43 protein-coding genes and 2 pseudogenes (1 of these 45 cut by a window edge) are annotated in these 57,671 nt (G+C 72.1%); 28 read left to right on the plus strand and 17 right to left on the minus strand.

The features are described 5' to 3' along the window. Positions 1–306: 306 nt before the first annotated feature. Entirely contained in the window at positions 307–3,426 is a 3,120-nt protein-coding gene (locus IE260_RS03020) for an FAD-binding and (Fe-S)-binding domain-containing protein (RefSeq protein ID WP_189868865.1), read from the minus strand. A 208-nt stretch (positions 3,427–3,634) separates the two neighbouring features. Between IE260_RS03020 and IE260_RS03025 the strand changes: the two genes are divergently transcribed. The 4 genes from IE260_RS03025 to IE260_RS03040 all read left to right on the plus strand — a co-directional run bounded on the left by IE260_RS03025 (position 3,635) and on the right by IE260_RS03040 (position 6,457). Continuing rightward, entirely contained in the window at positions 3,635–4,027 is a 393-nt protein-coding gene (locus IE260_RS03025; protein WP_189868866.1) for a cell division protein SepF, read from the plus strand. A 197-nt stretch (positions 4,028–4,224) separates the two neighbouring features. Then, positions 4,225–5,427: an AAA family ATPase gene (locus IE260_RS03030; protein ID WP_189868867.1), complete on the plus strand. Its 1,203-nt coding sequence runs from the start codon at positions 4,225–4,227 to the stop codon at positions 5,425–5,427. Beyond that, complete coding sequence (locus IE260_RS03035; protein ID WP_189868868.1) at positions 5,424–5,768, plus strand: nucleotide pyrophosphohydrolase; 345 nt, start codon at positions 5,424–5,426, stop codon at positions 5,766–5,768. Before IE260_RS03030 ends, IE260_RS03035 begins: the two co-directional genes overlap by 4 nt. Before the next feature lie 218 nt (positions 5,769–5,986). Continuing rightward, positions 5,987–6,457 (plus strand): DUF6099 family protein, encoded by a 471-nt coding sequence (locus IE260_RS03040; RefSeq protein WP_189869051.1) that lies wholly within the window; start codon positions 5,987–5,989, stop codon positions 6,455–6,457. A 197-nt stretch (positions 6,458–6,654) separates the two neighbouring features. On the opposite strand, the gene IE260_RS03045 is transcribed toward IE260_RS03040, so the two are convergent. Continuing rightward, the gene (locus IE260_RS03045) at positions 6,655–7,179 is read right to left on the minus strand and encodes a hypothetical protein (RefSeq protein WP_189868869.1); all 525 of its coding nucleotides are present in this window, start codon (positions 7,177–7,179) and stop codon (positions 6,655–6,657) included. Between the two features lie 174 nt (positions 7,180–7,353). Continuing rightward, positions 7,354–7,539, minus strand: coding sequence for a hypothetical protein (locus IE260_RS03050; protein ID WP_189868870.1), 186 nt, complete (start codon positions 7,537–7,539; stop codon positions 7,354–7,356). Positions 7,540–7,782: 243 nt separating this feature from the next. On the opposite strand from IE260_RS03050, the gene IE260_RS03055 reads away from it, so the two are divergent. From IE260_RS03055 to fxsT, 6 genes are all read left to right on the plus strand, one after another. Further along, the gene (locus IE260_RS03055) at positions 7,783–8,706 is read left to right on the plus strand and encodes an LLM class F420-dependent oxidoreductase (protein WP_189868871.1); all 924 of its coding nucleotides are present in this window, start codon (positions 7,783–7,785) and stop codon (positions 8,704–8,706) included. 204 nt (positions 8,707–8,910) lie between these two features. Next, complete coding sequence (locus IE260_RS03060; protein ID WP_189868872.1) at positions 8,911–10,386, plus strand: 3' terminal RNA ribose 2'-O-methyltransferase Hen1; 1,476 nt, start codon at positions 8,911–8,913, stop codon at positions 10,384–10,386. After that, a complete protein-coding gene (locus IE260_RS03065; RefSeq protein ID WP_189868873.1) occupies positions 10,383–12,932 on the plus strand; it encodes a polynucleotide kinase-phosphatase in 2,550 nt (849 codons plus the stop codon). The genes IE260_RS03060 and IE260_RS03065 overlap by 4 nt, the downstream gene beginning before the upstream one ends. A 161-nt stretch (positions 12,933–13,093) precedes the next feature. Then, positions 13,094–14,677, plus strand: a complete 1,584-nt coding sequence (locus tag IE260_RS03070) for a VMAP-C domain-containing protein (protein WP_229880379.1) — start codon at positions 13,094–13,096, stop codon at positions 14,675–14,677. Beyond that, positions 14,674–15,735 carry an AAA family ATPase gene (locus IE260_RS03075; RefSeq protein WP_189868874.1) on the plus strand — a complete coding sequence of 354 codons (1,062 nt, stop codon included), beginning with the start codon at positions 14,674–14,676 and terminating at the stop codon, positions 15,733–15,735. The genes IE260_RS03070 and IE260_RS03075 overlap by 4 nt, the downstream gene beginning before the upstream one ends. Continuing rightward, positions 15,736–20,022 carry an FxSxx-COOH system tetratricopeptide repeat protein gene (gene fxsT / locus IE260_RS03080; RefSeq protein ID WP_189868875.1) on the plus strand — a complete coding sequence of 1,429 codons (4,287 nt, stop codon included), beginning with the start codon at positions 15,736–15,738 and terminating at the stop codon, positions 20,020–20,022. A 31-nt stretch (positions 20,023–20,053) separates the two neighbouring features. On the opposite strand, the gene IE260_RS03085 is transcribed toward fxsT, so the two are convergent. Next, positions 20,054–21,376, minus strand: coding sequence for a cation:proton antiporter (locus IE260_RS03085; protein ID WP_189868876.1), 1,323 nt, complete (start codon positions 21,374–21,376; stop codon positions 20,054–20,056). Positions 21,377–21,499: 123 nt separating this feature from the next. Here IE260_RS03085 and IE260_RS03090 point away from each other — a divergent pair, with 123 nt between their 5' ends. From IE260_RS03090 to IE260_RS03120, 7 genes are all read left to right on the plus strand, one after another. Then, positions 21,500–22,651, plus strand: coding sequence for a hypothetical protein (locus IE260_RS03090; RefSeq protein WP_189868877.1), 1,152 nt, complete (start codon positions 21,500–21,502; stop codon positions 22,649–22,651). Then, positions 22,648–23,784 carry an effector-associated domain 2-containing protein gene (locus tag IE260_RS03095; RefSeq protein ID WP_189868878.1) on the plus strand — a complete coding sequence of 379 codons (1,137 nt, stop codon included), beginning with the start codon at positions 22,648–22,650 and terminating at the stop codon, positions 23,782–23,784. The genes IE260_RS03090 and IE260_RS03095 overlap by 4 nt, the downstream gene beginning before the upstream one ends. A gap of 103 nt (positions 23,785–23,887) precedes the next feature. Continuing rightward, entirely contained in the window at positions 23,888–24,094 is a 207-nt protein-coding gene (locus tag IE260_RS03100; RefSeq protein WP_189869073.1) for a hypothetical protein, read from the plus strand. Positions 24,095–24,187: 93 nt separating this feature from the next. Continuing rightward, complete coding sequence (locus tag IE260_RS03105; protein ID WP_189868879.1) at positions 24,188–25,912, plus strand: HEXXH motif domain-containing protein; 1,725 nt, start codon at positions 24,188–24,190, stop codon at positions 25,910–25,912. An 81-nt stretch (positions 25,913–25,993) separates the two neighbouring features. Further along, positions 25,994–27,217 carry an arginine deiminase gene (locus tag IE260_RS03110; RefSeq protein WP_189868880.1) on the plus strand — a complete coding sequence of 408 codons (1,224 nt, stop codon included), beginning with the start codon at positions 25,994–25,996 and terminating at the stop codon, positions 27,215–27,217. 77 nt (positions 27,218–27,294) lie between these two features. Continuing rightward, a complete protein-coding gene (argF, locus tag IE260_RS03115; RefSeq protein WP_189868881.1) occupies positions 27,295–28,302 on the plus strand; it encodes an ornithine carbamoyltransferase in 1,008 nt (335 codons plus the stop codon). 106 nt (positions 28,303–28,408) lie between these two features. Next, complete coding sequence (locus IE260_RS03120) at positions 28,409–29,848, plus strand: amino acid permease (protein WP_189868882.1); 1,440 nt, start codon at positions 28,409–28,411, stop codon at positions 29,846–29,848. Here IE260_RS03120 and IE260_RS03125 read toward each other — a convergent pair. Continuing rightward, a complete protein-coding gene (locus tag IE260_RS03125) occupies positions 29,808–30,245 on the minus strand; it encodes an ATP-binding protein (RefSeq protein WP_189868883.1) in 438 nt (145 codons plus the stop codon). The two genes, IE260_RS03120 and IE260_RS03125, sit on opposite strands and share 41 nt — an antisense overlap. A 332-nt stretch (positions 30,246–30,577) precedes the next feature. Between IE260_RS03125 and IE260_RS03130 the strand changes: the two genes are divergently transcribed. Both IE260_RS03130 and IE260_RS03135 read left to right on the plus strand, forming a co-directional pair. Beyond that, complete coding sequence (locus tag IE260_RS03130) at positions 30,578–31,405, plus strand: enoyl-CoA hydratase family protein (RefSeq protein WP_189868884.1); 828 nt, start codon at positions 30,578–30,580, stop codon at positions 31,403–31,405. Further along, positions 31,390–33,753, plus strand: a complete 2,364-nt coding sequence (locus tag IE260_RS03135) for a bifunctional salicylyl-CoA 5-hydroxylase/oxidoreductase (protein ID WP_189868885.1) — start codon at positions 31,390–31,392, stop codon at positions 33,751–33,753. The genes IE260_RS03130 and IE260_RS03135 overlap by 16 nt, the downstream gene beginning before the upstream one ends. Before the next feature lie 7 nt (positions 33,754–33,760). Here the strand turns inward: IE260_RS03135 and IE260_RS03140 are convergent, their stop codons facing one another. The 3 genes from IE260_RS03140 to IE260_RS03150 all read right to left on the minus strand — a co-directional run bounded on the left by IE260_RS03140 (position 33,761) and on the right by IE260_RS03150 (position 37,273). Further along, on the minus strand, positions 33,761–34,657 hold the full coding sequence (locus tag IE260_RS03140; RefSeq protein ID WP_189868886.1) for a sulfotransferase family protein: 897 nt from the start codon (positions 34,655–34,657) through the stop codon (positions 33,761–33,763). Positions 34,658–34,750: 93 nt separating this feature from the next. Further along, positions 34,751–35,581 (minus strand): PaaX family transcriptional regulator, encoded by an 831-nt coding sequence (locus IE260_RS03145; protein WP_189868887.1) that lies wholly within the window; start codon positions 35,579–35,581, stop codon positions 34,751–34,753. Positions 35,582–35,596: 15 nt separating this feature from the next. Continuing rightward, on the minus strand, positions 35,597–37,273 hold the full coding sequence (locus tag IE260_RS03150) for an AMP-binding protein (RefSeq protein WP_189869052.1): 1,677 nt from the start codon (positions 37,271–37,273) through the stop codon (positions 35,597–35,599). Between the two features lie 55 nt (positions 37,274–37,328). Here IE260_RS03150 and IE260_RS03155 point away from each other — a divergent pair. The 4 genes and pseudogenes from IE260_RS03155 to IE260_RS03170 form a co-directional block, all read left to right on the plus strand. Beyond that, positions 37,329–37,736 (plus strand): annotated as a pseudogene (locus IE260_RS03155) (acyl-CoA dehydrogenase family protein); the annotation flags it as partial. Between the two features lie 87 nt (positions 37,737–37,823). Next, positions 37,824–38,948: an acyl-CoA dehydrogenase family protein gene (locus tag IE260_RS03160; RefSeq protein WP_373303308.1), complete on the plus strand. Its 1,125-nt coding sequence runs from the start codon at positions 37,824–37,826 to the stop codon at positions 38,946–38,948. Further along, positions 38,945–39,343 (plus strand): RidA family protein, encoded by a 399-nt coding sequence (locus tag IE260_RS03165; protein WP_189868888.1) that lies wholly within the window; start codon positions 38,945–38,947, stop codon positions 39,341–39,343. The genes IE260_RS03160 and IE260_RS03165 overlap by 4 nt, the downstream gene beginning before the upstream one ends. A 27-nt stretch (positions 39,344–39,370) precedes the next feature. Then, positions 39,371–40,195: an alpha/beta fold hydrolase gene (locus tag IE260_RS03170; RefSeq protein ID WP_189868889.1), complete on the plus strand. Its 825-nt coding sequence runs from the start codon at positions 39,371–39,373 to the stop codon at positions 40,193–40,195. Here the strand turns inward: IE260_RS03170 and IE260_RS03175 are convergent, their stop codons facing one another. Then, a complete protein-coding gene (locus IE260_RS03175) occupies positions 40,196–40,393 on the minus strand; it encodes a DUF5999 family protein (protein ID WP_189868890.1) in 198 nt (65 codons plus the stop codon). It lies immediately after the preceding gene. A 241-nt stretch (positions 40,394–40,634) separates the two neighbouring features. Between IE260_RS03175 and IE260_RS03180 the strand changes: the two genes are divergently transcribed. Further along, on the plus strand, positions 40,635–41,069 hold the full coding sequence (locus tag IE260_RS03180; RefSeq protein ID WP_189868891.1) for a DUF6299 family protein: 435 nt from the start codon (positions 40,635–40,637) through the stop codon (positions 41,067–41,069). A gap of 194 nt (positions 41,070–41,263) precedes the next feature. Here the strand turns inward: IE260_RS03180 and IE260_RS03185 are convergent, their stop codons facing one another. Further along, positions 41,264–42,172, minus strand: a complete 909-nt coding sequence (locus tag IE260_RS03185) for a DUF2637 domain-containing protein (RefSeq protein ID WP_229880381.1) — start codon at positions 42,170–42,172, stop codon at positions 41,264–41,266. 12 nt (positions 42,173–42,184) lie between these two features. Further along, positions 42,185–42,310 carry a hypothetical protein gene (locus IE260_RS42525; RefSeq protein WP_268254914.1) on the minus strand — a complete coding sequence of 42 codons (126 nt, stop codon included), beginning with the start codon at positions 42,308–42,310 and terminating at the stop codon, positions 42,185–42,187. 429 nt (positions 42,311–42,739) lie between these two features. Between IE260_RS42525 and IE260_RS03195 the strand changes: the two genes are divergently transcribed. Beyond that, complete coding sequence (locus tag IE260_RS03195) at positions 42,740–43,537, plus strand: VOC family protein (RefSeq protein WP_189868892.1); 798 nt, start codon at positions 42,740–42,742, stop codon at positions 43,535–43,537. A gap of 56 nt (positions 43,538–43,593) precedes the next feature. On the opposite strand, the gene IE260_RS03200 is transcribed toward IE260_RS03195, so the two are convergent. The 5 genes and pseudogenes from IE260_RS03200 to IE260_RS03220 form a co-directional block, all read right to left on the minus strand. Beyond that, positions 43,594–44,673, minus strand: a complete 1,080-nt coding sequence (locus IE260_RS03200; protein ID WP_189868893.1) for a sensor histidine kinase — start codon at positions 44,671–44,673, stop codon at positions 43,594–43,596. Continuing rightward, positions 44,666–45,361 carry a response regulator transcription factor gene (locus tag IE260_RS03205; protein ID WP_189868894.1) on the minus strand — a complete coding sequence of 232 codons (696 nt, stop codon included), beginning with the start codon at positions 45,359–45,361 and terminating at the stop codon, positions 44,666–44,668. Before IE260_RS03205 ends, IE260_RS03200 begins: the two co-directional genes overlap by 8 nt. A gap of 68 nt (positions 45,362–45,429) precedes the next feature. Further along, positions 45,430–46,134: a VanZ family protein gene (locus IE260_RS03210; RefSeq protein ID WP_189868895.1), complete on the minus strand. Its 705-nt coding sequence runs from the start codon at positions 46,132–46,134 to the stop codon at positions 45,430–45,432. Between the two features lie 95 nt (positions 46,135–46,229). Beyond that, positions 46,230–47,759, minus strand: a complete 1,530-nt coding sequence (locus IE260_RS03215; RefSeq protein ID WP_189868896.1) for a helix-turn-helix domain-containing protein — start codon at positions 47,757–47,759, stop codon at positions 46,230–46,232. A gap of 64 nt (positions 47,760–47,823) precedes the next feature. Then, a pseudogene (locus IE260_RS03220) lies at positions 47,824–48,018 on the minus strand (DUF4236 domain-containing protein); the annotation flags it as partial. 317 nt (positions 48,019–48,335) lie between these two features. On the opposite strand from IE260_RS03220, the gene acnA reads away from it, so the two are divergent. Then, positions 48,336–51,053 carry an aconitate hydratase AcnA gene (acnA, locus tag IE260_RS03225; protein ID WP_189868897.1) on the plus strand — a complete coding sequence of 906 codons (2,718 nt, stop codon included), beginning with the start codon at positions 48,336–48,338 and terminating at the stop codon, positions 51,051–51,053. 121 nt (positions 51,054–51,174) lie between these two features. On the opposite strand, the gene IE260_RS03230 is transcribed toward acnA, so the two are convergent. After that, positions 51,175–54,975: a GH92 family glycosyl hydrolase gene (locus IE260_RS03230; protein WP_189868898.1), complete on the minus strand. Its 3,801-nt coding sequence runs from the start codon at positions 54,973–54,975 to the stop codon at positions 51,175–51,177. Positions 54,976–55,370: 395 nt separating this feature from the next. On the opposite strand from IE260_RS03230, the gene ngcE reads away from it, so the two are divergent. Beyond that, the gene (gene ngcE, locus IE260_RS03235) at positions 55,371–56,831 is read left to right on the plus strand and encodes an N-acetylglucosamine/diacetylchitobiose ABC transporter substrate-binding protein (protein WP_189868899.1); all 1,461 of its coding nucleotides are present in this window, start codon (positions 55,371–55,373) and stop codon (positions 56,829–56,831) included. 85 nt (positions 56,832–56,916) lie between these two features. Further along, on the plus strand, positions 56,917–57,671 hold the 5' portion of the coding sequence (locus tag IE260_RS03240) for a carbohydrate ABC transporter permease (protein WP_189868900.1). It continues 172 nt past the right edge of the window; 755 of the gene's 927 nt are visible here — the first part of the coding sequence; it begins with the start codon at positions 56,917–56,919; its stop codon lies off the right edge, out of view.

Raw genomic sequence — 57,671 nt, forward strand, 5'->3', positions numbered from 1 at the left:
GCCGTCCGAGGGGCGGTACGTCCCGTGCCCGCCCGCAGCGCGCCGATCGCCTGAACCGTGCGTCGGCCGTGCCGGATCCGGGCTGTCGTGCCCAAGGCGTGCCGACGTCTGCGCGGTGCGCACGCCGTCCCCGGAAGCGGGCTGCCGCGACCGTGGTGCGCCGTTCATCTGCCCAGTGTGTCGGCCGTCCCTGAAGCGGGCTGCCGTCCCCGCAGCGTGTAGGCCGTCTGCGCAGCGTGTGGCCCTGGCGGCAGCGAGCCCCGTCACCGGAACGCGCCCCCCACCCCCGCGGCACCTCCCGTCCCCTCAGCGGCGGCGCCGGCGCAGTGTCAGGGCCGTCGCCGTGCCGGCTGCGGCCAGGGCGGCGCCCACCAGGCCCGCGGCCAGAGCCTGCACCGGGCGCCCCGGGGCCGCGGGCCGGGCGCCGGGCGCGGTGCCGTACGCACTGCCCCGGCCGCCGGGCAGCGCCGAGGCTAGCAGCTCCGCCAGGTGCACGGCCTCGTGCCCGCCGCTGTCGAACTCGTGGATCTGCGTACGGCAGCTGAAGCCGTCGGCGAGCACGACGGTCCCTTCGTCCGCCTCCCGCAGCCGCGGCAGCAGCACCCGCTCCGCGCACGCCTCGCTGACGTCCAGGTGGCCGCGCTCGAAGCCGAAGTTGCCGGCCAGCCCGCAGCAACCGGAGTCCAGCCGCTCGGCGTCCACCCCGGCGCGGCGCAGCAGTTCCCGGTCGGCGTCCCAGCCCATGACCGCGTGCTGGTGGCAGTGCACCTGGGCCAGCGCCCGCGCGGACCGGTCGGGCACCCGTGGCGGTTCGTAACCGGGGGAGTGCTCGGTGAGCAGCTCCGACAGCGTGACCGTCCGCTCGCGCAGCCGGCGCACGTCACGGTCGCCGGGGAACAGCTCCGCCGCGTCCGAGCGGAACACGGCCGCGCAGCTCGGTTCCAGGACCACCACGTGGCCGCCGTCGCGCACATGGCCCGCGAGGGCGCGCACGGTCCGGGCCAGCACCCGCTCGGCCGTGCCGAGCTGCCCCGTGGAGATCCAGGTCAGCCCGCAGCACAGCGGCTCGGCCGGCAGCTCCACCCGCCATCCCGCGTGTTCCAGCACCCGGACGGCCGACTGCCCGACGTGCGGGTGGAAGTGGTCCGTGAAGGTGTCCGGCCACAGCAGCACGGTCCCGCGCTCTCCGTCGCCGTACGGCTGGTGACGGGCGAACCACTGCCGGAACGTCTGCCCGGCGAACAGCGGCACCTCCCGGTCCGCCACCCCCGCGACGGCGACCGCGGCCCGGGACAGGGGAGGGGTGTGGGTGAGGGCGTTGACGACCGGGCCGAGCCGGGCGCGGCCCACGGCCCGGGCGAGCGCGGGCAGCCAGCCCATCGACCAGTCGGAGCGCGGCCTGCGCCACGGCCGGCCCGCGTAGTGGTGGGACAGGAACTCCGCCTTGTACGTGGCCATGTCCACGTCCGCGGGACAGTCCTTCTTGCAGCCCTTGCAGGCCAGACACAGATCGAGGGCGTCCCGCACCGCCTGAGAGCGCCAGCCGTCCCGGATCGCGCCGTCGCCGTGTCCGTCGAGCATCTCGAACAGCAGCCTCGCCCGGCCCCGGGTGGAGTGCTCCTCCTCCCTGGTCACCTGGTACGACGGGCACATCACGGTGCCCTCGCTGGTGTGCTGCCGGCACTTGCCGACCCCGACGCAGCGATTGGCCGCCTCGGCGAAGGACCCCCCGTCGTGCGGAAAACGGAAGTGCAGGTCACGCGGCTCGTGCGGGGCCCAGTCACCGCCGAGGCGCAGGTGCTCGTCCAGCCGGTACGGCGCCACGACCTTCCCGGGGTTCATCCGGTCCAGCGGATCGAAGACCGCCTTCAGCCGCCCGAACGCCTCCACCAGCTCCTGCCCGAACATCCGGGGCAGCAGCTCGCCCCGGCTCTGTCCGTCGCCGTGCTCACCGGACAGGGACCCGCCGAACTCCACGACCAGATCGGCCGCCCGCTCCATGAACCGCCGGTACGCCGCCACGCCGTCCGCGGTGTACAGGTCGAAGGGGATCCGGGTGTGCACACAGCCCTGGCCGAAGTGGCCGTACAGGCTGGGGCCGGTGTCGCTCTCGTAGCCGAACTCCTCGAACAGCGACCGCAGACGCCGCAGGTAGTCGCCCAGCCGCTCCGGCGCGACCGCCGAGTCCTCCCAGCCCTCGAAGGTGTCGGGCCGGCCGGGGATGTGCGCGGTGGCACCGAGCCCGGCCTCCCGGACCTGCCACAGCTCCTCCTCCCGGGCGGGTTCGTCCAGGAACTCCACGTCCGGGTCGTGTTCGCTCTCGTGCAGGGCCCGGAGCATCCGGTGCGCCCGCGCGTCCGCGTCCTCGGCGGTGTCCGCCCCGAACTGCACCATCAGGAAGGCGTTTCCTTCCGGCAGTTCGCCGAGAGCCTTCGGGTTGAGGTGCTTGATCCGCTCGTCGCGGACCAGCCGGGCGTCGACGCCCTCGAGCGCGATCGGCTCGTGCGGCAGCACGTCCGGCACCGCGTCGGCGGCCCGGTCGATGCTGTCGAACCCCAGCACCACCAGGGTGCGTTCCCTCACCACCGGCACCAGTTCCAGTTCCGCCCGCAACACGGTGACGAGCGTCGACTCACTGCCGACCAGCAGTCCGGCGACGTCGAAGCCGTACTCCGGCAGCAGCGAGTCCAGGTTGTAGCCGGAGACCCGGCGCGGGATGCGGGGGAAACGGCGGCGGACGTCCTCGGCGTAGCGGTCGCGCAGCGCGCGCAGTTGCCGGTAGACGGCCGCCCGCAGGTCGCCCTGCCGCTCGATCTCGGCGTACTCCTCGTCGCCGGTCTCCCCGCACCAGAAGCGGGTGCCGTCGTAGAGCAGCACCTCCAGGCGGGCGACGTTGTCGACGACCTTGCCGTGCGCCTGCGCGGTGGCGCCGCAGGAGTTGTTGCCGATCATGCCGCCGATGGTGCAGTTGGCGTGCGTCGCGGGTTCCGGCCCGAAGCGCAGGCCCTGGGGCGCGAGCCGCCGGTTCAGGTCGTCCAGCACGATGCCGGGCTGTACGACGCACCTGCGTGCGTCGGCGTCCACGGACTCCACGCGCGTGCAGTACTTCGACCAGTCGATCACCACACCGGCGCCTGTGCACTGCCCGGCCAGGCTCGTCCCGCCGCCGCGCGACAGCACGGGCGCGCCGTGTTCGCGCGCGACGGCCACGGCCTCGGCGGCGGCCTCGGGGGTGCGCGGGACGACGACGCCGATCGGCGTCTGCCGGAAGTTGGAGGCGTCCGTCGAGTACGCGGCCCGGCTGCCCGCGTCGAACCGGATCTCGCCGTCCACCCGCTCGCGCAGCGCCGCCCGGAGCGATGTGAGGTCGACCGGCGGCGCGGCCCCGTGGCGGGTGACGGGTTCGGGCAGGTCCAGCACGCCCATGGGACCTCCTTGCGTCTGCGGACGGGCAGCGACGACCGTCGCGTGCGGCACGGCAGGCGCCGGGTACCCCGGCGGTGACGGCGGCAACCACCGGCGGCGGTGGGCACCGGGACGGTCGCGGACCGTGTCGTTGTTGGGCCGAACGGGTGACTTGGCGTAAGAATTGGCTGGTGCAGGCATTGAAGGCGAGTCGAATCGGGGGGAGCCGGTGAACAGCCACGACGTCACCGATGAACAGTGGGAGGGGCTCGCCCAGGTCGTGCCGTTGCGCGGGCGCGACGCCTGGCCGTCCTCGGTCGGCCATCGCGCGCTGCCGGAGGCGGAGACGGAGGCGCGCCGCCGATTCGTCGTCCTGAGGGTCAACGTGTTCGCGGACGCCCGCGAGGTCGCCGAGACCTTGATGGCGGGCATCCCGGTCCTGCTCGACCTGACCGGCGCCGAGACGGAGGTCGCCAAGCGGGTCCTGGACTTCAGTACGGGCGTCGTCTTCGGCCTGGCGAGCGGGATGCACCGCGTCGACCGGAACGTGTTCCTGCTCACGCCGGCCGGAACCGAGGTGAACGGGCTCATGGAGGGCGCGGCCGGGGTCCCGGGCGTGTGACGCCCGGTCGGGTGCGAGGACGCCTGACGTCCCGGGGCTCAGGTGCCTCGGGCGCGTCCCGTCGCGGCCCGTGACGTCGGCTCGGCGCGTCCGCGAGGGTGACGGGCGGCCCGGCCCGACGGGTCCGGTCCCCCGATCGTAGGAACGTCGCCCGGGCGGAACGGTTCGGCGCGGAGCCGGAGTTCTACGGTCCGCATATGGCCGTGTCTACCCCGTCAGCGGCGCCCGCCACCCCCGCCCGCCCTGAGTCGCCGCCGTCCGGACACGACGAGGGGCACCCGGACCGGCCGCGCGTCACCGAACTGCGGTTGTCCGCGTTCGCCGCGCACCGCCGCGTGGTGATCCGCCTCGGTCCCCTCACCCTCCTCACCGGCCCCAGCGGCTGCGGCAAGACCAGCGCGCTGCGGGCGTACGAGGCCCTCGCCCGGCTCGGCGGCGGCGCGGAACTCGGCACGGTCTTCCCCGACCCGGTCGCCTGCGTGCCCGAGCGGGCGCGGCCCGACGCCCAGCGCCGTCGCGGCTTCCGCATCGGCTGCACGGCAGACGGACCCGAGGGCCCGGTCCGGCTCGACGTCGCCGTGCAGGCCGAGCCTGAACTGCGCATCGTGGGGGAGCGGCTGACGGCGGACGGGGTCGTCCTGCTGGAGACCGCCCTGCGCGACCCCGGGCGCCGTGCCGTGCAGGCGGCCTGGCACACCGCCGGCTCGGCGCCGGTGACGCGCGCCCCGCTCCCGGACGACCGGCTCGGTACGGCTCTGCTGCCGCTGCGCGTGGCCGGCAAGACGGACGGGCAGCGCCGCGTCCTCGCCGCCGCCGAGCAGATGGTGGTCGCCCTGCGCTCCGTCTATGCCTGCGACCCGCGGCCCGAGCGGATGCGGGCACCCGTGCCGACCGGCTCGGGGCGGCTCCTCGGCGGCTGCGACAACCTCGCCGACGTGCTGTGGCGCACCCGCGCCGAGTGCGGGCGGCGGCACGCGCAGTTCGTCGCGGCGGTGCGCGCCGGGTGTGCGGGGCCGGTCGCGGACGTGCCGGCCGAACCGGTCGCCGGCGGAGCGGTCCGCGCGCTGCTGGACCGGGGTGACGGCATCCGTACCGGCCTGGATCGGCTCGGCGACGGCGAACTGCGCTACCTCGCGCTCGCGCTGGTGCTGTTCACCGGCCCCGGCGTGCTGGAGGTCGATCCGGTCGGCGAGGTGCCGGCCGCGCTGCAGACGCTCACCGTCCTGGCCGACGGCCTCGACCGGGGGCTGGACGCGCGTCAGCGGGAGGAACTGCTCCGCGTGGCGGTCCGCATGTGCGACCGGGGGCACATCCGCCTCGTCGGCGCGGTCGGCGAGGGGACGTGGGCGCCGGGGGCGGAGGGGACGGAGGGTGTCACGGTGGTACACCTGAAGCCGTGACCGATCACCCCCTGGACCTGGCGGCCCTCCAGCGCAGACTGGCCGAGTTCGCCGCCGCGCGGAACTGGCAGCCGTACCACACTCCGAAGAACCTCGTCGCCGCGCTCAGCGTGGAGGCGTCCGAACTCGTCGAGATCTTCCAGTGGTTGACCCCGGAGCAGTCCGCGCGTGTCATGGCCGACCCCGACACCGCGCACCGCGTCCGGGACGAGGTCGCCGACGTACTGGCGTACCTGCTCCAGCTGTGCGAGGTGCTCGGCGTCGACCCGCTGGCCGCACTGGAGGCGAAGATCGAGCGGAACGAGCTGAGGTTTCCGCCGCCCGGAGGACGGGACGACTGAACGTCCGGGTGGAGCGGAGGGGGACGTACGTCGAACAGCTGGGAGCCACGGACTCCACTATTACTCTCCGCAGTCGAAATCGCGCCAGTAATCGATTTGTTGTCCCCAGATTTCCGCCTTCCTCTGGCTTTTCGCCCCATGGCCCTTCACTCTGGGTAGTGGACAACGGAGTGCGGGCGGACGTGCCGGGGGCGCGTCGGGACGGACGGGGGCAGCCCATGGACGCGGTGCGGCTCATCGTGAGGAGCGGGCGTGCCCTGGCCGGCGCGGGCGATGCGCCAAAGATCCTGGCCGAGGTGTGGCAGGCACAGGCCCTGGCGCAGGCGATAGGCAGCCGGCTGGCGGTGTCCGGGCCGCCCGAACTGCGCGGCGAGGCGATCGGGTTGACCGAGCTGGCGGGGCGCGGCTGCGGGGTGCTGCACACGCCGGAGCTGGCGCCGGGTGAGCTGCGCGCCGCCCAGCTCACCGAACTGGGCGACGCCCGCCAGGCCCTGATGAGCCTCGGCACGCTGCTCGGCGAGATCGGTATCGCCCTCGTCGGTGTCGCCTGTGCCGCGGACGACGAAGGCACGTACTGGCAGTGCATGGAGGGCATCGACGCGGCCGACGAGTCACGGGACCGGGTCCGGGAGATGCTGCGCAAACTGGCCGACCGGGAGGCGGCGTCACCGGAGCGGGAGGCGGGCTAGGCGCCGCCCACCCGGTGTCCCGGAAAAGGAGCCCACCCGCACCGCATGCGGCCCACCGCTGACCGCGGTCATGGGCCGGTTCCGCTCGTCATCGGAGAACCCGGCTGCTGACCGCGGTCATGGGCTGGTTCCGCTCGTCATCGGAGAACCCGGCTGCTGACCGCAGCCATCGGCCTGCTCCGCCCCTGATCGGAGTTCTAGCCGACCCACTCCCGCAGCAGTTCCTCCCGCTGCGCCCCACGGGGCGACCCGCCCTCCCAGGCGCGGCCCCATTCCGACATCGCCGCCAGCGTCGTGGCCATCGTCGCGGCGCCCTCCGTGAGGCGGGACAGGAGGGCGCGGGAGAGGTCGACCTCGGTCGGGGAGTACCCGACGGCTGCGGCCACGTAGGCCGTCAGCTCGTGGTCACCGTCGCGTGTCTCCACGCGCACCGTCATCATCGGGGCCTCGTCCGTCAGGCCCGTGTCCACGGGCAGAGCCAGGCTCGCCACCATGCCCAGAGCCACGTCCTTGACCACGCCGACCTGCCGCATCAGGGACTTCACGGGGACGTCCGCCACCGTCAGTGCACGCACGTCCTCCCACAGGTGGAGGGCGGACTGCCCGTCGCCGAGTGCCACCACGCCCTCGGGGGTCAGACGCACACCGGGAGCCAGGCCGGACGGCTTCGCGCCCACGTACACGTCGCCCTCGGCGATCCAGAACAGGCCCACCATGGCCATGGGTTGCTCACTTCCCCCGACGACGGCACCGCCGTCGTGTCACACGTCGAACGATCAGGTCGTCCTCCGAAACGCGCGAAGGAGCCGGGAAGTTCCCGTTTTCCCGGTCCCGCACACGGCCCACCGCACCAGACGCCGCGGCCCGATCCCCGTGGACCGAAGACCCCACACCCCCTAGGCGCGGGCCTCCGGGCCCTGTCTCACGTCCTCGGCCGCCGGCCGCCCCGAATCCCCCGGCCGCAGGTCGGCGTCCAGGGCCGACAGATCCGTGTCGAGGGCCGCCATGAGCTCCTCCATCCGCTGCAGCAAGCCCTTCGGCCCGGCGGCCCCGCCCTGCTGCGGCACGGTCTCCTCGGACATGACGGCCTCCTCGGCCTGTGGCCCCCCGAAGAGGCCGACACGGGTTGCGCCCCGGCTCTCGCCGGCCGGCACGGGCGCCGGGCGGTCCGGCTCCGCCCGAGCCAACGATCATCGTCGGGGCCGGTCACTGGGCGGCCGCGCACCGGGCGCGGGGTTGACGCGAATTCACCCGAGGGGGACCCGGCCGGGGACGACGGGGGACCGGCGATCCGCGGGCCGGGCCGCGGCATGCAGGATGGAGACATGGATCTCCGTATCTTCACCGAGCCCCAGCAGGGGGCCACCTACGACACCTTGCTCACCGTGGCGAAGGCCACCGAAGACCTCGGCTTCGACGCGTTCTTCCGTTCCGACCACTATCTCCGCATGGGCTCCGTGGACGGCCTCCCCGGTCCCACCGACGCGTGGATCACCCTCGCCGGCCTCGCCCGCGAGACGAAGCGCATCCGGCTCGGCACGCTGATGACCGCCGGCACCTTCCGCCTGCCCGGCGTGCTCGCCATCCAGGTCGCGCAGGTCGACCAGATGTCGGGCGGCCGGGTCGAGCTGGGTCTGGGCGCCGGCTGGTTCGAGGAGGAGCACAAGGCGTACGGCATCCCCTTCCCGAAGGAGAAGTTCGCCCGCCTGGAAGAGCAACTGGAGATCGTCACCGGCCTGTGGGCCACGGAGGTCGGCAAGACCTTCGACTTCCACGGCACGTACTACGACCTCACCGAGTCGCCCGCGCTGCCCAAGCCCGCTCAGGGCAAGGTCCCCGTACTCGTCGGAGGCCACGGCGCCACCCGCACCCCGCGGCTCGCCGCGCGCTACGCCGACGAGTTCAACATCCCCTTCGCCTCGATCGAGGACACCGAGCGCCAGTTCGGCCGGGTGCGGGCCGCGGCCGAGGAGACCGGTCGCGGGGCCGACGCCCTGACCTACTCCAACGCCCTCGTCGTCTGCGTCGGCAGGGACGACGCCGAGGTCGCCCGCCGGGCCGCCGTGATCGGCCGCGAGGTCGACGAGCTGAAGACCAACGGCCTGGCAGGCTCCCCCGCCGAGGTCGTCGAGAAGATCGGCCGCTACGCCGAGGCCGGTTCGCAGCGGATCTACCTCCAGGTCCTCGACCTCCACGACCTGGACCACCTGGAGCTGATCTCCTCCCAGGTGCAGTCCCAGCTGACCTGAGGCCGCCCGTGGAATAACCGAAGGCGCCGGTCACCCGCCCTGTGCGATGGTGTGACCGCCGACCGACGCCCCGCAGACCCCCGGCACCGACCACCGGGGGTTCCAGGCCCTGTCGTCACCTTCCCGTCCGCACGGCGGCGTCCGACGACAGGGCCTCGCGCGCGGCACCCTCGCATCGTCCACCCAGCCGGAGAGGCCCTCCGCATGTTCCTGACCATCACCACCACCGGCACCCCCGAGCACCCCGCGACCGACCTCGGATTCCTGCTGCACAAGCATCCCGACCGGGCGCAGGCGTTCTCCACCTCCTTCGGTACGGCCCACGTGCTCTACCCCGAGGCGGAGGAGCAGCGCTGCACCGCCGCGCTGCTGCTGGAGGTGGACGCGGTGGCGCTGGTCCGGCGCGGCAAGGGCAGGGGAAGGGGCGGCGCCCCCGACGCGGCCCTCGCGCAGTACGTCAACGACCGCCCCTACGCCGCCTCCTCACTGCTGGCCGTCGCGCTGAGCAACGTCTTCTCCAGCGCGATGCGCGGCGTGTGCAAGGCCCGTCCGGACCGGGCGGGGCAGCCGTTGCCGCTGCGCGTGGAGGTGCCCGCGCTGCCCGCCCGCGGCGGCCCGGACCTCGTGCGCCGGCTCTTCGAACCGCTCGGCTGGACCGCGGCCGTCGAGGCCGTCCCGCTGGACACCGAGTTCCCCGAGTGGGGCGACTCGCGGTACGTGCGCCTCGTCCTGGAGGCCCGAACACTCACCCTCGCCGAGGCCCTGCGGCACCTCTACGTCCTGCTGCCCGTGCTCGACGACGCCAAGCACTACTGGGTCTGCGCCGACGAGGTGGACAAGCTGCTGCGGGCCGGCGACGGCTGGCTGCCGGGCCACCCGGAGCAGAAGCTGATCACCAGCCGCTACCTGTCCCGCCGCTGGTCGCTGACCCGGGACGCGATGGAGCGGCTGGAGCTGGTCCGGCTGGCCGAGACGGACGACAGCGACGTCGAGGAGATCGACAACGCGGTCGCCGCGGAGGCGGAGCCCGACGCCGAGGAGAAGCCGGCGCCGCTCGCCGTGCAGCGGCGCGAGGCGATCCTCGGTGCGCTGCGCGAGTCCGCCGCCGCCCGCGTGCTCGACCTCGGCTGCGGCGAGGGCCAGTTGGTGCGGGAGCTGCTCAAGGAACCGCGGTTCACCGAGATCGTCGGCGTGGACGTGTCGGTGCGCGCGCTCACCGTCGCCGCCCGGCGGCTGAAGCTGGACCGCATGGGCGAGCGCCGGGCCGCCCGCGTCACCCTCTTCCAGGGCTCCCTCGCCTACACCGACAACCGGCTCAAGGGCTACGACGCGGCCGTGCTCAGCGAGGTGATCGAGCACCTCGACCTGCCCCGGCTGCCCGCCCTGGAGTACGCGGTGTTCGGTGCGGCCCGCCCCCGGACCGTCGTCGTGACCACGCCGAACGTCGAGTACAACGTGCGCTGGGAGACCCTCCCAGCCGGCCACGTCCGCCACCGCGACCACCGCTTCGAGTGGACCCGCGAAGAGTTCCGCACCTGGGCGGACGAGATCGCCGAACGCCACGGCTACGGCGTGGAGTTCCGCCCCGTCGGCCCCGACGACCCCGAGGTGGGGCCGCCCACCCAGATGGCCGTGTTCACCCTGAAGACCATCCACGAGAAGGAGGCGAAGGCCGCATGACCACCACCGGCACCGGCGTCAGGGCCCGCGCCCTGCCCGTCACCGACCTGTCCCTCGTCGTGCTGATCGGCGCCTCCGGCTCCGGCAAGTCCACCTTCGCCCGCCGGCACTTCAAGCCGACCGAGGTCATCTCCTCCGACTTCTGCCGCGGACTGGTCGCCGACGACGAGAACGACCAGAGCGCGAGCCGGGACGCCTTCGACGTCCTGCACTACATCGCGGGCAAGCGGCTCGCCGCCGGCCGGCGCACCGTCGTGGACGCCACCACCGTGCAGCAGGACGCCCGCCGCGGGCTGATCGAACTGGCCAAGCGGTACGACGTGCTGCCGATAGCCATCGTCCTCGACGTGCCCGAGGACGTGTGCGCCGAGCGCAACGCCACCCGCACCGACCGGGTCGACATGCCACGCCGGGTCATCCGGCGTCACGCCCGCGAGCTGCGGCGCTCCCTGCGCCACCTGGAGCGCGAGGGCTTCCGCAAGGTGCACGTCCTGCGCGGAGCGGAGGAGGTCGAGCACGCCACCGTCGTCACCGAGAAGCGGTTCAACGACCTGACCCACCTCACCGGCCCCTTCGACATCATCGGCGACGTCCACGGCTGCGCGTCCGAACTGGAGGCGCTGCTCGGCAAACTGGGCTACACCGACGGCGTGCACCCCGAGGGCCGCACCGCCGTGTTCGTCGGCGACCTGGTCGACCGCGGCCCGGACAGCCCCGGCGTGCTGCGCCGCGTGATGGCGATGGTGAAGTCGGGCAACGCGCTCTGCGTACCGGGCAACCACGAGAACAAGTACGGCCGCCACCTGCGCGGCCGCAAGGTCCAGCACACCCACGGCCTCGCCGAGACCATCGCGCAGATGGAGGGCGAGAGCGAGGAGTTCCGCGCCGAGGTACGGGAGTTCATCGACTCACTCGTCAGCCACTACGTCCTCGACGGCGGCCGGCTCGTGGTCTGCCACGCCGGTCTGCCGGAGAAGTACCACGGCCGCACCTCCGGCCGGGTCCGCAGCCACGCCCTGTACGGCGACACCACCGGCGAGACCGACGAGTTCGGACTGCCGGTGCGCTACCCGTGGGCCGAGGACTACCGGGGCCGCGCGGCCGTCGTCTACGGACACACCCCGGTCTCGGAGGCCACCTGGCTCAACAACACCATCTGCCTGGACACCGGCGCCGTCTTCGGCGGCAAGCTGACCGCGCTGCGCTGGCCGGAGCGCGAGCTGGTCGACGTCCCCGCCGAGCGGGTCTGGTACGAACCGGCGAAGCCGCTGCGCACCGAGGCACCCGGCGGGCACGACGGCCGGCCGCTGGACCTGGCGGACGTGCACGCCCGCCGCGTGGTGGAGACCCGGCACGCCGGCCGGATCACCGTACGGGAGGAGAACGCGGCGGCGGCCCTGGAGGTCATGAGCCGCTTCGCGACCGACCCCAGGCTGCTGCCGTACCTCCCGCCGACGATGGCGCCGACCGCGACCTCACAGGTGGACGGCTACCTGGAGCACCCTGAGGAGGCGTTCGCGAGTTACGCGGCGGACGGCGTGGCCCGCGTCGTGTGCGAGGAGAAGCACATGGGTTCGCGGGCGGTGGCCCTGGTGTGCCGCGACGTCGGGGCGGCCCGCGCCCGCTTCGGCGTGGAGGGCCCCACCGGCGCCCTCTACACCCGGACCGGCCGTCCGTTCCTGGACGACGGGTCCGTCACCGAGGAGATCCTCGACCGGCTGCGCACCGCGATCGGCGAGGCCGGTCTGTGGGACGAGCTGTCGACCGACTGGATGCTGCTCGACGCCGAGCTGATGCCGTGGTCGCTGAAGGCGTCCGGGCTGCTGCGCTCGCAGTACGCCGCCGTGGGCGCCGCCTCCGGCGCGGTGTTCCCTGGCGCGCTGGCCGCACTGGAGGGTGCCGCGGCGCGGGGCGTGGACGTCACCGACCTGCTGGCGCGCCAGCGCGGGCGGGCCGCCGACGCCGCCGCGTTCACGGACGCCTACCGGCGCTACTGCTGGACGACCGACGGCCTGGACGGCGTCCGCCTGGCCCCCTTCCAGATCCTGGCCGTCCAGGGCCGCAGCCTCGCCGCCCTGCCGCACGACGACCAGCTCGCCCTGATCGACCGGCTCGTCGAGCACGACGGCAGCGGCCTGCTGCAGACCACCCGCCGGCTGTACGTCGACACCGCCGACCCCGAGTCGGTCCGGGCCGGCGTCGACTGGTGGCTGGAGATGACCGGCCGCGGCGGCGAGGGCATGGTCGTCAAGCCGGTCGGCGCGCTGGTGCGCGACCCCGAGGGCCGTCTGGTGCAGCCCGGCATCAAGTGCCGGGGCCGCGAGTACCTGCGCATCATCTACGGTCCCGAGTACACGCGCCCCGACAACCTCGCCCGGCTGCGGCAGCGGTTCCTGAACCACAAGCGGTCCTTGGCGATCCGCGAGTACGCCCTCGGCCTGGAGGCCCTGGACCGGCTGGCGGACGGCGAACCGCTGTGGCGGGTGCACGAGGCGGTCTTCGGGGTGCTGGCGCTGGAGTCGGAGCCGGTGGACCCGCGGTTGTGATCAGGTGAACCCGTCGCGCCGACGGGTTCACCGCCGGCCCGGCCACCGTGCGGTACGGCCGCGCTGTGATGGCCGAGGTTGTCGAGTCCGCCTGGAACGCCGGGACTTGGCGTGCTAGCTTCGCTGGTCGGTCAGGTGAACCGGCTCGTGGGGGAAGGTCGGTGGAGACAGCGGCGGGATGGGGCGAGTTCGGGCGTGCGCCGGGAAGTGACCTGCTGTTCCGCCTGACAGAGGCTTTGTGCGACCTGAGCAGCCTGGAGGACCAGGCGGGCCGTGTCTTCTTCGCGGGCGTCCTCTCGGACCAGCTCCAGCTGCATGTCGACCTGCGCGGCGCCAAACAGCGCGAGGACGTGATCGCCCTGGTGAGGGCAGCGCTCAGCGTGCCTTCGGGCGAGCGGGTGCTCGTCGACGTGGTGAGGGTCTTCGAGGGCGCGTCGACGGCCGCCGGGATCGAGCAGCTGCTCATCGCGGGGGAGGCCGGGTTCGCTCCGCCACTGCCAGGTCCCCTGACCCCGGACGACGTGCGTTCCGCGCTGGCTCTGCTGGAGACCGCCGACAGCAGCCTGCCCGGAACGGGACTGCGCGACTCACTGGCCCGCGAACTCCACCTCGATCTGCCCTGGAACCTCTCAGCCGGCAGGCTCTTCACCCACCTCGTGGAGCTCAACGTCCAGCCGGACGGCCTGCCGCCCGCGGTGCTGCTCATGGAGCACGCCGCGGAACTCGTCCGCGGCCCCGCCCTGCGCAGCGGCCTGTCCTCCTGGGTCCGCGGCTGGGCGGAGCGGGCCGAACTGCTGACGGCACTGGAACGGCGGCGGGCGGACCGGGCGGCCGCCGCCCCCGACCCGACGATCCCCCGGTGCCTGGTCGTGGCCGTGGAACCGGCGGGTGACGGTTCGCCGGACGTCGTCGTCCGGCCCTGGCTGAACACGGTCCCCGGTCACTGGCACCCCCACCCGGCGGACCCGGAGACGACCAGCCTGGATGCGCTCGGCCCAGCGGTCGAACGCGCCCTGCGTCAAGTCGTCCGGCTCTCCTCCGCACCGCGCGAACCGGCCGCCGACGGGAGCCACCCGACGCCTCCCTACGTGGAGTTCGTCCTCCCCTACGAACTGCTCAACCACGACGTGGCGGGTCTGGCCGTCCGGTCGGGGGACGCCAAGCCCCTGCCCCTACGGTTGAAGTACGCGGTGCACCTGCGCAGCCTCGAGCGCATGCGCAGCGACGACGGACTGGTCAGGGCCCAGTGGCAGGAGCGGTGGCGCACACTGCAGCGCCAGGGCATCGCGGTGCACGGCTGGCAGGCGTCCGACGCCGACGGGCCCGACGCGTGGCAGGCGACGCTGGCCGCGGAACCCAGCCGCACGGCCGCGGTGCTCGACGCGCCCGACGGCGGTGCGGCGACGGAGGCGCTCAAAGCGGCCATCGCCGAGGGGATCGGGCTCGCGGTCTGGGATCGCAGAGGCGAGTTCCCGGAGGAACGGCGGGAGGTCGTGATGGCCGTGTTCGCCGCCGTACAGCGGCCGGCGCGGCTGCCGGTCGTCATCCACCAGCTCAGACGCCGGGCCGAACTCAACGCCGCGGGGCGCTTCCTGCTCGGCCGGCACATCGCCTTCCTCTGGGACGACCCGCATCGGCTGGTCGACATCCAGACCGCGGCCGACTACGAGCCGGCGCCCGCCCACGGTCATGGGTACGCCGGCCGCGCCATGGCCACCATCGACAGTGAGGAGACCCCGGTATGAGCGGGGTGGAAGCGGTGGACGGACAGGACTGGCGGGTTTTCCGTGCCACAGGAGCCGCGCCGAGCGGGCCGCCACCCGAGTTGCCGCCCGCGCCGCCCTGGCGCCGGTTCCGCGGCGGGCCGCCACAGCCTCAGCCACCGGACGACGAGGAGGCCGCCCGCCGCCGTCTGGGGCATGTGGACGCCGTACCGCAGCTCGACGCCGAGAGCACGGACATCGTCAATGCGGCGCTGCTGCTGCGGCGGCCCCTGCTGGTGACCGGCGCACCGGGCGTGGGCAAGTCCACGCTCGCCTACCTCATCTCCCGCGAGCTCGGCCTCGGACGCGTCCTGGAATGGAACATCGTCAGCCGGACCACGCTGCGCGACGGCCTCTACGCCCACGACGCCATGGGGCGCGCCCAGGCCATCGCGGCCTGGCGGGCCGGGCTGCACCCCACCGGAACGCCGGCCGCCGACCCGGGTGCCGAGGACGGCCGGCCGCCACCCGCTCTGGGCGACTTCATCACCCTGGGGCCCCTGGGCACCGCGCTGCTGCCGCACGTCCGCCCGCGCGTCCTTCTGGTCGACGAGTTGGACAAGAGCGACATCGACCTGCCCAACGACCTGCTGCACGTCCTGGAGAACGGCAGCTACGAGGTCCCGGAGCTGGTGCGCGACGCGCGGGACAGCGCGCGGGTGCACACCAGCGATCCCGGTGTGCACGCCGTGGTACGGGAAGGGCGCGTGGAGAGCCTGGAGTTCCCCGTCGTGGTGATCACCAGCAACGGGGAGCGGGAGTTTCCGGCCGCGTTCCGCAGGCGCTGCCTCCCGCTGGACATGCGTACGCCCACCCGTGAGCAGCTTCTGGCCATCGTGGCGAGCCACTTGAGTGTGCTGCCACCGGAGGCCGAGGTGCTGGTGGACCTGTTCGTCAAGCGGATCGACGCGGGCGGCACCCACTCCTTGGACCAGTTGCTCAACGCCGTCCAACTGACCACCGCGGGCACGTTCCGCGCCGACGGCAGCGGGCGCAAGCTCCTGGAGATGCTCCTGCGCGACCTGGCGAAGGGCCGTTGAATGGACGGCCATCCCCGGGAACGCGCCCCCGGACCCGGCGGCGACGCCGGGCCGGAGGCGGCGAGGCCCCCGGCCAGGGAGTCACGCCCCGACCCGCACTGGCAGGAACTGGCCGACGCCGTGTGGCTGAGCGCCCACTGGAGCCGCACCGGACGGGCCACCGCCGCGGAGACCACCGCGCCGGACGGCGGCGGACGCCAGGACCCGGCGCCGCCCGCGCCTGCCGCCACCTCGCCGGAGCGCCCCGAGTCGCCGGGCGAGGACGCCGGCGCCGCTCCGCAGCCGCTGTTCACACCCGACCCGGTGGGTCCCGACCGAGTACGCCTGGGCGCCCCCGTCCTGCCCCGGGTACGGCCCGGTACGACCGGGCGGCAGGGTCTCACCGCGGGTCTGGCCCGCGCCCTGCACCGGCTTGCGCGCCAGGTGCCCTCCCGCGACGTCCGGCAACTGGACGAAGAGGAGACCGCCGAGCGGGGCCTCCTCGACGAGTTGTGGATGCCGGCGTTCCAGCCCGCCGACGTCAAGGCATTCGACCTGGTCCTGCTCGTCGACGACGCCCCCACCATGGCCGTCTGGACCGGGGAGACGGCAGGCCTGGCCGCCGCCGCGGAGCAGAGCGGCGCCTTCCGGGCCGTACGCACCGTCAAGGTGTCCGTGCCCCCGAGCGGCGAGCCGAGCCTGCGCTGGAGCGACGGGCGAACCACCGCGGAAGCCGGCGAGCTGTTCGTCGGCCGAGGGGACCGGATCTTCCTGGTGCTCACCGACGGTATGGGACACGGCTGGGCCGCGCCCGCCGCCGACCGGCTGCTCGGACGCCTCGGCCGGGCCGGCCCCACGGCCCTCGTCCATCTGCTGCCACCCCACATGCGGCACCGCTCATCCTTGTACCCGCACGCCGCGCAGTGGGAGGCCGGGGGTTTCGGAGCGGCCACCCACCGCCTGCGGCTCCGGCCCCCGGCAAGCGGACCCGACCCCATGCGGCCTCTGCCGGACGGACCCGAGGACGCCGTCCCCGTCCCGGTGCTGTCACTGAAGGAAGGGTCCTTCGCCGTATGGGCGGATCTGGTCCTCGCCGAGCGCGGAGTGCGCCGCACCCTGCCCGCCGTGGTGGCCGGAACGCTGCGACAGGGGGCGCCCGCTCCCGGGTTGCGCGCCCCGCGCCACAGGAAGGCGGCGGCCGCCGCGGTCCACCACTTCTTCACCCTCGCCACCCCCGTCGCCCGTCGGCTCGCCACGCACCTCGCGGCCGCGCCGTTCCGCTTCGACCTCATCGACCAGTTACGTCGGCGGACCATGCCCGACAGCGGTCCCGAGCATCTCGCCGAGATCCTGATGGGCGGACTCGTCGACTGGGGCGGCGACCGGGAACGGCCCGAGTTCGCCGAAGGTGTCCGGGAAGCACTGCTGGCGACCACGACGCGCACGCAACTGGCGGGCATCGTCGCCGTGCTGGGGGCACTTCCCGCAGCGGGAGAGCACGGTGTCGCCCTGCGCGCCGCCCTGCGCGACCCGAACGGCACCACCCTGCCCGATCCGGGGGCCGGCGGATGGCGGCAGTCGGAGCTGGCCGTCATGCGGGCGCTGGCGGGACCGTACGCGGAGCGGGCCCGCCGGATCGCCTCGGACGCCGGAGCCACCGGCGTACCGGGTGACGGCACCGTGTCGCACCGCTCTCCGGACGGCGAGTCCGTCCGCACCGCACCGCACGACGGATCGGCCGCACGTCCGGAGCCGATCCAGCATCCGACGGAGGAATGGCGGGCCATGAAGAGTGAGCCGGCGAAGACACCTGCCCTTCTGGTGAACGTGCCCCTGAGGAACATCAGTTTCGTCGGGCGGCGGGCGCTGCTGCGGGCCGTGGAGGACCAGCTGTCGGCCCAGGACACCGCGGCCGTGCTTCCGCACGCCCTGCACGGCCTCGGCGGCGTCGGAAAGTCGCAGCTCGTGCTGGAGTACATCTACACCCACCTGCACGACCACAAGGTGATCTGCTGGATCCCCGCCGAGCGGGAGCCGCTCATCCTGGGCGCGCTGGCCACGCTCGCGGTCCAGATGGGTGTGGCGCCGGCCGAACAGGACAGCCTCGGCGCCCCCGTGGCACGCACGGCCGTCCCGGCCGTCCTGGAGGCACTGCGTACCGGTGAGCCGTACGACGACTGGCTGCTCGTCTTCGACAACGCCGAGGACGTCGACGCGGTGCGCGCGTACTTCCCGTCCCACGGGCCGGGCAAGATCATCGTCACCTCCCGCAACCGCGCCTGGGAGCAGGTGGCCACCCCCCTCACCGTCACGGTCTTCGAGCGTCAGGAATCCGTCGAACTGCTCCAGAAGCGTTCGCCCGAACTGTCGGCCGAGGACGCCGACCGGCTGGCCGAGGCTCTCGGCGATCTCCCGCTGGCCGTGGAGCAGGCCGGCACCTGGCACGCGATCACGGGCATGCCCATCGACGAGTACCTGGAACTGCTCGCCCTGCGCAGCCCGGAGATCCTGGAACTCGACCCGGCTCCCGAGTACCCGGTCTCGGTCGCCGCCGCCTGGGACATCTCCCTGCACCGGCTCGAACACAACAACCCGGGCGCCCGCCAGCTCCTCGACATCTGCGCCTGCATGGCCCCCGAGCCGATCCCGCGTTCCATGCTGCGCGGCAGCCGCGGTGTCAGCATCACCCCGGAGGTCGACCCCCTGCTGCACGAGCCGATCAAGATGAACCGGGCCGTGCGCGACCTCAGCCAGTTCTCCCTGGTCAAGGTGGATCCACGATCCGACACCCTGCAGATGCACCGCCTCCTGCAGACCGTGCTCCTGGCCAAGCTGAGTCCGCAGGACCGCGAACGACGGCGGGAAGCCGCCCACCAACTGCTGTCAGCGGCCAAACGCGGCCCGTACGGCTCCTCCGCGGAGTGGCGCGGATACCAGGAACTGCTGCCCCACGTGCTCACCTCACAGGCGGTGACCAGCACCGACACCTGGGTGCGCGAACTGGTCCAGGACACCATGTGGTTCCTCTACTACTGGGGCGACCACGAGGGCGCGGTGAACCTGGCACGCCAGGCATGCACGGCCTGGACCGCGGCCTCCGGCGAGGAGGACGTCCACGTCATCCGCATCACCAAGAGCCTCGCGTTCCTGCTGCGCCAAGTCGGCGAGGTGACCGAGTCCTACCCGCTCAGCGCGGCGGCGCTGGACGTCTCCCGCCGGATCGACGTCGACCCGGAGGAACTGGTCGACTCACTGTGCGGCCTCGCCGACGCCCGCCGCTACCAGGGACGTTTCCGGGAAGCCCGCGATCTGAGCCAGGAGGCCACCGAGCTCGCCCGCTCCCTGTTCGGTCCCGACGACATGACCACGCTGCGGGCCGGCCACAGCCTGGGCGTCGACCTGCGGATGTGCGGGCAGTTCACGGACGCGCTGCCGCTGGACCAGGAAACGGCCCGGCTGCGCGACCTGCTCCTCGGCCCGGGGAACTTCTTCACGCTCAACAGCCTCAACGCCGTCACCCTCGACATGCTGGAGGGCGGCGACTACCCGGGAGCCCGCGACTTCCAGGAGGACGTCCACCGCCGGGCCCGCACCGCGCTCGGTGCCGACAACCCGCTCACGCTGCGCATCGCACGCACGCTCGCGGTGTGCCTGCGCCGTAACGGGGCGCTCGCCGAGGCCGCCCTGCTCTCGGCGGAGACCCTGCGGCGCTTCACCGCACGTTACGGAACGGACCACTTCGACTCGCTGGCCACCGCGGTCAACCTGTCCGTGGACCTGCGCCTGGCCGGTGACCTGGACGGTTCCCGGGAACTGGCCGAACAGACCGGGCGCCGCTACGCGCAGCGGCTCGGCGAGGACCACGCGTACACCCTGCTGACCAGAGCCAACCTGGCAGCCACCCAGCGGGCCCTCGGGGCGCTGGACAGCGCGCGGGAGCAGGAGGACGACGCAGCACGCCGACTGGCCGAGACGGTGGGGGACCGGCACATCATCACGCTGACCACGGCCATCGGCCAGGCCAACACGGCCTACGCGCTCCTGGACTTCGAACGGGCCCGCGAGCTCGACGAGGCCGCCCTGCCGCTTCTCGCCGAGGTCGCCGGCCCGGACCATCCGCTGACCCTGTCCTGCACCGCCAACCTCGCCCTCGACCTGCGCGGCCTCGGCCGGAGCACGGAGGCGGACGAGTGGCAGCGCCGCGCGGTCGAGGGCTTCGCCAGGGTCGTCCGCGCCGACCATCCCTGGCTCCTCGACGCCCGCCGACGGCGCCGTATCGAGTGCGATCTGGCACCGATGCCGCTGTGACGTCCGGTGTCGCGGAGCGGCACCGGCACCGTCAGCCCACGTCCGCCGCGGAGGCCGTCGCCGTGCCGTCCCGGGGATGCCGGGGCGCGGGAGTGCCGGGGGACGGCGGTGCGGTCCGGTCCCGGGCGGCCAGTCGGCGGGTCAGGAGCAGGAGCGGCTGGGTGAGCAGCGTCGTGGCGAGGGCCATGAACACCAGGACGGTGTAGAGCGGGCCGCTCAGCAGACCGGCCTGGAAACCCGCGTTGAGCGCGATCAGCTCGGTGAGGCCGCGGGCGCTGAGCAGCACGCCCACGGTCCGTGCGTCGTGCCGGCCGAGACCGCCGAGCCGGGCCGCGAGCGTTCCGCTGACCGTCTTCGTCGTCACCGCCAGCACCGTCACCACCAGCAGCACGGTCCAGCCCGTGCCGTCCATGCCGTTCAGGGCCACGGACTGCCCCGAGACCACGAAGAAGAACGGAAGCAGCAGTGAGCCGACGTCGTGCAACGGCCGAAGCAGATCGGGGTCGAGCGTGCCGCCCTCCTCGCGCGGGACCATCACCCCGGCCAGCAGTGCCCCGAAGATCACGTGCAGCCCGAGGGAGTGTGTGACCCAGGCCGAACCCAGGGCGAAGCCGATGAGCAGCGCCACCCGCAGTGAAGGGTCCAGGCGCGTCCGCCACAGTAGCCGGCGAAGCACCGGCCGGGCGGCGAGCGACATGACGGTGACGAAGCAGACGGCGATCGCCACTCGCCAGGGCCAGTCGAGCGCCGCCTCGGCACCGCCGCCCTCCAAAAGCGCCGCGGCCAGCACCGTCCAGCAGACCGCGTCCAGCACCCCGGCGGCCGAGACCGCCACCACGCCCGGCACCGTGCGGGACAGTCCGTTCTCCCGCACGATGGCCGTCAGTACGGGCACCGCCGTTATCGACAGGGCGACACCTGCGAACAGCACCATGGCGGGGGAGAGGTCCCGCGGCATGCCCAGGTCGTGCAACGGGCCCCGGAACAGCAGCGCACAGCCGCAGCCCACGGCCATCGGTACGACGAACGAGGCCAGCGCCACCGTGACCGAGGTGCGCGCCCGGTCGCCGAGGACCTTCAGGTCCAGCTCGTAGCCCACCGTGAACAGGAACACCACCAGGGCGAACTGAGCGAACCCCGTGAGCGCCGGAGCGATCTGCGTGGGGAAGAGCGACGCGTACGCGTCCGGAGCCACGCTGCCGAGCAGGGAGGGGCCGAGCGCGATGCCGGCGGACAACTGGCCGACGATGTAGGGCTGTTTCAGCCGCCGGGCCAGCCAGCCGCCCGCATGGGCCACCACCAGGATCAGAGCCGAGGCACCTACGAAGTGCGTGATCAACGAGTCAGCACTCAAGGGGGTCTCCCCACAGTCCGTTCGTCATCCTCCGCCGGCTGCCGCCAACCTCCCTAGAATGAGGGCGGCTTGACGTCGCATCGAAGGTCGCAAGCGGGCCTTGACCAGGGGCACGGGGGGCACATGACGGCAGTCGTCTTCATCCACGGGACCGGAGTGCGCGAACCGGGCTTCTCTGCGCTCGCGGGGCGCGTCGCGGCCGGTCTCACGGCCCTGCGCGACGGATTGCGCGTCGTGCCGTACTACTGGGGCGGCGCGCACGGCGCCACATTCGCCGCGGCCGGCGCGAGCCTGCCGCCGGCTCCGGGCCGCAGCCGCGGGCCGGACGTCGACGACGGCACGGCCGTCTGGGCCGCGCTCTACGCCGACCCGTACGCCGAACTCACCCTTGCCGCCGCCGGCGCCAAGCCCGCGGTCGAGCTCCCGCCCGGCTCGGTCCCACCCGACCGGACCCTGCGGACGCGGCTGACCGCGCTCGCCGCAGAGGGGGACGCGCCCGCGGCCGAGCTGGGCCCCGGCCTGGCCCGCGCCGTCACCGACCTGGCCGCCCACCCGCTGCTCGGCGCCGCGGCCGCCGCCCTCGGCCCGGACGACCTCGCCGCCGTCGCCGCCCGCTGCCTGACCGCCCGGGTCGTCGCCGGGGCCCTCGACTCCGATGCCCCCCTCGTGCCGGTCGGCGGTGTCCGGGACGCCGTCGCCGACCGGCTCGCCCAGACCCTCGGCGCACCCGCCCGGGGCACGGAACGCGGCCTGCGCTCCCTGATGCTGCGGGTCGCGGGCTCGGCCGCCTCCCGTGCCGTCGTACGCCGCCGCCGCGCCCTCACCGAGGCCGCCCACCCGGCCGCCGGGGACGTCCTGCGGTACCTCAGCCGCGGCGAGGCGGTCCGCGCCGGGCTGCGCGGTCTGATCTCGGGGTTGGAGCCACCCGTGGCGATCGTCGCGCACAGCCTCGGCGGCATTATCGCGCTGGACACCCTGGTCCTCACGCCGCTGCCACAGGTCCGGCTCCTGGTCACCGCCGGTTCCCAGGGCCCGTTCCTGTACGAGTCGGGTTCCCTGCCCTCCCTCGAACATCCCGCGCCGCTGCCCCCGCACGTGCCCGACTGGCTCAACCTGTACGACCCCCGTGACCTGCTCGGCCACGTCGGCGCCGGCCTCTTCCCGGGCCGTGTCACAGACGTCGCCGTCGACAGCCGCCAGCCCTTCCCCGCCGCGCACAGCGCCTACTGGACCAACCCGGCGGTGTACCGGCACATCGTGGACCGCTTGCCGTGACCGGCCCCGTGGACCAGGACCCGGCGACCGTGCACGCCCTCGTCGTCGGCATCGAGACCTACGACGCCGGTCCCGGTTGGGACCTGCCCGGACCCGCCAGGGATGCCGTCCGCTTCCATCGCCTGCTGCGGGGCGCGGGCGTACCGGAGGCCCAGCTGCACCTGCATCTCGCCCCGCTGCCTCCGTACGTCCCCGAAGTTCCGTACGCGGCGGCCGACCACGCCACGCTGCGCCGGGTCCTCGTCCGGGAGCTCCCCGCCGTGCGGGGCGACGTGCTGTGGGTGTGGTGGGGCGGACACGGCGTCCTCGACCGGTCCGGGCGGCTACGGCTGTTCTGCGCGGACGCCACCACGGAGGACAAACTGGGCATCGACCTGGAATCCGCGCTCGAACGGTACGCCGGGGACGCTCTGCCCGGCTTCGCGGAGCAGCTGTGGATCGTGGACGCCTGCGAGACCTTCGAGGAGGACCTCGGCTTCCGGGAGCCCCTGCCGCCCGACGCCCTGCCGGTCGGACGGCGCAACCTCGCCCACCGGCAGACCCTGCTGCGCGCCGCCGGCCGGGGCCGGGCCGCGGTCAACGACCCGGTGCGCGCCACCGGGCTGTTCTCCGACGTCCTGCTCGGTCTGCTGGCCGACCGGGCGGCCCGGCTGCCGGCGCCGCCCGAGGCGGAGGACCTGTTCCCGGCCGTGCGCGGGCAGGTGGCTGCCCTCAGGGACGCGGGGCGTACTCTGCAGCAGCCGGAGATCCGGCTGCAGAGCCCGGAGCACACCGAGACGCTCGCCGCGGCGGGGCCGGGCGGAGGGCAACGCCCGGTGTCCGCGTTGCAGCGCGCCGTCGACGCACTCCTCGCCTATCCGTTGATGGCCGACCCGGCGGAGCGGCAGACGGTGATCGCCTCGATGGACCCTGGAGTCACCGCGATGCTGCCCCGTCACACCAAGGCCCGCACGGACGTCGCCGGGATCCTCACCGGGCTCGCCCGGCGCCGTCCGCAGGCGCTGTGGGAGCTGTTCGACGCGGTGGTGGCCGTCGACGACGACCCGGAGCGCGGGCGTGAACTGGACCAGGCGCTGCGGTATTTGACCCAGTCCGCTCGGCAGGCGAAGGACCCGGGGCGTCATGTGCGATGATCGGGCAGTTGCCGGGCCCGTCACGACCAGGCCCCGCTGCGTCGTATGCCGCCGAGGACGAAGGGGGAGCGTCTTGCCCCGGCCGCTGAGACATTCACCTGCTGTGCGGGCGACTGCCCGCGACGAAGCTTCCGGAGCCGGGGAAGCGGCCTGGGAGTCGGACCTGTCGGATCTCGCGGCCCTGCCCCTGGCCGCCGTCGACCGTCTCGCGCCGCTCGGGCCCGGCACCCGCCTCCTCGACGAGGTCCTGCGCGCGCGCAGCAGCATGCGCGGCGGAGGAGAGGGCGGCGGCGGTGCTCGGGCCGAGTAGCGGCACATCCGTCTCGCCGACCCGGTTCTGACGAAGCCCGGTGCGTCCGTCGGCTGAGGGTACGTCCGCACCCGCGATCGGAGGTCTCTCGCCATGACGAGCGAGGAGCACCACGCTCCCTTCCGGATGCCCGACCGGCTCTTCGACGAGCTGGGCACCGGAGGCGGCTCCAAGGAGGCCGTCTTCTTCCTGGAACGCGCGGAGAGGTCCCGTCGGCTGCTGCTCCTGCGCACCCTGCTGGACCGGCTGGACTCCCTGCCCACCCCCCTGAGCCCGGCCGCCGAGGCGTGGAGTGTCCTCAAGGCGGCGGCGGAGCGGGCACCCGAGGCGGTCGACCGGCTGCTGCTCGCCCCGGCGACCGGCGGCTGGATCGCCCATGTGCTGCGCCGGCTGCACGGCACCGCCACGGGTCCGCCGCTGTGGGCGGAGGCCGGCCGCCTGAGCGCGCTGGCGGTCGCGGCCTCTCTGCACGCCGGGACGCGGGCAGAGCTCCTCGTCCCCCTCCTCGACGGCGCTGTCCACTTCCCCGGTCTGGGGACGGCGCGGCTCGGGGACGTGCAGCCCGGAGCGACGGTCGGGAGGGCCGAAGCGGACCAGGGGCGACTGTCCCTGTCGTGGCCGGTACCGGACGCCGTGGGCACCCCGGGCAGACGGGCGGTCTTCGACTGCCGGCCCGGCTCCGCCACCGCCGGTGACGAGCCCGCGGCGGGCGACGGCAAGGCGTGCTGGACCCCGCTGCGCACCCTCACGCACGGCGGTCCCCCGGGGCTCGCGGCGATCCCCCTGGACGACCTCGACCCCTACCGCGACCTCGACGAGCCCGCGCCCCCGGCCCGGCTCGACGCCGACGAGGCCGCCGCGTGGCAGGACCTGTTCGGCGCCGCCGTCGGCATCCTGTCAGGGGCGGGGGACGACGCGGGACCGGGACGGCTCGATCCCGCGGTCATCCGTTCCGTCGTCCCGTGGGGGCGGACCACCCTCGCACCGCCGCCTCCGCCGGACGTACGGGTCTCGGCGTCGAGCGGCGACTCCTACGGAGCAATGCTGATCACCCGACCGGGTTCCGCGCTCGCCCTCGCCGAGACGCTCGTCCACGAGTTCCAGCACAGCAAGCTGGCCGCGCTCCTCCATCTGTTCCGGCTCGTCGACGACGACCGGGAGGAGCGCTTCTATGCTCCCTGGCGCGCCGACCCCCGCCACCTCACCGGCTTGTTGCACGGCGCCTACGCGTTCACCGGAGTGGCCGGTTTCTGGCGGGACCGCCTGGCCGAACCGGCCCACGCCGACATCGCGGCCTACCACTTCGCGCTGCGCCGGCTGCAGAGCCGGCTGGTCGTGCGCACCCTGCTGGCCAGCGCCCGGCTCACCGCGGCAGGGCACCGGCTCGTGACGGGCCTCGCCCGGACCCTGGACGACTGGCTGCGCGAACCCGTCGACCGGGCCGCCCTCGCCCGAGCCCGCACAGCCGCCGCCCTGCACCGCACCGAGTGGAGGCTGCGCAATGTCGCGGCGCCGGCCGACCCGCGGGCGCCGGAGCGCGCCGCGCTCCGCTTCCGCGCGGACCGCCGCTTCTGGCCCGACACCCGTACCCACGCCTTCGCGACCCGCCCGGTCGATCCACGAACCCCCGACGATCACCTCGCCGCCGGCGACCCGGCCACCGCGCTCGACGGCTACGAGCGGGCCCTGGCCCGCGATCCCGCCGACGCCCGCGCCCGGTCGGGCTGGATCGTCGCCCGTGCCGCGCTGAACCCGGGCCCGTCCACCCGCCGCCTGCTGGCCCGCCCGGAACTGTTCCAGCCGCAGCGCGGCGGCTGACCCACGCCCGGAACCACTTCGGCGCACACGCATCCGCGCAAGCAGGGGGTGAACCCCCACCCGGATGGTCAGGATGGAGGCATGGGATTCCATGTCGACTCCGAGGCCGGGCGGCTCACCCGCGTCATCCTGCACCGGCCGGATCTCGAGCTCAAAAGGCTCACCCCCAGCAACAAGGACGCCCTTCTCTTCGACGACGTGCTGTGGGTGCGCCGGGCGCGCGCCGAGCACGACGGGTTCGCCGACGTGCTGCGCGACCGCGGGGTCGCCGTGCACCTCTTCGGCGACCTGCTCACCGAGACCCTGGACCTCCCGGCGGCCAGACGGCTCGTCCTGGACCGGGTCTTCGACGAGAAGGAGTACGGAGTGCTGGCCACGGACCACCTCCGGGCCGCCTTCGAGACCCTGCCCGCCCGCGAACTCGCCGAGGCCCTGGTCGGCGGCATGACCAAGCGGGAGTTCCTGGAGGCGCACCCCGAGCCCACCTCGGTGCGGTTCCACGCCATGGAGCTGGACGACTTCCTGCTCGGTCCGCTGCCCAACCACCTCTTCACCCGCGACACCTCCGCCTGGATCTACGACGGGGTCTCCATCAACGCCATGCGGTGGCCCGCCCGGCAGCGGGAGACCGTCCACTTCGAGGCCATCTACCGGCACCATCCGCTGTTCCGTGACGAGACGTTCCACCTCTGGTCCGAAGGGCAGGCCGACTACCCCTCCACCATCGAGGGCGGGGACGTGCTGGTCATCGGCAACGGTGCGGTCCTCATCGGCATGAGCGAGCGGACCACGCCCCAGGCCGTCGAGATGCTCGCGCACAAGCTGTTCGCCGCGGGCTCCGCCCGCACGATCGTGGCCCTCGACATGCCCAAGCGACGGGCGTTCATGCACCTCGACACCGTGATGACGATGATCGACGGCGACACCTTCACCCAGTACGCCGGGCTCGGCATGCTCCGCTCGTACACCATCGAACCGGGCGTGGCCGAGAAGGAGCTGAAGGTCACCGACCACCCGCCCGAGCACATGCACCGAGCGATCGCCGCCGCCCTCGGGCTCAGTGAGATCCGCGTCCTGACCGCCACCCAGGACGTCCACGCGGCCGAGCGCGAACAGTGGGACGACGGCTGCAACGTGCTGGCCGTCGAGCCGGGCGTCGTCGTGGCCTACGAGCGCAACTCCACCACCAACACCCACCTGCGCAAACAGGGCATCGAGGTGATCGAGATCCCGGGCAGCGAGCTGGGCCGGGGCCGGGGCGGGCCGCGCTGCATGAGCTGCCCGGTGGAGCGAGGGGCCGTATAGGGATTCAGTTTCCGTATAAGAATTCAAAGTTTCGTATACTGTTCCAGAGACCCGTCCCCGTATCCCTGGAGCGCCCCATGGCGACAGTCCCGACCGCCCTCGCCGGCCGCCACTTCCTCAAGGAGCTCGACTTCACCGCGGAGGAGTTCCGCGGCCTGGTCGAGCTGGCCGCGGAGCTGAAGGCCGCCAAGAAGGCCGGGGCCGAGACACGGTACCTGCAGGGGAAGAACATCGCGCTGATCTTCGAGAAGACGTCGACGCGCACGCGCTGCGCGTTCGAGGTCGCCGCCGCCGACCAGGGTGCCTCGACGACGTACCTCGACCCGGCCGGCTCGCAGATCGGCCACAAGGAGTCCGTGAAGGACACCGCGCGCGTGCTCGGGCGCATGTTCGACGGGATCGAGTACCGGGGCGACAGCCAGCAGAAGGTCGAGGAGCTGGCGGCCTTCGCCGGCGTGCCCGTCTACAACGGCCTGACCGACGACTGGCACCCCACCCAGATGCTCGCCGACGTGCTGACGATGACCGAGCACAGCACCGAGCCCCTGGGCGGGATCGCCTTCGCCTACCTCGGCGACGCCCGCTTCAACATGGGCAACTCCTACCTGGTCACCGGCGCCCTGCTCGGCATGGACGTACGCATCGTCGCGCCGAAGTCCTACTGGCCCGCCCAGGAGGTCGTCGACCGGGCGAAGGAGCTCGCCGAGTCGAGCGGGGCGCGCATCACGCTCACCGAGGCCGTGGACGAGGGCGTGCGCGGCGCCGACTTCGTCGTCACCGACGTCTGGGTCTCCATGGGCGAGCCCAAGGAGGTCTGGGACGAGCGGATCACCGCCCTCGCCCCGTACGCGGTGACCATGGACGTCCTGCGGGCCACCGGCAACCCGGACGTGAAGTTCCTGCACTGTCTGCCCGCCTTCCACGACCTGGGCACGGGGGTGGGCCGGCAGATCTTCGAAAGCCACGGTCTGACGTCCCTGGAGGTCACGGACGAGGTCTTCGAGTCCGCGCACTCCGTGGTCTTCGACGAGGCGGAGAACCGCCTGCACACCATCAAGGCTGTGCTCGTCGCCACACTCGCCTGACCAGGACCGTTATCCTGACCGGCGGCCCCGGAGCCACCCCTTCCGGTGCCGTCGGCCGCGACCACCGTCGCGCCCCCCGCACCACCAGAAACGAGCACCACCCGCAATGCCCGCTTCCCGCATCAAGTCCCCCCACGTCCTCGTCGCCGAATCCGGCGCGGACCGCGAAGGCCACGGCCTGAAGCGCACGATGGGGCTGTTCCACCTCGTCTGCTTCGGCGTCGGCGCCATCGTCGGCACCGGCATCTTCGTCGGCCTGTCCGACTCGGTCGCCGAGGCCGGCCCGGCCGTCGTCGTCTCGTTCATCCTGGCCGCCATCACCTGCGTCTTCACCGCGTTCGCCTTCGCCGAGCTGGGCGGCGCGATCCCGGTCTCCGGATCGTCGTACTCCTTCGCCTACGCCGGACTCGGCGAGACCACCGCCTTCCTGGTCGGCTGGTGCCTCCTGCTGGAGTACGGCGTGTCGGTGTCCGCGGTCGCGGTCGGCTGGAGCCAGTACGTCAACGAACTGCTGGACGGCGTCCTCGGCATCCAGCTGCCGCACGCGCTCTCCGCGGGGCCCGGCGACGGAGGAGCGGTCAACCTGCCCGCGGTCGTCGTCATCGCCCTGGCCTCCGTCCTGCTGATCCGCGGAGTGCGGGAGAGCGCCCGCGCCACGGCCGCGATGGCCGTCCTCAAGCTGGCCGTCCTCGTCGCCTTCATCGCCATCGGCTTCACCGCCTTCCAGGACGGCAACCTCACCCCGTTCTCACCGGCCGGCCTCGGCGGTATCGGCGCCGGCACCACGGCCGCCTTCTTCTCGTACATCGGCTTCGACGCGATCACCACGGCCGGCGAGGAGGCCAAGAACCCGCGCCGCGACATCCCCGTCGCCATCCTGGTGTGCATCGGCCTGGTCACCCTGCTGTACTGCGCGGTCGCTCTCGCCGCGATCGGTGCCATCGGCGGCGACGCGGTCGGCGACCGGCCCGCCGCGCTGTCCTACGTCGTCAACGAGGTCACCGGCTCCACGGCCGGCGGTGCCGTCGTCGCCTTCGGCGCGGTCGTCGCGATCGCCTCGGTGGTGCTCGCCGTGATGTACGGCCAGACCCGGATCCTGCTGTCCATGTCCCGCGACGGACTGGTGCCGCGCGTGTTCGAGAAGGTCTCGCCGCGCACGGCCACGCCCGTCGCCGGCACGCTGATCGTGGGCGTGGTCTTCGCGCTGCCGGCGGCCTTCGCCCCGCTGGACGCGGTGGTCAACCTCTGCACCATCGGCACGCTCGCCACCATGGCCGCCGTCAACGTCGCGGTGATCGCGCTGCGCCGCCGGGAGCCGGGCCTTGCCCGTACCTTCAGGGTGCCGCTGTACCCGGTGACGCCTCTGCTGGGCGTCGGGTTCTGCCTCTACCTGATGTACGAGACGGGCCGGGCGACCTGGCTCCAGTTCGCGGTGTTCCTCGCGGTGGGGCTGCTGGTGTACGCCGTCTACGGGCGCCGGAACTCCCGGCTCGCCCGGGCGCGGGTCACGTCGGACGCCGCTGAGCGGGTACCACAGGCAGTCTGAACCAGACCGCCTTGCCGGAGCCGGTGGGGCGGTGCCCGCAGGACGAGCTCAGGGCGCGGATCAGCAGCAGACCGCGCCCGCCCTCCTGCCAGACGTCCGGCTCGGCGAGGGTCGGGCGGGTGAGGTCGCCGGGCGGTGCCGGGTCCGGGTCGTGCACCTCGACCTGGCAGCCGGTCGGCAGCAGCTCCACCACCAGCTCTATCGGGTCGTCCCCGGCGGTGTGCTCCACGGCGTTGGCGACCAGTTCCGCCGTGAGCAGCTCCGCGGTGTCGCAGTCTGCCGTGTGCTCCAGCTCGGCCAGCGCCGTACGGACCAGGGCGCGGGCCACCGGCACGGCCGCGGCGGTGTGCGGCAGTGCGATGCGCCAGGAACCGGGGGCTTGTGAGCGATCGTGCACGGCTTGTCCGTTCGTGGAGCAGGGCTGTCCTGTCCTGCTTTCAACCTTATGAATGGTACGGCGCGGCCCGGCAGAGCCCTTCGACGGGCACCGCGCGGGACCTTCGACCCCACCGGGGAGCGGCCTACCCGGGTGAACGGCACGTCTCGCACGGATGCTCCCGCTGTTACCGCCTTATTGACGTCCAGTGACGGATGTCACGGAAGTCGATCGTCCGGTCACCTGTCCCCCGGGCGGACTATCGCGGACTCGTGACGACAGTCACGGATCGGTGATAACTTCGAAGGCGTAGCGCTCAGTGAGGCCGCGCCCGCCCTAGGAGGCCGCCCGTCATGAGTCCCTTCACCGGCTCCGCCACACGCACCCCCGACTGGCGGCACCTGCGCGTCGACCTCGCCGACGGCGTCGCCACCGTCACCCTCGCCCGCCCCGACCGGCTCAACGCGCTCACCTTCGGCGCCTACGCCGACCTGCGCGACCTGCTCGCCGAACTGTCCCGGGAGCGGGCCGTACGGGCCCTCGTGCTGGCCGGCGAGGGGCGCGGCTTCTGCTCCGGCGGCGACGTCGACGAGATCATCGGCGCGACCCTGTCCATGGACACCGCTCAGCTGCTGGACTTCAACCGGATGACCGGCCAGGTCGTCCGTGCCGTGCGGGAGTGCCCGTTCCCGGTGATCGCCGCCGTCCACGGCGTCGCGGCGGGTGCCGGGGCGGTCCTCGCCCTGGCCGCCGACTTCCGCGTCGCCGACCCCAGCGCCCGCTTCGCCTTCCTGTTCACCCGCGTCGGCCTGTCCGGCGGCGACATGGGTGCCGCCTACCTGCTGCCCCGGATCGTCGGCCTCGGCCACGCCACCCGGCTGCTGATGCTCGGGGAACCCGTGCGCGCCCTGGAGGCCGAGCGGATCGGGCTGATCAGCGAGCTGACCGACGAGGGCCACACCGACGCGGCCGCCCAGGCGCTCGCCCGCCGCCTGGCCGACGGCCCGGCGCTGGCGCTCGCCCAGACCAAGGCCCTCCTGACGGCGGAGCTGGACATGCCACTGGCGGCAGCGGTGGAGCTGGACGCCTCCACCCAGGCCCTGCTGATGAACGGCGAGGACTACGCGGAGTTCCACGCGGCGTTCAAGGAGAAGCGCCCTCCCAAATGGAACGGACGGTGAGGATGCCGACCCAAGGGGCGCGGGGAACTGCGCGATCGGCCACGACGGGCCCGCAGGCGCACGACGGGACCAGCCACCCCCTACGCGTGGCGATCGTCGGCGGAGGCCCCGGCGGCCTCTACACCGCAGCCCTCCTCAAACGCCTCGCCCCCGACCGGCAGGTCACCGTCTGGGAACGCAACGCCCCCGACGACACCTTCGGCTTCGGAGTGGTCCTCTCCGACGAAACCCTCGGCGGCATCGAACACGCCGACCCGGTCGTCCACGAAGCCCTCCAGAAGCACTTCGTCCGCTGGGACGACATCGACATCGTCCACCGCAACACCCGCCACACCTCCGGAGGACACGGCTTCGCCGCCCTCGGCCGCCGCCGGCTCCTGGCGATCCTGCACGAGCGCTGCCGCTCCCTCGGCGTCGACCTGCGCTTCCGCGCCGCCGCCCCGGACCCGGCCCGGCTCGCGGAGACGTACGACCTCGTCGTCGCCGCCGACGGAGTGCACAGCACCACCCGTGAGGCCTACGCCGACGTGTTCCGGCCGCACATCACCGGCCACCGCTGCCGGTACATCTGGCTGGCCGCCGACTTCGCCTTCGACGCCTTCCGCTTCGAGATCGCCGAGACCGAGCCCGGCGTGATGCAACTGCACGGCTATCCCTATGCGGCCGACGCCTCCACGGTGATCGTCGAGATGCGCGAGGAGGTCTGGCGGGCCGCCGGATTCGACGAGGCGGACGAGCGGGAGTCGGTCGAGCGCTGCGCCAAGATCTTCGCCGACGCCCTCGGCGGCCGGCCGCTGCGCTCCAACAAGTCCGCGTGGACCACCTTCCGCACGGTGGTCAACGAGCGCTGGTCGCACGGCAACGTCGTCCTGCTCGGCGACGCCGCCCACACCGCGCACTTCTCCATCGGCTCCGGCACCAAGCTCGCCGTCGAGGACGCGCTCGCGCTCGCCGCCTGCCTGGACGAGCAGCCCACGCTCGAGGAGGCGCTCACCGCCTACGAGGAGGAGCGGCGCCCCGTCGTCGCCTCCACCCAGCGCGCGGCCCGCGCCAGCCTCGAGTGGTTCGAGGACCTGCCCCGGTACCTCGACCGGCCGCCCCGGCAGTTCGCCTTCAACCTGCTCACCCGCAGCCGCCGCGTCACCCACGACAACCTGCGGCTGCGCGACGCCCGGTTCACCGAGTCCGTCGAGCGCGAGTTCGGCTGCCCGCCCGGCACACCCCCCATGTTCACCCCGTTCCGGCTGCGCGGCCTGACCCTGCGCAACCGGGTCGTCGTCTCCCCGATGGACATGTACTCGGCCGCCGACGGCGTCCCCGGCGACTTCCACCTCGTCCACCTGGGGGCCAGGGCCCTCGGCGGTGCCGGGCTGGTGATGACCGAGATGGTGTGCGTCAGCGAGGAGGGCCGCATCACCCCCGGCTGCGCCGGCCTGTACACCGGCCGGCAGGCGGAGGCGTGGCGCCGGATCACCGGCTTCGTGCACGAGCGGTCACCCGGCACCGCGATCGGTGTGCAGCTCGGCCACAGCGGGCGCAAGGGCTCGACCCGGCTGATGTGGGAGGGCATGGACGAACCCCTGCCGGACGGCAACTGGCCGCTGGTGGCGGCCTCCCCGCTGCCGTACAAGCCGGACAGCCAGACCCCGCGGCAGCTGACGAGGGCCCAGCTCACCGACATCCGCGAACAGTTCGCGGCCGCCGCCTGGCGGGCCGCGCGGGCCGGCTTCGACCTGCTCGAACTGCACTGCGCCCACGGCTATCTGCTGTCCGGCTTCCTCTCCCCGCTCACCAACCACCGCACCGACGCCTACGGCGGCTCACTGGCGAAACGGCTCCGCTTCCCGCTGGAGGTCTTCGACGCCGTACGAGCCGTGTGGCCGGAGGAGCGGCCGATGACGGTACGCATCTCCGCCACCGACTGGGCCGAGGGCGGGACGAGCGCGGAGGACGCCGTGGAGATCGCCCGCGCCTTCGCCGCGCACGGCGCCGACGCGATCGACGTGTCCACGGGGCAGGTGGTCGCCGACGAGCGGCCGGAGTTCGGGCGGTCGTACCAGACGCCGTTCGCGGACCGCATCCGGCACGAGGCGGGCGTCCCGGTGATCGCCGTCGGCGCGATCTCCTCCTGGGACGACGTCAACTCGCTGATCCTGGCCGGGCGCGCCGACCTGTGCGCCCTGGCCCGCCCGCACCTGTACGACCCGCACTGGACGCTGCATGCGGCGGCCGAGCAGGGCTACGACGGTCCGGGCGCCGTCTGGCCCGCTCCCTACCGGGCGGGCAGCCGGCGCCCGCGCACCGGACGCTCCGAGGCGCCCAAACCCCGCTTGTCACTGGGTAAGTGACGTTTGTTCAGGTCGTGTAGCCCCAGGCCCGGCACATCGGGCGCAGGGACTCGGGGACCTCGTCGTCCTCGGCCAGCGCGCGGCCGGGCTGCACTGTGCCGGTGCGTATGTTGTCGCGCCAGTCGCCCAGCCCTCTGACCAGGTCGGCCCCGCTCTTCTTGCCGTAGTTGAGCATGGCGGGTTCGTAGTCGACACCGAGGTACGCGCACAGGCGGCGCATCTGCCGCTCGGGATCGGCGGTGATGTCCTCGTAGCGCACGGTGCACGCGTCGGTGGCGGCCGCGCGGACCTGCTCGACGGCCGTCATGTAGCGCAGCACCTCGGTGACGGCCTTGTCGTAGGGCCGCTTGACGGGGTCGCTCTCGTGCCAGGAACGGGCGATCGACTCCGGGTGGCGCAGCAGCAGGACGAACCGCGCGTCCGGCCAGCAGTCCCGGATCCGCCGGTACATGAAGGCGTTGGCCGGCGTCTTCTCGACGATGAAGTCCTTGCCGGACTTGACCAGTTCGCGGTGCATGACGCGGTCCCACAGCAGATGCTCCAGGTCGCCGCGCCCCAGCCCCAGCGCGCCCATGGCCCGCTCCGAGTGCCAGTTGTTGCAGGTGACGTCCATCCGGCCGAGGTGCAGCTCGTGCAGGGTGTGCAGCCGCGAGTGGGCGCCCAGCATCATGCGCAGCAGGGTCGAGCCGGACCGGATGGACGAGATGATGAAGACCGGCCGCCGCAGCAGCCGGTCGGTCGGCAGGTCCTCGGCCGACGGACATCGGTACGTGGCCGCGCTCCGCTCCGCGGGTTTCGCGGCGGCCACCGCCTGCGGCTTCGCCGCGGCCGGCTGCGGAGCCCGCCGCACCTGGAGGCCGGTGGTGGCGGTGAGGGCCCGGTTCAAGCTACGCATGAGACTCATGAGTCACGACGCTAGGCAGCGAACCTGAGAAGACGGTCGGAGGATGCTGAGGGTTCCCTTATCGCGCGGAAAGGTGACGCGGGGCACAGGGCCTCACTGTTCCGCCACCCCCGCGTAGACCGCCCCCGCGTCGCGCAGCCGCTCGTGCAGGGCCCGGAAGACGGCCGCCGAACGCACGCCCGGCCAGTCCTCGGGCAGCAGCCGGGCGGGCAGTCCGGGGTCGGTGTAGGGCAGGTGGCGCCAGGAGTCCAGGGCGAGGAGGTAGTCGCGGTAGGCCGCGTCCGGCGGGGTGTCTTCCCGGCGCTCCCAGTCGCGCAGCACGCGCGCGTGCCGTTCGAGGAACGCCTCGTGCTCCTTGGCGATCGCGGCCAGGTCCCACCAGCGTGCCACCGCCTCCGCGGTCGGCGAGAAGCCCAGGTGCTCACCGCGGAAGAAGTCCACGTACGCCTCCAGGCCCAGCCGGCCCAGCGTGTGCCGGGTCTCCTCGTACAGCCGGGCCGGGGCGATCCACACACCGGGGGCGGCGGTGCCGAAGCCGAGCCCGGCCAGGCGGGAGCGCAGCACGTGCCGCTTCTGCCGCTCCGACTCCGGCACCGAGAACACGGCCAGCACCCACCCCTCGTCCTCGTACGGCGCCCGCGCGTAGATGCGCCGGTCGCCGTCGTCGAGCAACTGCCGTGCCTCGTCGGACAGCTCGTATCCCGCCGCGCCCTGCGCCGTACGGGCGGGCACCAGCAGCCCGCGCCGTTTCAGCCGGGACACCGACGAGCGCACGGAGGGCGCGTCCACGCCGACGGCCGCCAGCAGCCGGATCAGCTCGGCGACGGGCAGCGGTCCCGGCACGAAGCGGCCGTACGCGCCGTAGAGGGTGACGATGAGGGACCTCGGGGCGTGCTGCACATGCTGGTCGGACACGTTGATCATCTTAGGTCGTCGGCATCACGCCTGGTCGCCTCGGGCGTCACCGGCGCTCAGCAGCCGGAACCGCTGGAGCTTGCCGGTCGCCGTGCGCGGCAGCGCGTCCCGGAAGAAGATCTCGCGGGGGCACTTGTACGGCGCCAGCTCGGAGACGAGATACGCGCGCAGGGCCTCGGCGTCCCGCTCGGCGCCCTCCTTCAGCACGGCGTAGGCCACCACGACCTGCCCGCGGGCCTCGTCCGGCCGGCCCACCACCGCCGCCTCGACGACGTCCGGATGCCGCAGCAGCGCGTCCTCCACCTCCGGCCCGGCGATGTTGTACCCGGCGGAGATGATCATGTCGTCGGCGCGGGCCACGTACCGGAAGTAGCCATCGGGCTCACGGACGTAGGTGTCCCCGGTGATGTTCCAGCCGCCGCGCACGTACTCCCGCTGCCGTGGGTCGGCGAGGTACCGGCAGCCGACCGGTCCGCGCACGGCCAGCAGTCCGGGCTCCCCGTCGGGCACGGGCTCGCCGTCCACGTCCTGCACGCGCGCGTGCCACCCCGGCACCGGAACGCCCGTCGTGCCGGGCCTGATGTCGTCGTCGGCCGCGGAGACGAAGATGTGCAGCAGCTCCGTCGCCCCGATGCCGTTGATGATCCGCAGGCCCGTGCGCTCGTGCCACGCCCGCCAGGTGGACGCGGGCAGGTTCTCGCCCGCCGAGACGCAGCGCCGCAGACAGGTCAGGTCGTACCCGTCCAGGTCGTCGAGCATCGCCCGGTAGGCCGTCGGTGCTGTGAACAGCACCGACACCCGGTGCTCGGCGACCGCGGGCAACAGCTGCCTGGGACCGGCCTGTTCGAGCAGCAGGGCGCTCGCCCCGGCCCGCATCGGGAAGACGACCAGCCCGCCGAGCCCGAAGGTGAAGCCGAGCGGTGGACTGCCCGCGAACAGGTCGTCCGCGTGGGGCCGCAGCACATGCTGCGAGAAGGTGTCGGCTATGGCCAGCACATCGCGGTGGAAGTGCATGCACCCCTTGGGACGCCCGGTGGTGCCCGAGGTGAAGGCGATCAGCGCCACGTCGTCGGCCGCGGTCTCCACGGCCGGATACGGAGTGCCGGGCGCCGTGCGGCGCAGCAGGTCGTCGGGCGCGTCGCCGCCGTACGTCGTGATCCGCAGCCCGGGGACCTCCGCCTTGGCCAGGTCGTCGACGGCCCGGACGTCGCACAGGGCGTGCCGCACGTGCGCGATCTCGCACATCTGGCTCAGCTCGTGCGGCCGCTGCTGGGCCAGCACGGTGACCGCCACCGCGCCCGCCTTCAGCACCGCCAGCCAGCAGGCCGCCAGCCACGGCGTGGTGGGGCCGCGCAGCAGCACCCGGTTGCCGGGGACGACACCGAGGTCGCCGGTGAGGAGGTGGGCGATCCGGTCGACGCGGGCGCGCAGTTGCCCGTACGTCCAGGTGTCGCCGGACGCGGTACGGAAGACGGGGCGGTCGTCGGGCGGGCCGGTGAGCAGTTCGGCCGCGCAGTTCAGCCGCGCCGGGTAGCGCAGCTCCGGCAGGTCGAAGCGGAGTTCGGGCCACTGGTCGGCGGGCGGCAGGTGCTCGCGCGCGAAGGTGTCGACATGGGCCGAGCGGTGCGGATCCGCCATGGCGGTTCGCCCCCTTTGCCGTGGTGGGCTCGCGCAACGAGCGTATCGTGTTGGTGACGACAGTCAACGGGGCGCGATACCCTCGCCAGTGGCCCAGCGGGGAGGGAAGGGACCGGCGATGACCGCATTCTCGCTCGAACCGGCACAGCTCACCTGGTGCGAGGAACTGCGCGCCCTCGCCGCCGAGCGGCTGCGCCCCCTGGCCGAGACGGGCGAACCGGGCCGCGTCAACCGTCCCCTCGTCGCCGAACTCGGCGCCCTCGGCCTGCTGCCCCGGCTCTTCACCTCCGGAGCGCTCGACCTGTGTCTCATGCGCGAGTCCCTCGCCTACGCCTGCACGGAGGCCGAGACCGCCCTCGCCCTCCAGGGCCTGGGTGCCCACCCGGTGCACGCCCACGGCACCGAGGTCCAGCGCGCCCGCTGGCTGCCGCGTGTCGGCGACGGCAGCGCCGTGGCGGCCTTCGCGCTCAGCGAGCCGGGCGCCGGCTCCGACGCGGCGGCGCTCACGCTGCGGGCGGACCCGGACGACCGGACGGACGCGGCGGCGCCGGCGGCACGGGACGGCTCGACGGGGGTCGGCCCGGCACGGGGCAGCGACCCCGGAGGACCCCACCTGCCCGCCCCCGGCGAGCCGGCGGACACCGGGCAAGGCGGCTCGCCCACCGGCCGGCCGGGCTCGCTTCCGGATGTGGTGGCGTCAGGTGGGTCCGTGGGTTCGTGGGCGGGTGGTTCGGGCGGTGGGGAGCGTGGCGGGCGTGTCGAAGGGCCGGGCTCGCGTCCGGATGTGGTGGCGTCAGGTGGGTCCGTGGGTTCGTGGGCGGGTGGTTCGGGCGGTGGGGAGCGTGGCGGGCGTGTCGAAGGGCCGGGCTCGCGTCCGGATGTGGTGGCGTCAGGTGGGTCCTTGGGTCCGTGGGCCGGTGGACCGGGCAGTGGGGAGTCTGCCGGGGCCTGGGCGTCGGACGCCTCGTCGGAGCAGTCGACGGCCCTCGCCGCCGACCCCGACGGCCGGTCCGGCTGGCGGCTCACCGGGGAGAAGTGCTGGATCTCCAACGCCCCCGAGGCCGACTTCTACACCGTCTTCGCCCGCACCACCCCCGGCGCCGGAGCACGTGGCATCACGGCCTTCCTGGTGCCCGCCGACCGCCCCGGCCTCACCGGCACGGCCCTCGACATGCTCTCGCCGCACCCGATCGGGACCCTCGGCTTCGACGCCGTGCCCGTCACCGCCGACGACGTGCTCGGTGAGAGGGACCGCGGCTTCCGCGTCGCCATGGACACCCTCAACCTGTTCCGTCCCAGCGTCGGCGCCTTCGCGGTCGGCATGGCGCAGGCGGCCCTGGACGCGACCCTGGCGCACACCAGCGCGCGCGACGCCTTCGGCGGAAAGCTCCGCGACCTCCAGGCCGTCTCCCACCAGGTCGCCGAGATGGCCCTGCGCACCGAGGCGGCCCGCCTGATGGTGTACGCGGCGGCGACGGCGTACGACACGGGCGCCGGGGACGTCCCGCAGCGCGCCGCCATGGCGAAACTGCTCGCCACCGAGACCGCCCAGTACGTCGTCGACCGGGCCGTCCAGCTGCACGGCGCCCGCGCCCTGCGCCGCGGCCACCTCCTCGAACACCTCTACCGCGAGGTGCGCGCCCCCCGCGTCTACGAGGGCGCGAGCGAGGTGCAACGCGGCATCATCGCCAAGGAGCTGTACCGGAAGCAGGACTTGGACAAGGAGGCCGGGGCATGAGCGCCGAACGGGTGAACCCGCCCGAACTCTCCCCGCCCACCGGCTTCTCCCACGCCGTCGTCGCCACCGGCACCCGCGTCGTGTTCCTGGCCGGCCAGACCGCCCTCGACACCGACGGCAAGGTCACCGGCGACACCCTCCCCGAACAGTTCGCGAAGGCCCTCACCAACCTTCTGACCGCCCTGTCCGCCGCCGGCGGCACCCCCGCCGACCTCGCCCGCGTCACCGTCTACGCCACGGACGTCGCCGCCTACCGCGCCCACGCCGCCGAACTGGGCCGCCTGTGGCGCGAACTGGCGGGACGCGACTACCCGGCCATGGCGGTCGTGGAGGTCGTACGCCTCTGGGACGAGCGGGCGCTGGTGGAACTGGACGGTTTCGCCGTACTGCCGTAATCCCCTGCCCGGCCCTAGCATTCGGTCATGCCGGACATCGAGCTGAGCACGGGCACCATCGAGTACGAGGACACCGGAGGCGACGGCCCGGTCGTGGTCCTGCTCCACGGTCTCGTCCACGACGCCACCGTCTGGCGCAAGGTCGTCGCCGGCCTGCGCACCGACCACCGTGTGATCGCGCCGACCCTGCCCTACGGCTCCCACCGCCGGCCCATGACCCGGCCGCCCACGCCGGACCTCGTCAACGAACTGATCGCGGAGTTCCTGGACCGTCTCGACCTCAGGGACGTCACCCTGGTCGAGAGCGACTGCGGGCGCGCGCAGACGGTGGGGGCCCGCCATCCCGAGCGCCTGGCGCGGCTGGTGCTGATCTCGTGCGAAGCCTTCGACAACTATCCGCCGGGACTGCCGGGCAAGCTGATCGGCGTGGCGTGCAAGGTGCCCGGCGGGGTGTCCGTGCTGGTCCGTACCCTCGGCCTGAAGCCGCTGCGCCGACTGCCCGTCGGCATCGGCGCGCTCACCAAGCACCCCGTGCCGGACGCGGTCGTCGACGGCTGGCTCCGCCCGCTGCGCACGGACCCGGCGATCCGGCGCGACTTCCGGCACTACGGCACCCATGTCCGCAGGGCGGAACTCCTCGAAGCGGCCGAAGGGTTGCGGACCTTCGACCGGCCCGCGCTCGTCGTCTGGGCGACCGAGGACCTGATGATGCCCCGCGCCCACGGCCGCCGTCTGGCCGAACTCCTCCCGCAGGGAAGGCTGGTGGAGATCGAGGACGCCCGGACGCTGATCGCCGAGGACCAGCCCGAACGACTCGCCCGCGAACTGCGGGAGTTCATCGCCGCGACGTGATCAGGCGGCCATGGCCAGCCGCCCGGAGGACACCCGGTGCGGCGCGACGACACGGCCGTCGGGCAGCAGCTCGCCGGTGTCGTCGAAGACGATGGTGCCGTCGCACAGCAGGCTCCAGCCCTGCTCCGGGTGCGCGGCGACGACGTGCGCGGCGGGGGAGGAGCCGGTCGCGGGGCAGGAAGGCCGGTGGGAACACATGGCGCACCTCCACATCGGAAGACCGTCCCGTCGGTGGGACCGTCGCATGGTTCGACCGTGCGCCCGCCGAGAAGTCATCGCCAAGGCCCGGCGGCGAAGCGTGACAACACCCGGACAACCCGGCGACGGTTCCACGACGGCCGACGCGGACTCGCCACCGAAGGGGTGACGATGACGGCCGTCGGCCCGCCCGCCCGGTACCAGTGGAAGCCCCACACTCGAACAACCGGGAGATTCCACCATGCGTGTACGACCCGCCACCTTCGCCGCGGCCGCCGGCGCCGCCCTGTTCCTCCTGGCGGCCCCCGCCGCGAGCGCCGCCCCCACCGCCACCGAGACGCTGACCGTCGACCGGACCGGCCGGATCGCCTCGGACGGCACCATCACCCTCTCCGGCACCTACCGCTGCACCGCCGGCACCGGCCCGGTGTACGTCAGCTCCTCCGTGAGCCAGAACTCCGGGGTCCTCAGCTACGGCATCGGCGGCACGAAGGCCGTGTGCGACGGCGAGGAGCACCGCTGGGTCAACACCGGCCGGCCCGCGGCGGCCGACGCACTGCGCCCCGGTACGGCCCACGTCGAGGCCACCCTGCTGGAAATGCGCCCCGAGGGCATCGCGGTCAAGCCGGCCTTCCACGCGATCCAGCGACAGGAAATCACCCTCGTCAGAGGCTGATTCCCGCCCGTCCCCGTGCGCGCCGGGCCGGCACGGGGACGGACGATCTCCCTGCCGTTCTTCCGATGATTACGTCTTTCGAGGCGACTTCTGTATGTCGTTCCGCCGCGCACCGTCCGAGGAACTCGCACGGTCCACGGCGGTCATTTCCTTCCCGCAGGCGTCACATGACCGGTGTGTTCGCGCGAGTGCCGTCAGGGCCGCTGCCGCGTCGGCCGGCCGGGTCGATTCGGAACTCGGCCCTCCGGGCGGTCCCGGACCTCCGCCCGAGCGGGGTCGGCGGGGTTGCGCGGGTGCGGAAGCGACACGTCACGGGCCGACGCACCGGTCGTCTCGCCGGACCGCACCGGCGCGGGACGCTGACGGTGCCTCGGCGCCGCCCGCCGCGGCGGACGCGTGAGGGTGATCTGCCGGACCACTTGCTGGAAGCAGACCAGCGAGGCCAGCCCGGGCAGCGCCGCCGCCGCCGTGTCGCTGGGCGTCCTCGGCGCGTGGGCGACGCACAGCAGCATCGCGATGAACGAGAACAGCAGGACCACGGCCCAGGAGTGGACGGCGCGGCGCTGGTGCAACGCGGACCGCAGCACGGACAGCGACGCCACCAGCCAGGGCCCGTAGACCAGCAGCGGCCACCACGACACGACGCCGTCCTCGGCGCGGCCCACCGCGGTCAGGCGCAGCGGTTCGTAGGCCACCATCCCGCCGAACAGGCTCACCGAGGCCGCGATGACGGCGGCCAGTGCCGCGAGGAGGAGGCTCGCGGCCCGCAGGCGGCTCACCTTCCTGCCCGGACGGACCTTGCGGTGGCTCGTGGGGGAATCTCTCAGCGGCGGCAGTTCCGCGGTGATCTCCTGCAGATTGCTCAGCGGCGATCCCGGCGCGGGGGAGATGGCCGAGGGGTCCGTTTCGTGCCGGACGGGGGCCTGCTGTTCCATCGCGTCCTGGAGCAGGAAGGCCAGCTCCTCGGCCGGGTCCCAGCCCGGCTCCGGGGGCACCAGGGCCTCCGGGAACGCCCCGCCGGGAGCACGGTGCCGGCCGGTGCCCGCAGTGGGGAACGGCCCTTCGGTGTAGGACGTGTGGCGGTCGACTCGTTCGTGATGCATGACGCGGCCGGGTCACTCCGCCCGGGTGTACGTCAGAGCGCCCTGGGACCGGCTCCACCGCTCGGCGAGACCCGTCTCCAGCTCGGTGAGGACGTCCAGGAGCCGCTGCAGGACGGGTTCGGTCACGCGCAGGGACACGGGGAGTCCGCCCCTGGTCAGCGTTCCCTCGACCGGTGACGAACAATGTGCCCGCCCGGGCGTGTAGGTGTACGGGCCCAGCGCCACCGGACACCCCCCTTCGGTGACGTTGCCGTACTCCCGTGCCAACAGGTAGGAGACCATTTCCCCGTTTTCCTCGGTCATATCCGAAGTAACGTCTGCCTAGTGCGTCGGATGCGTGGCAGTCGAGTGAACGATTTCTAGGATGCTTACCAAATCCAGAATTCAGACAGGCGCGAAAGTAACGCTGTACGAAAAGCGTGAAAGGGCGCGCGAACGGGGGAACGCGGGGCCGGCGGCACCGGTTCGCCGGCCGGCGGGGGAGCGCCCGTGCGGTCAGGCCGACGGGCGAGTGTCAGTGCCTGGTGTCACGCTGAGGTCACACAGGATCTGCGAAAGGGCATCGCCGTGATCACCACCGACTTCGTCCCCGGCTCCCCCTGTTGGCTCGACCTCGGTGCCCCCGACGTCCGGGCCGCCGCGGCCTTCTACGGCGCGGTCCTCGGCTGGGAGTACGAGACCATGGGCGAGGGGGAGGACATGGAAGGCGGGATGTTCCGGAAGGACGGCAAGATCGTCGCCGGGCTCGGCAAGCTCACCGAGGAGGGTGCCCGCCCGGCCTGGATGATCTACTACTGCGTCACCGACGCGGACGCCACGACCCAGGCCGTCCAGCGCGCGGGCGGCAGCGTGCGGGTGACGCCGACGGACCTCGACGACTGGGGCCGGATGGCGCAGTACAGCGACCCGCTGGGGGGCCAGTTCGCCGTCTGGCAGCCGGGGAAGGACAAGGGCGTCGAGCTGGTGGACCAGCCGGGCTCGCTGTCCTGGACGGAGCTGTACACGAGTGACGCGGCCGCCGCGAAGGAGTTCTACGGCGGTGTCTTCGACTGGCAGTTCAGCGACATGGAACTGCCGGGCGGCGGTGGCACGTACTCCCTCATCACGCCCGCCGGCCTCCCCGAGGAGCGTATGCACGGCGGCCTGATGCAGCTCCGCGAGGAGGACCTCGCCCTGACGAACGGGCGCCCGTACTGGCACCCGGTCTTCGCCGTCGCCGACTGCGACGCCACGGTCGCCAAGGTCACCGGGAACGGCGGCAGCGTGCAGATGGGGCCGGAGGACGCGGAAGGCGTCGGCCGGCTGGCCGTCTGCCTCGACCCGGCGGGCGCGGACTTCGTGGTGCTCACTCCCGCCGAGAGCTGACGCCGCGTACGCGGATCCCTCGGTCCGCTCCGCCGCTGCCACGCCCGTGGCGACGGCTACGGCATGCCGGGAAGCCGGACCGTGACGAGGAGACCGCCGGCGGGCAGGGGGACGAGGTCGAGGGTCCCGTCGTGGGCGCGGACGACGCTGTGCACGATGGCGAGGCCGAGGCCGACACCGGCGTGTTCGTCGGTGCGTGCGCGTTCCGTTCCGCGCTGGAAGGGTTCGGTGAGGGTCGGCACCAGTTCCGGCGGGAGCGGATGACCCGTGTTCTCGACCCGCAGCACGCTCGCGTCGCCCTGCGCCTCGGTGTGGACCGTCACGGAGCCGCCGGCGGGGAGGTTGTGGACGACGGCGTTCTGGACGAGGTTCGTCACCATCCGCAGCAGGAGCTCCGCGGAGGCGGTGGTCCGCGTCGCTCCGCCGGTGACGTCGAGCGTGATCCCGCGCTGTTCGGCGAGGGGGAGCAGGGTCTCGGCGGCCTCTTCGGCGACGAGGGAGAGGTCGACGCTCTCGCGGGCGAAGTTCCCGCGGTCGCTGCGGCCGAGCAGCAGGAGGGCCTCGGTGAGGCCGATCGCGCGGGTATTGACGACCCGCAGACGTTCGAGGAGTTCGTCCCGGTCCCGCGTGGGGTCCCTGCGGGCGACGTCGAGCAGCGTCCGCGAGATGGTCAGCGGGGTGCGCAGTTCGTGGGAGGCGTTCGCGGCGAACCTCTGCTGTTCGGCGACGTGCGACTCGAGTTGTTCGAGCATGGTGTCGAACGCGTCGGCGAGTTCGCGGAATTCGTCCTGGCGGCCTTCCATGCGGATCCGGTGGGACAGCGATCCGTTCCCGGCCGTTCGTGTCGCGGCGGTGATCCGTGTGAGCGGTGCGAGCATCCGGCCGGCGAGGAGCCATCCCCCGACGAGGCCGAACACGAGCAGGAAGGCCATCGCCACGGCCGCGGCGGGGAAGAAGGTGCGCACCAGGAGGTAGCGGTTGGGCGAGACCCCGAGAAGACCCTGGGCGTTGTCCGGCACGTAGCGCAGCAGGAAGCCCCACACCACGGCCAGCAGGAGAGCCCCGGCGACGGCGAGGAACCCGGCGTAGCTGAGCGTGAGTCTCAGCCGGACGCTGAGCCCCGGGCGTCTAGACATGCGTACTTTCGGGGCGGGTGGCGCCGGGGCCGGTGTCGATGCGGTAGCCGACACCCGGAACCGTGGCGATGATCCACGGTTCGCCGAGCCGTTTGCGCAGTGCGGAGACCGTGATGCGGACGGCGTTGGTGAAGGGGTCGGCGTTCTCGTCCCAGGCCCGTGCCAGCAGCTCTTCGGTGCTGACGACCCCGCCCTCGGCGGCGACGAGGACTTCGAGCACGGCGAACTGTTTGCGGGTGAGCGCGACGTAGCGCCCGTCGCGGAAGACCTCCCGGCGGAAGGGGTCGAGGCGCAGGCCCGCGAGCTCGCGGACCGGGGGCCGGGCGTACGCGCGCCTGCGGTCGAGCGCCCGCAGCCGCAGCACGAGCTCCCGCAGCTCGAACGGCTTCGTCAGGTAGTCGTCGGCACCGAGCTCGAAGCCGGACGCCTTGTCGTCGATCCGGTCGGCGGCCGTGAGCATGAGGATCGGGATGCCGCTGCCGGAGGCGACGATGCGCCGGGCGACCTCGTCGCCGGAGGGGCCGGGGATGTCGCGGTCGAGGACCGCGAGGTCGTAGGAGTTGACGCTCAGCAGCTCCAGGGCGGAGTCGCCGTCGCCGGCGATGTCGGCGGCGATCGCCTCCAGCCGCAGACCGTCACGGACGGCCTCGGCCAGGTAGGGCTCGTCCTCCACGATCAGTACACGCATGCCCGAAGCCTAAGCAGCACGGCATATCGGCGACGTATGCAAGGACGTGCGCACACCGGACACCCGGCTCAGCCCACCGGCTCCGGCGCGGGGCGGGGCCGGTCGGACGCCGCTTCCGCCGTGGTGCGCCACCAGCGCCGCGAGGCCAGCCCGGCCAGTGCGGCGCCGGTGGCGTTGACCAGGACGTCGTCCAAGGAGGACACCCGGTCCAGGCGCAGGACGAACTGCGCGGTCTCGACCAGGACCGAGCAGCCCGCCCCGAGCGCCAGGATCCGCGGCACGGACGCCAGCGCCGCGAACCGCATCGGGGCGAAGAACCCCAGCGACGCGAACACCAGCAGGTTGCCGGCGATCCCCAGCGATCCCATCGTGACCAGGTCCCGCAGCGGCACCAGGCTCACCCGGGCGGGGACGACGCCGGCCCCGGCGCCCGGCATCAGGGTCAGCCACAGGAACGGCACCGTCCCGTGGACCATGCCCACCTCGGCCAGCGACGTCCGCCACGGCGACGCGACGCCGGCGGCACGCCGACGGCGCGCCAGGGCCCACGCCACCAGCACGGCCAACGGCACCGTGACCAGCGTCATGAGCACCACACCGTTGAACGTGTCGAAGCAGCCGTGCCACCGCCCGGCCATGCACCTGGGAGCGGACATCAGCAGCGGCCCCCGCAGGGCGAACAGGGCGCTCGCCACGCCGAGGGCCGCCAGGCCGAGCAGCACCCTCCCGCGCGTGCGGCGGGGCGGTGCGGACAGGGACGCGTCGTGGTTCATGCCCCCATTGGAGACGGAGGGCCGTTGCGGTGGCGTATGCGTTTTTCGATACGCCCGCGATACACAGGGTGCGGCGGCACCGCGATGAGCATCTGTCAGATGTCCCGGAACGTCTCGATCTGCGCCCCCACCGAGTTCAGGCGCTCGGCCAGGTCCTCGTAGCCGCGGTTGATGACGTACACGTTGCGCAGCACGGACGTGCCCTCGGCGGCCATCATCGCCAGCAGGACGACGACGGCGGGGCGCAGGGCGGGCGGGCACATCATCTCGGCGGCGCGCCAGCGGGTGGGGCCCTCGACCAGGACGCGGTGGGGGTCGAGGAGTTGGAGGCGGCCGCCGAGGCGGTTGAGGTCGGTCAGGTAGATCGCCCGGTTGTCGTAGACCCAGTCGTGGATGAGGGTCTGGCCCTGCGCGGAGGCCGCGATGGCCGCGAAGAACGGGACGTTGTCGATGTTCAGGCCCGGGAACGGCATCGGGTGGATCTTGTCGATCGGCGCCTCCAGCTTGGAGGGCCGGACGGTGAGGTCCACCAGGCGGGTGCGGCCGTTGTCGGCGACGTACTCGGGCGTGCGGTCGTGGTCGAGGCCCATCTCCTCCAGGACGGCCAGCTCGATCTCCAGGAACTCGATCGGCACCCGACGCACCGTCAGCTCGGACTCGGTGACGACGGCGGCGGCCAGCAGGCTCATCGCCTCCACCGGGTCCTCGGAGGGGGAGTAGTCCACGTCGACGTCGATCACCGGCACGCCGTGCACGGTGAGCGTGGTGGTGCCGACGCCCTCGACCTTGACGCCCAGCGCCTCCAGGAAGAAGCACAGGTCCTGGACCATGTAGTTGGAGGAGGCGTTGCGGATGACGGTGACGCCGTCGTGGCGGGCGGCGGCCAGCAGCGCGTTCTCGGTGACGGTGTCCCCGCGCTCGGTCAGCACGATCGGGCGGGCGGGCCGGACGGACCGGTCGACCACCGCGTGGTACTGGCCCTCCGTCGCCGCGACCTCCAGACCGAAGCGGCGCAGCGCGATCATGTGCGGCTCGATGGTCCGCGTCCCCAGGTCGCAGCCGCCCGCGTAGGGCAGCTTGAAGCGGTCCATGTGGTGCAGCAGCGGGCCGAGGAACATGATGATGGAGCGCGTGCGCACCGCGGCCTCGGCATCGATGGCCGCCATGTCGAACTCGGCCGGCGGCACGATCTCCAGGTCGACGCCGTCGTTGATCCAGCGGGCGCGCACACCGATCGAGCCCAGCACCTCCAGGAGCCGGTAGACCTCCTCGATGCGGGCGACCCGGCGCAGCACCGTGCGCCCCTTGTTGAGCAGCGAGGCGCACAGCAGCGCGACGCACGCGTTCTTGCTCGTCTTGACGTCGATGGCACCGGAGAGGCGCCGGCCGCCGACCACGCGCAGGTGCATCGGACCCGAGTAGCCGAGCGAGACGATCTCACTGTCCAGAGCTTCGCCGATCCTGGCGATCATCTCAAGGCTGATGTTCTGGTTGCCGCGCTCGATGCGGTTGACGGCGCTCTGGCTGGTTCCGAGCGCCTCCGCGAGCTGTGACTGCGTCCAGCCGCGGTGCTGCCGGGCGTCACGGATGAGCTTGCCGATGCGTACGAGGTAATCGTCTGCCATGAGGCTGAGGTTATCTCAGATATGAGATGGCGCCTCTCAGGGGGTCCAATCGGGTGACGGGACGTCAATGTCGCCTGGTGGTACGGGTGCGGCGCCATCCGAAAGGTCCGGGCAAATCCATCGATGTCGTACGACGTCCCGTGCTGCTGCGGGTGTGCCGGGGGCCGTTCCTGCCGCCGGTGGTGATGGACCAGGAGCGTTTGTTGAGGTTCAGGCGTACTCCGGGAAGGATCCGGAAGCTCTTGCGGAACGTGAGGGGCGTCGTGCCTCCTTCCGAGGTTCGCCGGGCTGCCCCGGCTCCACTCGGTTACCCGGACTTCGCGAAGTGATGGCCGGCGCGCGCCGCTCGGCCGGGGTGCGCCGTCGCCCCGGGTGGGGCGCACGCCACACCGGGTCCGGGCATGACCAGTCCGCCCCCATGTACTAGAGTTATCTCGACATCGAGATATCTGCCGAGGCGCACCGCAGCCGCCACCCTGGTAAGGGCTACCTAACTTAGCCTTACCTTAGCGGATCGGCCAGGGCGGCGTGGCGGCAGGATGCGGTGGTACGCGCACATAAATGAAGGAGACTGTCGTGTCGGCGAACAGCTTCGACGCCCGCAGCACGCTGCAGGTGGGCGACGAGTCGTACGAGATCTTCCGGCTGGACAAGGTCGAGGGCTCCGCGCGCCTTCCCTACAGCCTGAAGGTGCTGCTGGAGAACCTGCTCCGCACCGAGGACGGCGCGAACATCACCGCCGACCACATCCGCGCCCTCGGCAGCTGGGACTCGCAGGCCCAGCCGTCGCAGGAGATCCAGTTCACGCCGGCCCGCGTGATCATGCAGGACTTCACCGGCGTGCCCTGTGTCGTGGACCTCGCCACCATGCGCGAGGCCGTCAAGGAGCTGGGCGGCGACCCGGCGAAGATCAACCCGCTGGCCCCGGCCGAGCTGGTCATCGACCACTCCGTCATCGCCGACAAGTTCGGCACCAACGACGCCTTCAAGCAGAACGTCGACCTGGAGTACGGCCGCAACAAGGAGCGCTACCAGTTCCTGCGCTGGGGCCAGACCGCCTTCGACGAGTTCAAGGTCGTCCCGCCGGGCACCGGCATCGTCCACCAGGTGAACATCGAGCACCTGGCCCGTGTCGTCATGGTCCGCGACGGCAAGGCCTACCCCGACACCCTGGTCGGCACCGACTCCCACACCACCATGGTCAACGGCCTCGGCGTCCTCGGCTGGGGCGTCGGCGGCATCGAGGCCGAGGCCGCGATGCTCGGCCAGCCGGTCTCCATGCTCATCCCGCGCGTCGTCGGCTTCAAGCTGACCGGTGAGCTCAAGCCCGGCACGACCGCCACCGACCTGGTGCTGACCATCACCGAGATGCTCCGCAAGCACGGTGTCGTCGGCAAGTTCGTCGAGTTCTACGGCGAGGGCGTCGCCGCCACCTCGCTCGCCAACCGCGCCACCATCGGCAACATGTCGCCGGAGTTCGGCTCCACCGCCGCGATCTTCCCGATCGACGACGAGACCCTGAACTACCTCAAGCTCACTGGCCGCTCCGAGCAGCAGGTCGCGCTGGTCGAGGCGTACGCCAAGGAGCAGGGCCTGTGGCTGGACCCGGCCGCCGAGCCCGACTTCTCCGAGAAGCTGGAGCTCGACCTCTCCACGGTCGTGCCCTCCATCGCCGGCCCGAAGCGCCCGCAGGACCGCATCGTCCTCGCCAACGCCGCCCAGCAGTTCAAGCTGGACGTCCGCAACTACGTGGACAGCGTGGACGAGGCCGGCGTCGAGTCCTTCCCGGCCTCCGACGCCCCGGCCGTCGCCCCGAACGGCGCCCCGTCCAACCCGGTCACCGTGACCGCCCCCGACGGCACCTCGTACGAGATCGACCACGGTGCCGTGACGGTCGCGGCCATCACCTCCTGCACCAACACCTCCAACCCGTACGTCATGGTCGCCGCCGCCCTGGTGGCCAAGAAGGCGGTCGAGAAGGGCCTGACCCGCAAGCCGTGGGTCAAGACCACCCTCGCCCCCGGCTCCAAGGTCGTCACCGACTACTTCGAGAAGGCGGGCCTGACCCCGTACCTCGACAAGGTCGGCTTCAACCTCGTCGGTTACGGCTGCACCACCTGCATCGGCAACTCCGGCCCGCTGCCGGAGGAGGTCTCCAAGGCCGTCAACGACCACGACCTCGCCGTCACCTCGGTCCTCTCCGGCAACCGGAACTTCGAGGGCCGCATCAACCCCGACGTCAAGATGAACTACCTGGCGTCCCCGCCGCTGGTCGTCGCCTACGCGATCGCCGGCTCCATGAAGGTCGACATCACCAAGGACGCCCTGGGCACCGACCAGGACGGCAAGCCGGTCTACCTGAAGGACATCTGGCCGACCGAGGCCGAGGTCAACGACGTCGTCGCCAACGCCATCGGCGAGGACATGTTCTCCAAGTCCTACAGCGACGTCTTCGCCGGCGACGCCCAGTGGCAGGCGCTGCCGATCCCGACCGGCAACACCTTCGAGTGGGACGCGGAGTCGACCTACGTCCGCAAGCCCCCGTACTTCGAGGGCATGGAGATGGAGCCCGCCCCGGTCGAGGACATCGCGAACGCCCGGGTGCTCGCCAAGCTCGGCGACTCCGTCACCACCGACCACATCTCCCCGGCCGGTGCGATCAAGGCCGACACCCCGGCCGGCAAGTACCTCACGGAGCACGGCGTCGAGCGCCGCGACTTCAACAGCTACGGCTCGCGCCGCGGCAACCACGAGGTCATGATCCGCGGTACGTTCGCCAACATCCGCCTGCGCAACCAGATCGCGCCGGGCACCGAGGGCGGCTACACCCGCGACTTCACCCAGGACGGCGGCCCGGTCTCCTTCATCTACGACGCCTCGCAGAACTACCAGGCCGCCGGCATCCCGCTGGTCGTCCTGGCCGGCAAGGAGTACGGCTCCGGCTCGTCCCGCGACTGGGCGGCCAAGGGCACCGCGCTCCTCGGCGTCAAGGCCGTCATCGCCGAGTCCTACGAGCGCATCCACCGCTCGAACCTCATCGGCATGGGCGTCCTGCCGCTGCAGTTCCCGGAGGGCCAGTCGGCCGGGTCCCTCGGCCTGACCGGCGAGGAGTCCTTCTCCATCTCCGGCGTGACCGAGCTGAACAACGGCATCACGCCGCGCACGGTGAAGGTCACCACCGACACCGGTGTCGAGTTCGACGCGGTCGTCCGCATCGACACCCCCGGCGAGGCGGACTACTACCGCAACGGCGGCATCATGCAGTACGTGCTGCGGAGCCTGATCCGCAAGTAAGCGGTACGGCACAGCGGTCGAGGGCCGCATCCCCGGTCACCGGGGGTGCGGCCCTCGCCGTCGTACAGGAGGGGGGCGGGTCCGGGCCAGGGTCCGGACCCGCCCCCGGGGTCTCATCCGCTCACGCCAGCAGTTCCACCTCCGCCAGCGTGTGCTCGCCGTCGAGGACCAGGCGGTACTTCGCGTACGTGCCCGGTGACTTCACCGAGAACGCGCGGGTCTGCCGGTCCCACGTGAAGGTCTCCCCGGAGCGCTCGTCCAGGGTCCGCCACGTCGTCCCGTCGGACGAGCCCTGGAGCTTCCAGCCGGTCGGGGCCTCGGCCCGGTCCGCCGACGACGTCAGCGTGTACTGGAGGGCCTTCACGCCCTTCGACACCGGCAGGTCCACCGACGCGAGGGTCGCGTCCGTCGCCGAGGTGTCGTCGAACAGCGCACCGTCGCCCTCGACGGCGTCCTTGCGCGGCGTCGGCACCTCGTCGTCCTGGGCGATCGACACCGGCGCCGCGTCCTTGCCGGTGCCCCACGAGGACGGCCGCGGGCCCATGTCGAACTCCAGGACGCCGCCCTTGGCGATCAGCGAGTGGGGGAGCGCGGTGGAGTTCCAGCGCTTGCCGTTGACCTTCAGCCCCTGCACGTAGACGTTCTTCGCGCTGTTCTTCGGCGCCTTCACGACCAGTTCGCGGCCGTTCTCCAGGTGGACGGTCGCCTTGGTGAACAGCGGGGAGCCGATGGCGTACTCGCCACTGCCCATCACCAGCGGATAGAAGCCGAGGGAGGAGAAGAGGAACCAGGCCGACTGCTCGCCGTTGTCCTCGTCGCCGTGGTAGCCCTGGCCGATCTCGCTGCCGGTGTACAGGCGGGAGAGCACCTCGCGGACGTTCTTCTGCGTCTTGTGGGGCTGCCCGGCCGCGTCGTACATGTACAGCGCGTGGTGGGCGACCTGGTTGGAGTGGCCGTACATGCCCATGCGGACGTCGCGGGCCTCGGTCATCTCGTGGATGACACCGCCGTAGGAGCCGACGAACTCCGGGGAGGCCGTCTCCGGCGTGGCGAGGTACTCGTCGAGCTTGTCGCCGAGGCCGCCCCGTCCGCCGTAGAGGTTGGCCAGACCCCGGCTGTCCTGCGGGGCGGTGAAGGCGTAGCCCCAGCCGTTGGTCTCCGTGTAGTCGTGGCCCCACACGCGCGGGTCGTACTTCTCGGAGTCCACGCGCCAGTCGCCCGCCGCGTCCTTGCCCTGGAAGAAGCCGGCCTTCGCGTCGAACATGTTGACGTAGTCCTGGGCGCGGTCGAGGAAGTACGCCGACTCCTCCTTGTAGCGCTTCTCGCCGGTCTCCCTGTAGAGCTTCTCGCCCATCTTCGCGATGCCGTAGTCGTTGAGGTAGCCCTCCAGCGCCCACGACAGGCCCTCGTGCGTCTCGGTGCTCGTGTACCCGAGGAACGGCGAGGTCGCCATGCCCTTGCGGCCCACGCCCGACGACGGGGGCACGACGGTGGCGTTCTTCACGGCCGCGTCGTACGCCGCCTTCGCGTCGAAGTCGACGCCCTTGACGTACGCGTCCGCGAACGCCACGTCCGAGGAGGTGCCGGTCATCAGGTCCGCGTAGCCGGGTGAGGACCAGCGAGAGGTCCAGCCGCCGTCCTTGTAGTGCTGCACGAACCCGTCGACCAGCTCACCGGCCTTGGACGGGGTCAGGAAGGAGTACGCCGGCCAGGTCGTCCGGTAGGTGTCCCAGAAGCCGTTGTTGACGTAGACCTTGCCGTCCACGATCTTGGCGCCGGTGTGCGTCGGTGTGTCCGGCCGGGGCATCTTCGAGAACGGAGAGGCGTACTTGTAGGTGCCGCCGACCTTCTCGTGGCCCGCGTTCGGGTACAGGTACAGCCGGTAGAGGCTGGAGTACAGCGTGGTCAGCTGGTCCGGGGTGGCGCCCTCCACCTCGACCTTGCCGAGGATCCGGTCCCACTGCTTCTGGGCGTCCTTCTTGACCTTCTCGAAGGACGTGCCCTCCGGTGCCTCCTGGCGCAGGTTGTCCTTCGCCTGGTCCACGCTGATGAGCGAGGTCGCCAGGCGCAGGGTGACCGTGCGGTCCTCGCCCGCGTCGAAGCGCAGGTGGCCCTTGACGCCGCTGGAGTCGCCGCCGGTGACCTTCTTGTCGAACTCGCCGTGGACGAAGAGCCGGGTCGCGCCCGTGGACAGCCCGGACTTGACGTCCGAGTAGCCGCTGAAGGTTCCCGTCTCCTTGTCCAGGGTCAGGCCCGCCTGGTCGGTGACGTTGTCGAAGATGACGCTCGCGTCGTCACCGGGGTAGGTGAAGCGCATCACCGCCGCGTGGTCGGTCGGCGCCATCTCGGCCCTCAGGCCGTTCTCGAACCGCACCCCGTAGTAGTACGGCCGCGCGGTCTCGTTCTCGTGCCGGAAGGCCAGCTCGCGGGCCTCACGGCCGGTGTCCGGGGTGCCGGAGGCGGCGGACGGCATCACCTGGAAGGTCTGCCGGTCGCCCATCCACGGGCTCGGCTCGTGGCTCGCGCTGAACGCCTGGAGCGTCGGCAGGTTGTCCGCGTTGTTGCCGCGCGCGTAGTCGTACAGCCAGCTCAGCGAACCGGCGTTGGTCACCGGCGTCCAGAAGTTGAAGCCGTGCGGCACGGCGGTCGCGGGGAAGTTGTTGCCGCGCGAGAAGCCGCCGCTGGAGTTGGTGCCGCGGGTGGTCAGCGCGTAGTCGGACAGATGCGCCTTCGGCCGCTCGGGAGCGGCCGTCCTGATCGCCACGTCGTCCAGCCAGCCGCGGAACTTCGCCGGGCCCTTGGGGGAGTCGTACGCCACCAGGATCCGGTCGACGGTCTTGCCGGCCGCGACCGAGCCGATGGACGACTCGACGTTGTTCCACTGGTTGACGTACAGCACCTTGGCGGCGCCCTGCCCCCGCGGAGTCAGCGCGAACCCGTGCTGGTCCGTCGCGCGCAGGTCGCTCAGGTAGGTGCCGTCGGTGAAGGCGAGGTCGACGGAGACGTTCGTGGCGTCGTAGTCGAGGTCGCCGTCCGCCATCGACGGGAAGATCCGGTACGACAGCTCGGTGCGGCGCTCGACCTTCACGTCGACGTCGAAGACCTTGTTGTACGAGTACGCCCGCCCGTCGGCCGTGTGCCGGCCCGCGTACCGCAGCGCACGCTTGCCGGTGAAGCCGGCGCCCGCCTTCGCCGTCGGCGAGCCGCTCGGGCCGCGGTCGACGAGGGAGAGCATGTCCTGCGGGACGGGAGTCTCGCTGTCGCCGGTGGAGAGTTGCACATCGGCGAGCTGGAGGATGTCCCCGCCGTTGTTCTTGGTGACCTCCAGCCGGAAGTGCCGGTACTCGGCCGCCTCGGCGAGGTCGTAGGTCTTCGTCTGGAACCGCTCGGAGAAGGACTCGCCGGAGCGGGTGTCCAGGGTCTGCCACTGCTCGCCGTCGGCCGACCCCTTGAGCGTCCAGTCCACCGGGTCGCGTTCGGCGTGGTCGTTGGCCGACGTCAGGGCGTACCGGGCCAACTGGACGGGCTCGTCGAGGTCGAACTCGACCCAGCCGGTCTTCTCGAACGCCAGCCATTTGGTGCTCGGTTCACCGTCGACGAGGTTCTCCTTGACCTCGCCGCCGCCCGTGTTCTCCGCGCTCGCCCGGACGTCGGTGACGTGGTCGGTGACATTGCCCGGTATGCCGGTGCTGTACCCGCCGTCCACGCCCGCGGCCCGCTTGCTGCCGTCCGGGGCGGTGTCGACGGTGTTGAGCCAGTCCGGGGCCGGGTCGTCCGCCTCGAACGAGGATGCGAACTCCCGGTCGGCGGCCGCGGGCGCGGCGGGCAGGGCGACCGCAGCGCCCTGTGAACCCGCCGCCAAGGCGAAGGCGGTCGTCACCACGACCGCCGGACCCCATCTGTGTCGAACTCTGTGCCGCATGCGCCAGCACCCTCCCTGCGCTCACTGGGGATGGACAACGTTGTCAAATTCGATGCGCAAGGACTAGTAGTGCGTGAAGGTGCCAATGGTGTCAAGGGTGTTGGCTGTGGCGCACCGCTCGGGTGCCGGGGATTTTCCTTCAGGGGGCACACAGGCCGCTCATATTTCCGCGAGGTCTCAACTCGGAAAAGACGTGCGGTGAACCTTGCATTCGATCTTGCTCCGCTGGCGGGAAGTGGACTATACCTGTCGGCCACTGGGGGATACGAGGGGGAACCACCAAGGCGCCCGAACTGCACGACCCGTACTTCCTGCACGACCCAGCTAGACCCGATCGCGGTGCCGGGAAGGATCCGGTTCACCGCCTGAGTCCTGGAGAAGGCGAGGACTTGAGCATGGGATCCACTTCCGCCGAGAACGCCGAGAACAACGGCACCGCAGGCGTCGGCCGCCGCGATCTGATCAAGCGGTCCGCCGCGCTCGGCCTGATCTCCGTACCGACGATGAGCTTCCTGTCCGCCTGCGCCAGCGGCGGCGGCGACGACCAGGAGAAGGCGAAGTCGGGCGAGAAGACCGCCAAGAACCCGCTCGGCGTCAACGACAGTGCCGGGATGGAATTCGTCCTCTTCGACGGCGGCTTCGGCAAGGAGTACGCCGAGGACGCCGTGAAGATCTACGAGAAGAACTTCCCGAAGGTGAAGGTGAAGTTCTCGGCGACGCAGAAGATCCAGTCGACCCTGCAGCCGCGCTTCAACCAGGGCAACCCGCCCGACCTCATCGACAACTCCGGTGCCGAGCAGATGGACATGGGCGTCCTCGTCGGCAAGAACCAGCTCGCCGACCTCACCGAGCTGCTGGACGCCCCGTCCTACGACGACCCGAACAAGAAGGTCCGCGACACGCTGCGCCCCGGCATCGTGGAGATGGGCCAGTTCGACGGCGACAAGGTCTGGATCCTGTACTACGCCTACACGGTGTACGGCAACTGGTACTCCCAGAAGGCGCTGGACTCGCTCGACGCCGAGTACCCGAAGACCTGGGACGAGATGCTCGCGGTCTGCGCGAAGGCCAAGAAGAAGGGCATGGCGGGCTGGACGTACGCGGGCAAGTACCCGTACTACATCCCCTTCTCGATGTACCCGATGATCGCCAAGGTCGGCGGCGCCGAGGTGCTGGACTCCATCGACAACCTGGAGCCCAACGCCTGGAAGCACCCCGCCGTCAAGGCGGTCTTCGAGGCCTACTACGAGCTCTACAAGAAGGGTTACATCCTCAAGGGCACCCCGGGCCTGGACCACATCCAGTCACAGACCGCCTGGGCCAAGGGCGACGCCCTGTTCCTGCCGAACGGCTCCTGGGTGGAGAACGAGTCCGCGAAGGTGATCCCCGCCGACTTCCAGGTCACCGTCTCCGCCCCGCCCGGCCTCGACTCCTCCGACAAGATGCCGTTCGGAACCATCTGGGCCTCCGGCGGCGAGCCCTTCGTCGTCCCGGCCAAGGCGAAGAACGGCGCCGGCGGCATGGAGCAGCTGCGCATCATGCTCAGCGAGGCGTCCTCGAAGAACTTCACCAGCAAGGTGAAGTCGCTGACCGCCTACAACGGCGGCACCGACGGCATCGAACTCACCCCCGGACTCAAGGCCGGTGTCGCGGCGCTGGAACTGGCCGGCGACAACGTGGTGAACCCCCGTCTGCAGGACTGGTACGTGCAGCTCCAGAAGGAGAAGATCGGCGTGGCCGGTCTCGGCGAGATGATGGCCGGCCGGCTCACCCCGGCCGAGGCCATCAAGAAGATCCAGGGCTTCGCCGACGAGGCCGCCAAGGATTCGTCGATCAAGCACTACAAGCACCAGTGAGGATGCGTCACCGGGGCCTGTCCGCCGCGCACACGGCGGACGGGCCCCGGCGGCGGCACCCGCGCGCAGATCGGGGTCGTTAGCCATGCAGCACGGCAAGTACCGGTTCATCGTGGGGTTCCTGGCGGTTCCCCTGGGGCTGTACGCGCTCTTCGTCGTCTGGCCGTTCATCCAGTCCATCTACTACTCGTTCACGGACTGGACGGGCCTGAGTCCCGACTTCAAGATGGTCGGCTTCGACAACTACTCACGGATGCTGGACGACGACATCTTCTGGAAGTCGTTGCAGCACAGCGTGATGTTCGCCCTCCTGGTGCCGTTCGTGACGCTCGGCCTGGCACTGTTCTTCGCCTTCATGATCAACGTGGGTGGGAGGCGCCGCAAGGGCGGACCCGCGATCACCGGCGTCCGCGGCTCCGGCTTCTACAAGATCGTCTACTTCTTCCCGCAGGTGCTCTCCATCGCGATCGTCGCCCTGCTGTTCGCGTTCGCGTACAACCCGGACAGCGGCGCGATCAACTCGCTGCTGCGCGGCGTCGGCCTCGACGGGATCCAGCCGCTGTGGCTCGGCGACCCGAACCTGGCGCTGTGGTGCGTGATGGCGGTGCTGGTGTGGTCCACGGTCGGCTTCTTCGTGGTCCTGTTCTCCGCGGGCATGGCCTCCATCCCGGCGGAGCTGTACGAGGCCGCGCTGCTCGACGGGGCCAGCCGCTTCACCACCTTCTTCAAGGTCACCCTGCCGCTGCTGTGGGACACCGTGCAGTCCGGCTGGGTCTACATGGGCATCCTCGCGCTCGGCGCCGAGTCGTTCGCGGTCGTACAGATCATGACGACCGGGCC

Origin of the sequence: Streptomyces viridiviolaceus, from assembly GCF_014650995.1 — a bacterium.
GTDB lineage: Bacteria > Actinomycetota > Actinomycetes > Streptomycetales > Streptomycetaceae > Streptomyces > Streptomyces viridiviolaceus.

Bases quoted from the DNA above. Each gene is read 5' to 3' on its own strand.
- IE260_RS03040 (WP_189869051.1), top strand. From the start codon at position 5,987: ATGGACGCGGTGCGGCTCATCGTGAGGAGCGGGCGTGCCCTGGCCGGC.
- IE260_RS03020 (WP_189868865.1), bottom strand. From the start codon at position 3,426: ATGGGCGTGCTGGACCTGCCCGAACCCGTCACCCGCCACGGGGCCGCG.
- IE260_RS03170 (WP_189868889.1), top strand. From the start codon at position 39,371: ATGCCGGACATCGAGCTGAGCACGGGCACCATCGAGTACGAGGACACC.
- ngcE (WP_189868899.1), top strand. From the start codon at position 55,371: ATGGGATCCACTTCCGCCGAGAACGCCGAGAACAACGGCACCGCAGGC.
- IE260_RS03230 (WP_189868898.1), bottom strand. From the start codon at position 54,975: ATGCGGCACAGAGTTCGACACAGATGGGGTCCGGCGGTCGTGGTGACG.
- IE260_RS03090 (WP_189868877.1), top strand. From the start codon at position 21,500: ATGACGGCAGTCGTCTTCATCCACGGGACCGGAGTGCGCGAACCGGGC.
- IE260_RS03140 (WP_189868886.1), bottom strand. From the start codon at position 34,657: ATGAGTCTCATGCGTAGCTTGAACCGGGCCCTCACCGCCACCACCGGC.
- fxsT (WP_189868875.1), top strand. From the start codon at position 15,736: ATGGACGGCCATCCCCGGGAACGCGCCCCCGGACCCGGCGGCGACGCC.
- IE260_RS03135 (WP_189868885.1), top strand. From the start codon at position 31,390: ATGGAACGGACGGTGAGGATGCCGACCCAAGGGGCGCGGGGAACTGCG.
- IE260_RS03215 (WP_189868896.1), bottom strand. From the start codon at position 47,759: ATGGCAGACGATTACCTCGTACGCATCGGCAAGCTCATCCGTGACGCC.
- IE260_RS03175 (WP_189868890.1), bottom strand. From the start codon at position 40,393: ATGTGTTCCCACCGGCCTTCCTGCCCCGCGACCGGCTCCTCCCCCGCC.
- IE260_RS03210 (WP_189868895.1), bottom strand. From the start codon at position 46,134: ATGAACCACGACGCGTCCCTGTCCGCACCGCCCCGCCGCACGCGCGGG.
- IE260_RS03065 (WP_189868873.1), top strand. From the start codon at position 10,383: ATGACCACCACCGGCACCGGCGTCAGGGCCCGCGCCCTGCCCGTCACC.
- IE260_RS03120 (WP_189868882.1), top strand. From the start codon at position 28,409: ATGCCCGCTTCCCGCATCAAGTCCCCCCACGTCCTCGTCGCCGAATCC.
- IE260_RS03200 (WP_189868893.1), bottom strand. From the start codon at position 44,673: ATGTCTAGACGCCCGGGGCTCAGCGTCCGGCTGAGACTCACGCTCAGC.
- IE260_RS03205 (WP_189868894.1), bottom strand. From the start codon at position 45,361: ATGCGTGTACTGATCGTGGAGGACGAGCCCTACCTGGCCGAGGCCGTC.
- IE260_RS03055 (WP_189868871.1), top strand. From the start codon at position 7,783: ATGGATCTCCGTATCTTCACCGAGCCCCAGCAGGGGGCCACCTACGAC.
- IE260_RS03130 (WP_189868884.1), top strand. From the start codon at position 30,578: ATGAGTCCCTTCACCGGCTCCGCCACACGCACCCCCGACTGGCGGCAC.
- IE260_RS03110 (WP_189868880.1), top strand. From the start codon at position 25,994: ATGGGATTCCATGTCGACTCCGAGGCCGGGCGGCTCACCCGCGTCATC.
- IE260_RS03045 (WP_189868869.1), bottom strand. From the start codon at position 7,179: ATGGCCATGGTGGGCCTGTTCTGGATCGCCGAGGGCGACGTGTACGTG.
- IE260_RS03050 (WP_189868870.1), bottom strand. From the start codon at position 7,539: ATGTCCGAGGAGACCGTGCCGCAGCAGGGCGGGGCCGCCGGGCCGAAG.
- IE260_RS03105 (WP_189868879.1), top strand. From the start codon at position 24,188: ATGACGAGCGAGGAGCACCACGCTCCCTTCCGGATGCCCGACCGGCTC.
- IE260_RS03060 (WP_189868872.1), top strand. From the start codon at position 8,911: ATGTTCCTGACCATCACCACCACCGGCACCCCCGAGCACCCCGCGACC.
- IE260_RS03180 (WP_189868891.1), top strand. From the start codon at position 40,635: ATGCGTGTACGACCCGCCACCTTCGCCGCGGCCGCCGGCGCCGCCCTG.
- IE260_RS03075 (WP_189868874.1), top strand. From the start codon at position 14,674: ATGAGCGGGGTGGAAGCGGTGGACGGACAGGACTGGCGGGTTTTCCGT.
- IE260_RS03145 (WP_189868887.1), bottom strand. From the start codon at position 35,581: ATGATCAACGTGTCCGACCAGCATGTGCAGCACGCCCCGAGGTCCCTC.
- IE260_RS03185 (WP_229880381.1), bottom strand. From the start codon at position 42,172: ATGCATCACGAACGAGTCGACCGCCACACGTCCTACACCGAAGGGCCG.
- IE260_RS03165 (WP_189868888.1), top strand. From the start codon at position 38,945: ATGAGCGCCGAACGGGTGAACCCGCCCGAACTCTCCCCGCCCACCGGC.
- argF (WP_189868881.1), top strand. From the start codon at position 27,295: ATGGCGACAGTCCCGACCGCCCTCGCCGGCCGCCACTTCCTCAAGGAG.
- IE260_RS03030 (WP_189868867.1), top strand. From the start codon at position 4,225: ATGGCCGTGTCTACCCCGTCAGCGGCGCCCGCCACCCCCGCCCGCCCT.